The 57005-nt window shown below is 64.4% G+C and carries 52 protein-coding genes and 1 pseudogene (1 of these 53 running past the window's edge); 27 read left to right on the top strand and 26 right to left on the bottom strand.

Annotated elements, in window-relative coordinates:
- Positions 1–289: 289 nt before the first annotated feature.
- Positions 290–1318, bottom strand: coding sequence for a LacI family DNA-binding transcriptional regulator (locus FJ419_RS24605; protein ID WP_140699226.1), 1029 nt, complete (start codon positions 1316–1318; stop codon positions 290–292).
- A gap of 352 nt (positions 1319–1670) precedes the next feature.
- Between FJ419_RS24605 and FJ419_RS24610 the strand changes: the two genes are divergently transcribed.
- From FJ419_RS24610 to FJ419_RS24675, 14 genes are all read left to right on the top strand, one after another.
- The gene (locus tag FJ419_RS24610) at positions 1671–3284 is read left to right on the top strand and encodes an extracellular solute-binding protein (RefSeq protein ID WP_140699230.1); all 1614 of its coding nucleotides are present in this window, start codon (positions 1671–1673) and stop codon (positions 3282–3284) included.
- Positions 3285–3363: 79 nt separating this feature from the next.
- Positions 3364–4224: a carbohydrate ABC transporter permease gene (locus tag FJ419_RS24615; protein WP_140699234.1), complete on the top strand. Its 861-nt coding sequence runs from the start codon at positions 3364–3366 to the stop codon at positions 4222–4224.
- Entirely contained in the window at positions 4221–5177 is a 957-nt protein-coding gene (locus FJ419_RS24620) for a sugar ABC transporter permease (RefSeq protein ID WP_140699238.1), read from the top strand. The genes FJ419_RS24615 and FJ419_RS24620 overlap by 4 nt, the downstream gene beginning before the upstream one ends.
- Entirely contained in the window at positions 5174–6259 is a 1086-nt protein-coding gene (locus FJ419_RS24625) for an ABC transporter ATP-binding protein (protein ID WP_140699241.1), read from the top strand. The genes FJ419_RS24620 and FJ419_RS24625 overlap by 4 nt, the downstream gene beginning before the upstream one ends.
- A gap of 2 nt (positions 6260–6261) precedes the next feature.
- Complete coding sequence (locus tag FJ419_RS24630; protein WP_140699244.1) at positions 6262–7323, top strand: ABC transporter ATP-binding protein; 1062 nt, start codon at positions 6262–6264, stop codon at positions 7321–7323.
- 32 nt (positions 7324–7355) lie between these two features.
- On the top strand, positions 7356–8444 hold the full coding sequence (locus FJ419_RS24635; protein WP_140699247.1) for a Gfo/Idh/MocA family oxidoreductase: 1089 nt from the start codon (positions 7356–7358) through the stop codon (positions 8442–8444).
- A gap of 43 nt (positions 8445–8487) precedes the next feature.
- Positions 8488–9402, top strand: coding sequence for a sugar phosphate isomerase/epimerase (locus tag FJ419_RS24640; RefSeq protein ID WP_140699250.1), 915 nt, complete (start codon positions 8488–8490; stop codon positions 9400–9402).
- A gap of 70 nt (positions 9403–9472) precedes the next feature.
- A complete protein-coding gene (locus tag FJ419_RS24645; RefSeq protein ID WP_140699253.1) occupies positions 9473–10417 on the top strand; it encodes a substrate-binding domain-containing protein in 945 nt (314 codons plus the stop codon).
- A gap of 62 nt (positions 10418–10479) precedes the next feature.
- Entirely contained in the window at positions 10480–11499 is a 1020-nt protein-coding gene (locus FJ419_RS24650) for an ABC transporter permease (protein WP_181170802.1), read from the top strand.
- 2 nt (positions 11500–11501) lie between these two features.
- Entirely contained in the window at positions 11502–12278 is a 777-nt protein-coding gene (locus tag FJ419_RS24655) for an ATP-binding cassette domain-containing protein (RefSeq protein ID WP_140699256.1), read from the top strand.
- 4 nt (positions 12279–12282) lie between these two features.
- Positions 12283–13464, top strand: a complete 1182-nt coding sequence (locus FJ419_RS24660; RefSeq protein ID WP_140699259.1) for an aldose 1-epimerase family protein — start codon at positions 12283–12285, stop codon at positions 13462–13464.
- 82 nt (positions 13465–13546) lie between these two features.
- Entirely contained in the window at positions 13547–14632 is a 1086-nt protein-coding gene (locus FJ419_RS24665) for a fatty acid desaturase family protein (protein WP_140699437.1), read from the top strand.
- Between the two features lie 29 nt (positions 14633–14661).
- Positions 14662–14976 (top strand): MocE family 2Fe-2S type ferredoxin, encoded by a 315-nt coding sequence (locus FJ419_RS24670; protein WP_140699262.1) that lies wholly within the window; start codon positions 14662–14664, stop codon positions 14974–14976.
- Positions 14977–15004: 28 nt separating this feature from the next.
- Positions 15005–15808 carry a 3-methyl-2-oxobutanoate hydroxymethyltransferase gene (locus FJ419_RS24675; protein WP_140699266.1) on the top strand — a complete coding sequence of 268 codons (804 nt, stop codon included), beginning with the start codon at positions 15005–15007 and terminating at the stop codon, positions 15806–15808.
- Between the two features lie 18 nt (positions 15809–15826).
- On the opposite strand, the gene hutH is transcribed toward FJ419_RS24675, so the two are convergent.
- Positions 15827–17323: a histidine ammonia-lyase gene (gene hutH, locus FJ419_RS24680; RefSeq protein WP_140699270.1), complete on the bottom strand. Its 1497-nt coding sequence runs from the start codon at positions 17321–17323 to the stop codon at positions 15827–15829.
- A complete protein-coding gene (locus tag FJ419_RS24685) occupies positions 17320–18321 on the bottom strand; it encodes an ornithine cyclodeaminase family protein (RefSeq protein WP_140699273.1) in 1002 nt (333 codons plus the stop codon). The genes hutH and FJ419_RS24685 overlap by 4 nt, the downstream gene beginning before the upstream one ends.
- A 178-nt stretch (positions 18322–18499) precedes the next feature.
- Between FJ419_RS24685 and FJ419_RS31285 the strand changes: the two are divergent.
- Positions 18500–18607, top strand: a pseudogene (locus tag FJ419_RS31285) (carboxymuconolactone decarboxylase family protein); the annotation flags it as partial.
- Between the two features lie 248 nt (positions 18608–18855).
- Here FJ419_RS31285 and FJ419_RS24695 read toward each other — a convergent pair.
- From FJ419_RS24695 to FJ419_RS24750, 11 genes are all read right to left on the bottom strand, one after another.
- On the bottom strand, positions 18856–19743 hold the full coding sequence (locus FJ419_RS24695; protein WP_181170798.1) for an amidohydrolase: 888 nt from the start codon (positions 19741–19743) through the stop codon (positions 18856–18858).
- The gene (locus FJ419_RS24700; protein WP_140699279.1) at positions 19743–20879 is read right to left on the bottom strand and encodes a VWA domain-containing protein; all 1137 of its coding nucleotides are present in this window, start codon (positions 20877–20879) and stop codon (positions 19743–19745) included. The genes FJ419_RS24695 and FJ419_RS24700 overlap by 1 nt, the downstream gene beginning before the upstream one ends.
- A gap of 232 nt (positions 20880–21111) precedes the next feature.
- Positions 21112–21993, bottom strand: a complete 882-nt coding sequence (locus FJ419_RS24710; RefSeq protein ID WP_140699283.1) for a MoxR family ATPase — start codon at positions 21991–21993, stop codon at positions 21112–21114.
- Positions 21994–22000: 7 nt separating this feature from the next.
- A complete protein-coding gene (locus FJ419_RS31475) occupies positions 22001–23005 on the bottom strand; it encodes a molybdopterin cofactor-binding domain-containing protein (protein ID WP_140699286.1) in 1005 nt (334 codons plus the stop codon).
- A gap of 1 nt (position 23006) precedes the next feature.
- Positions 23007–24374 (bottom strand): xanthine dehydrogenase family protein molybdopterin-binding subunit, encoded by a 1368-nt coding sequence (locus FJ419_RS31480; protein ID WP_140699289.1) that lies wholly within the window; start codon positions 24372–24374, stop codon positions 23007–23009.
- 11 nt (positions 24375–24385) lie between these two features.
- Positions 24386–24868: a (2Fe-2S)-binding protein gene (locus FJ419_RS24725; protein ID WP_140699292.1), complete on the bottom strand. Its 483-nt coding sequence runs from the start codon at positions 24866–24868 to the stop codon at positions 24386–24388.
- A gap of 58 nt (positions 24869–24926) precedes the next feature.
- Complete coding sequence (locus tag FJ419_RS24730) at positions 24927–25721, bottom strand: FAD binding domain-containing protein (RefSeq protein WP_140699295.1); 795 nt, start codon at positions 25719–25721, stop codon at positions 24927–24929.
- An 11-nt stretch (positions 25722–25732) separates the two neighbouring features.
- Positions 25733–26176 (bottom strand): SRPBCC family protein, encoded by a 444-nt coding sequence (locus FJ419_RS24735; protein WP_140699297.1) that lies wholly within the window; start codon positions 26174–26176, stop codon positions 25733–25735.
- A 263-nt stretch (positions 26177–26439) separates the two neighbouring features.
- On the bottom strand, positions 26440–27267 hold the full coding sequence (locus FJ419_RS24740; protein WP_140630692.1) for an AraC family transcriptional regulator: 828 nt from the start codon (positions 27265–27267) through the stop codon (positions 26440–26442).
- A gap of 301 nt (positions 27268–27568) precedes the next feature.
- Positions 27569–28567 carry an ABC transporter permease gene (locus FJ419_RS24745; protein ID WP_140544420.1) on the bottom strand — a complete coding sequence of 333 codons (999 nt, stop codon included), beginning with the start codon at positions 28565–28567 and terminating at the stop codon, positions 27569–27571.
- Between the two features lie 40 nt (positions 28568–28607).
- Positions 28608–29351, bottom strand: coding sequence for an ATP-binding cassette domain-containing protein (locus FJ419_RS24750; RefSeq protein WP_140544422.1), 744 nt, complete (start codon positions 29349–29351; stop codon positions 28608–28610).
- Positions 29352–29798: 447 nt separating this feature from the next.
- Here FJ419_RS24750 and FJ419_RS24755 point away from each other — a divergent pair, with 447 nt between their 5' ends.
- On the top strand, positions 29799–30788 hold the full coding sequence (locus FJ419_RS24755; RefSeq protein WP_140699300.1) for a sugar-binding protein: 990 nt from the start codon (positions 29799–29801) through the stop codon (positions 30786–30788).
- 78 nt (positions 30789–30866) lie between these two features.
- Here FJ419_RS24755 and FJ419_RS24760 read toward each other — a convergent pair whose 3' ends face one another.
- Positions 30867–31928: an NAD(P)-dependent oxidoreductase gene (locus FJ419_RS24760; RefSeq protein ID WP_281405834.1), complete on the bottom strand. Its 1062-nt coding sequence runs from the start codon at positions 31926–31928 to the stop codon at positions 30867–30869.
- A 26-nt stretch (positions 31929–31954) separates the two neighbouring features.
- Here FJ419_RS24760 and FJ419_RS24765 point away from each other — a divergent pair, with 26 nt between their 5' ends.
- Entirely contained in the window at positions 31955–32851 is an 897-nt protein-coding gene (locus tag FJ419_RS24765; RefSeq protein ID WP_140699306.1) for an NAD(P)-dependent oxidoreductase, read from the top strand.
- Positions 32852–32952: 101 nt separating this feature from the next.
- Positions 32953–33729 (top strand): FadR/GntR family transcriptional regulator, encoded by a 777-nt coding sequence (locus FJ419_RS24770; RefSeq protein ID WP_140699309.1) that lies wholly within the window; start codon positions 32953–32955, stop codon positions 33727–33729.
- 417 nt (positions 33730–34146) lie between these two features.
- Here FJ419_RS24770 and FJ419_RS24775 read toward each other — a convergent pair whose 3' ends face one another.
- On the bottom strand, positions 34147–34434 hold the full coding sequence (locus FJ419_RS24775) for a DUF3175 domain-containing protein (protein WP_140544432.1): 288 nt from the start codon (positions 34432–34434) through the stop codon (positions 34147–34149).
- A gap of 155 nt (positions 34435–34589) precedes the next feature.
- Here FJ419_RS24775 and FJ419_RS24780 point away from each other — a divergent pair, with 155 nt between their 5' ends.
- The 7 genes from FJ419_RS24780 (at position 34590) to FJ419_RS24810 (ending at position 42575) form a co-directional block, all read left to right on the top strand.
- A complete protein-coding gene (locus FJ419_RS24780) occupies positions 34590–35819 on the top strand; it encodes an MFS transporter (RefSeq protein ID WP_181170799.1) in 1230 nt (409 codons plus the stop codon).
- A gap of 166 nt (positions 35820–35985) precedes the next feature.
- A complete protein-coding gene (locus FJ419_RS24785) occupies positions 35986–37014 on the top strand; it encodes a LacI family DNA-binding transcriptional regulator (RefSeq protein ID WP_140699311.1) in 1029 nt (342 codons plus the stop codon).
- Between the two features lie 296 nt (positions 37015–37310).
- Positions 37311–38435, top strand: coding sequence for a sugar ABC transporter substrate-binding protein (locus tag FJ419_RS24790; RefSeq protein WP_140546343.1), 1125 nt, complete (start codon positions 37311–37313; stop codon positions 38433–38435).
- Between the two features lie 75 nt (positions 38436–38510).
- A complete protein-coding gene (locus FJ419_RS24795; RefSeq protein WP_140699314.1) occupies positions 38511–40055 on the top strand; it encodes a sugar ABC transporter ATP-binding protein in 1545 nt (514 codons plus the stop codon).
- A complete protein-coding gene (locus tag FJ419_RS24800; protein ID WP_140699317.1) occupies positions 40052–41032 on the top strand; it encodes an ABC transporter permease in 981 nt (326 codons plus the stop codon). Before FJ419_RS24795 ends, FJ419_RS24800 begins: the two co-directional genes overlap by 4 nt.
- Positions 41029–42027 carry an ABC transporter permease gene (locus FJ419_RS24805; RefSeq protein WP_140630726.1) on the top strand — a complete coding sequence of 333 codons (999 nt, stop codon included), beginning with the start codon at positions 41029–41031 and terminating at the stop codon, positions 42025–42027. Before FJ419_RS24800 ends, FJ419_RS24805 begins: the two co-directional genes overlap by 4 nt.
- A gap of 44 nt (positions 42028–42071) precedes the next feature.
- The gene (locus FJ419_RS24810; RefSeq protein ID WP_246679345.1) at positions 42072–42575 is read left to right on the top strand and encodes a gluconokinase; all 504 of its coding nucleotides are present in this window, start codon (positions 42072–42074) and stop codon (positions 42573–42575) included.
- 12 nt (positions 42576–42587) lie between these two features.
- Here the strand turns inward: FJ419_RS24810 and FJ419_RS24815 are convergent, their stop codons facing one another.
- The 3 genes from FJ419_RS24815 to FJ419_RS24825 form a co-directional block, all read right to left on the bottom strand.
- Positions 42588–43733: a hypothetical protein gene (locus FJ419_RS24815; RefSeq protein ID WP_140699319.1), complete on the bottom strand. Its 1146-nt coding sequence runs from the start codon at positions 43731–43733 to the stop codon at positions 42588–42590.
- A gap of 156 nt (positions 43734–43889) precedes the next feature.
- Positions 43890–44339 carry an Rrf2 family transcriptional regulator gene (locus FJ419_RS24820; RefSeq protein ID WP_040984137.1) on the bottom strand — a complete coding sequence of 150 codons (450 nt, stop codon included), beginning with the start codon at positions 44337–44339 and terminating at the stop codon, positions 43890–43892.
- Positions 44340–44589: 250 nt separating this feature from the next.
- Complete coding sequence (locus FJ419_RS24825; protein WP_140699322.1) at positions 44590–45576, bottom strand: sulfate ABC transporter substrate-binding protein; 987 nt, start codon at positions 45574–45576, stop codon at positions 44590–44592.
- A 232-nt stretch (positions 45577–45808) separates the two neighbouring features.
- Here FJ419_RS24825 and FJ419_RS24830 point away from each other — a divergent pair, with 232 nt between their 5' ends.
- Positions 45809–46081, top strand: coding sequence for an antitoxin (locus FJ419_RS24830; RefSeq protein ID WP_140699325.1), 273 nt, complete (start codon positions 45809–45811; stop codon positions 46079–46081).
- Positions 46081–46479, top strand: a complete 399-nt coding sequence (locus FJ419_RS24835) for a type II toxin-antitoxin system VapC family toxin (protein ID WP_140699328.1) — start codon at positions 46081–46083, stop codon at positions 46477–46479. Before FJ419_RS24830 ends, FJ419_RS24835 begins: the two co-directional genes overlap by 1 nt.
- A gap of 15 nt (positions 46480–46494) precedes the next feature.
- On the opposite strand, the gene FJ419_RS24840 is transcribed toward FJ419_RS24835, so the two are convergent.
- From FJ419_RS24840 to FJ419_RS24870, 7 genes are all read right to left on the bottom strand, one after another.
- Positions 46495–47535 (bottom strand): sulfate/molybdate ABC transporter ATP-binding protein, encoded by a 1041-nt coding sequence (locus tag FJ419_RS24840; RefSeq protein ID WP_140699331.1) that lies wholly within the window; start codon positions 47533–47535, stop codon positions 46495–46497.
- A gap of 70 nt (positions 47536–47605) precedes the next feature.
- Positions 47606–48490 carry a sulfate ABC transporter permease subunit CysW gene (gene cysW, locus FJ419_RS24845; protein WP_140699334.1) on the bottom strand — a complete coding sequence of 295 codons (885 nt, stop codon included), beginning with the start codon at positions 48488–48490 and terminating at the stop codon, positions 47606–47608.
- Entirely contained in the window at positions 48483–49334 is an 852-nt protein-coding gene (cysT, locus tag FJ419_RS24850; RefSeq protein ID WP_140699337.1) for a sulfate ABC transporter permease subunit CysT, read from the bottom strand. The genes cysW and cysT overlap by 8 nt, the downstream gene beginning before the upstream one ends.
- Positions 49335–49426: 92 nt before the next feature.
- The gene (locus tag FJ419_RS24855) at positions 49427–50455 is read right to left on the bottom strand and encodes a sulfate ABC transporter substrate-binding protein (protein ID WP_140699340.1); all 1029 of its coding nucleotides are present in this window, start codon (positions 50453–50455) and stop codon (positions 49427–49429) included.
- A 199-nt stretch (positions 50456–50654) separates the two neighbouring features.
- Positions 50655–51368 carry a M15 family metallopeptidase gene (locus tag FJ419_RS24860; protein WP_348642827.1) on the bottom strand — a complete coding sequence of 238 codons (714 nt, stop codon included), beginning with the start codon at positions 51366–51368 and terminating at the stop codon, positions 50655–50657.
- Between the two features lie 70 nt (positions 51369–51438).
- Positions 51439–53529, bottom strand: coding sequence for a penicillin-binding protein 1C (pbpC, locus tag FJ419_RS24865; RefSeq protein ID WP_181170803.1), 2091 nt, complete (start codon positions 53527–53529; stop codon positions 51439–51441).
- Between the two features lie 124 nt (positions 53530–53653).
- Positions 53654–57005: the 3' portion of an alpha-2-macroglobulin family protein gene (locus FJ419_RS24870; protein ID WP_140699343.1), read on the bottom strand. Its footprint extends 2129 nt past the window's final position; the window shows 3352 of its 5481 coding nt (coding positions 2130–5481); its start codon lies off the right edge, out of view; it ends in the stop codon at positions 53654–53656.

A 57005-nucleotide genomic window follows, 5' to 3' on the forward strand; every position in this document is an offset into this window, starting at 1 on the left:
TCTATGGCGGAGCAAGGAGCGAAGCGACGCGCGCAGACCATAGAATCCATTCCGTGACGTCGAGGCGTTGCCACGGTCCAGAATTCCGCACCGCTGCACCCCACGGCAAGGTCACGGAATGGATTCCAGGGTCTTCGCGACGGAGCGTCGCTCCTGCTCCGCCCTGGAATGACGATCGCGATGGGCGTTTCGGCCAATCTCCAACGCATGCACCTGCCGACGCAAACAGAGCCGACCGGTCAAAATCCTGCGTCGAGGAATTAGCAAATCGGGGGAGTTTGAGAGAGACCTAAATCTCCGGGATGCTCTCGCGGAAGATCACTTGCAGCCGAGGCTGGTGCAGCTCGTAGGGCAATCCTCTGACCGAATGCGACAGGATGTTGAGCGCCTCCCTGGCCTCGACGCGCGGGTTCTGGTCGATCACCGCGTCGAGCGTGCCGTCGAGCAAAAGCTCCTTCGTGCCGTCGGTCACCTCATGGCCGAGGAAGATGATCTCGTTCGCCCGTCCGCGTTCCTTGAGCGCTCGGGCGATGCCGGTGTTGCCGGCGCCGACATTGTAGATCGCGGCAAGGTCGGGGTGGCGCTCGAGCAATGCGGAGGCTTCCGAATAGGCCTTTTCGCGATCGTCGAGCATTTCGCGCATCTCGACGATTTCGAGGTTTGGCGATTCTTCGGCGAGGATATGGCGGAAACCCATCTCGCGTTCCTCATGGCCGCGATAGGCGAGCGAGCCTGCGAACAGCGCGACTTTGCCAGGATGGCCGGCGCCCATGAAGCGGTTGAGCAGATAGCCGGCCAACCGGCCCGCGGCCCGGTTGTCGATGCCGATATAGGCGACCCTCGGCACATGCAGGATGTCGGAGGCGATGGTGACGACCTTGATGTCGCTCGCCGACAACGAGCGGATTGCCTCCCGCACCGTCGGATGGTCGAGCGCAATGACCCCGACGCCTTGCGTCTGGCCATGCAGGTCCTGCAGCAGGCGGGCGAGCCGGTCGGGGTTGAAGCCTTCGATGGTCGTCACGCGGACGTCGAGATCGGGCCGCGTCAATGCCTGCGCCTCGATGTGCCGGTGTAAGAGCTTGATGAAGGAGTTGGTGCCGGCCGGCAGCGCGAAATCGAGCCTGACCGTCTGGCCCGGCACGGACCGTTGCGGCGTCCCGTTCGGGGTCTCGGCGATGTAGCCCAGGCGCTGCGCCATCTCGATGACGATCTCGCGCGTGCGGGCGCGTACCCCCGGCCGGTTGTTGAGCACGCGGTCGACCGTGGCGGGAGAAACGCCGGCTTCCCGGGCTATGTCTGTCAGGGTTGACCGCACGTCGAGCACCTCATCGCAAGCATCAAAATCACGCAGCTTCCACTCAGTTCCGGAAAACGCCTCGGCAGCGCCCGCGATTCTGATGTGAAATGATGTAACCGCCCTTGGCTTGCGCGCAAGCCGGCGCGGTACATAAGGCGGCGAAGGTCCGGCCAGGCCGGGCGGATCGGGGCGAAAGCCCCTCAAATCCAAGCAATGGGTGCGCTGTGATGGGTTCGGCGGACGGCATTTTCTCCCTCATCTGCGATCTTATGACGTATTTTGAGCATTTATGATGTTGACAGGCTTCATGCACTGTCGTCAATATCCCTCACGTGGGCCATGGAGGAACAGGCCCCGAGGGAGGAATTCGATGTCTCAACTGATCCGCATGTCGCGGCGCCGCCTGTTGGCGTCCGGAGGAAAGGCGGCTGTCTTCGTCGCCGCGACTGGTATTGCACCGCAGTTCATTCGTCCCGGCCGCGCCTTCGCGGCGGACGCGCTGGCGCCCGGCATGATCGGCGGGCCGACCGGCTTCGACGGCGCGGAGCGCTATCAGTACGGACCCGACACGCCGGAAGGGCGCGCGGTCGAGGCGGCCAAGGCGCTGAAGGCGTCCGGCAAGGCACCGACGAAGATCGTTCTCGGCCTGTCCGACGGCTCGATCGGCCAGTTGACCAAGCCTTTCCCTGCCGGCGCGCCGTCCATCAAGGATCTGTGGGAGAAGGAAACCGGCATCCAGATCGAGATCGTCGGCCTGCCGAATGGCCAGGAATTCACCAAGACGATGCAGGACATCTCCACCAAGGGTGGCGCTTACGACATCTATTCGACCGAATGGAACCGCCTCGGCGATCTCGCCGAGACCGGCGGCATCGCCAAGCTCGACGACTTCGTCGCCAAGCACAAGCCGGAATGGGACGACCCCAAACAGGGCTACGTCAACGGCGCCAAGGGCGTGTCGCTGCTCAACCAGTATCGCGGCTCGACCTATGGCGTGTCGCTCGACGGCGACTTCCAGACCTGGGTCTATCGCAAGGACCTGTTCGGCGATGCCGCCGAGCAAAAGGCCTTCAAGGACAAATACGGCTACGACCTGGCCCCGCCGAAGACCTGGAAGCAGCACAGCGACGTCGCGGCCTTCTTCCGGCGGCCGGACAAGGGCCTGTTCGGCTCCACCGACCTGCGCAACCAGGGCTGGGGGTACACCAATTGGTACCAGCGCTACGTCTCGATGGCCTCGCCCAACCAATTCCTGTTTGGCGACGACGGCAAGCCGCTGATCAATTCCGAGCAAGGCATCGCCGCCACCAAGGAATATGTGGAGTCGCTGGCGCATCATTCGCCGGACGCGATCTCGTGGGGCTGGCCGGAGCAGTATGGCAACTTCGCCAAGGGCGGCGCGGCGATGACCTGCGCCTTCTCCAACTTGCCGAAATTCCTCGACAATGCCGGCAACAAGGATTCGGCTGTCACCGGCAAGATCGGCTCGATGCTGCCGCCGGGGCGCGAGATCGACGGCAAGCTGATCAGCCGTTCGGTGCTCTGGTTCTCGCTGACCGGCATGGTTTCGTCGCAGTCGAAGAATCCGGAGGCAGCCTACCTGTTGCTGCAGTGGCTCGGCTCCGCCCGCATCTATGCCTGGATGAGCGCCAATCCCGGCGGCTATCTCGATCCTTTCCGGCTCTCCGACTTCTCCGATCCGCTCGTACGCCAGACTTATCACGCCTACCACATGGACGTGGTGCGCGAGACGGTGGCGCGCACGGTGCCGACCATCAACTATCCGGGCGCCACCGCCTTCCACAACGCGCTCGACGAGAATCTTGTGGCCTCGCTGACCAAGGCCAAGACGCCGGAGCAGGCGATGGCCGACACCGAACGCGAATGGAAGAAGATCGCGCGGCGCATCGGCGAGGACAAGCTCCTCGAAGCCATCAAGACCAACAAGGAGGCCTGGCCCACGGTTCTCGATCCGATCAGCTGATCCGCCTCCCTGGATCAGAGCCGGAGGGGAGGGGCGTCAGCTCTTCCCCTCCTTCCCACGCCACCAGCAAAGCAGCCAGATGAAGCGTTCCGTTCCCTTCGAGATATTTCGTTACGCCGCGATCCTCGCGGCGATGGCGGTGACGCTGGTGCCGATCCTGTGGATGGTGTCGATGGCCTTCAAGCCGATCGGCGAGTGGTCGGCGACCGGCGCCGATCTCACCTGGTGGCCGAAGCATCCGACGCTCAGCAATTTCCGCTTCGTCTTCGGCGAATCCGACAACGACCTGATCGTCGCACTCGACCATACGGCGCTGAAGCCGATCCTGTCGTCGCTGCTCTCGGCCGTGTTCGGAACCGTGATCGCCATGTCGGCGGGTACCGCCGCGGCCTATGGCCTGTCGCGCTTCGGCTCGGGTCAGAACCTGCCGCTGGCGCTGATCCAGCTCAGGCTGTTTCCGCCGATGGCCGTGATGATCCCAGTGATGATCATGTGGGCCTTCCTCAACCTCAACGACACGTGGTTAGGGCTGGCGCTGATCTACGGCATCGTCACGCTGCCCTTCGCCTTCTGGCTGATGAAGACCTTCTTCGACGACATGCCGCGCGAGATCGAGGAGGCCGCACTGGTCGAGGGCTGCTCGCGGCTGCGCGTCTTCACCCGCATCACGCTGCCGATGATGCGCGCGCCGCTGGCGAGCGCCGCGCTCTTCGTCTTCATCCTCAACTGGTCGGATTATCTCATCGCGCTGCTGCTCACCACGCGCGAATGGGTGACGGTTCCCGTCTACATGGCGTCGCTGTCCTCCTCGATGACCGGGCAGCTCTACGGCGCCAAGGCCGCGCTCGGCCTGATCGCGGCGGTGCCGCCGGTGATCATGGGCATCGCCATCCAGCGTCACCTGGTGCGCGGGCTGACCTTCGGAGCGCTCAAGCAATGAGCGCGGTGACGGCGACGATTTCGGAGGACGAGATGGGCGCGCGGACAAAGCCCGCCACGCCTGACGAGGGCGCGCGGCTGGGCTTCCGCCTGACCTTGCCGGCGCAGATCCTGGTGCTGTTCATCTCGGCCTTTCCGCTTTTGATGCAGCTCTACATCAGCGTCACCGACTGGTCGCCGCTTTCGGGCGTCGGCTGGTGGAATGCCTGGGAGATGTGGAACAGCTTTGCCAACTACACCGACCTTGCGGCCGACACGCGCTTCTGGAGCGCGCTGCAGCGCACCGCGATCGTCATGCTGGTCTGCGTGCCGGCCGAGTTCCTGCTGGGTTTGGCGCTGGCGACGCTGTTTGCCGACGACTTTCCGGGCAAGCGCATCTTCTATTCGATCCTCTTGATGCCGATGATGGTCGTGCCCGCGGTCGCCGGCTACATGTTCTTCATGCTGTTCCAGTCGGGCGGCCCGGTGAACGATATCCTGTCGCGGATCCTCGGCACTCCGGTGACCATCGCCTGGCTGTCGGATCCGAACCTGGCGCTGATTGCGGTCATGATCGCCGACATTTGGCAGTGGACGCCGCTGATGTTCCTTATCCTGCTCGCCGGCCTGGTCGGCGTGCCGGAAGACCAGATGAAGGCGGCGACCCTGCTCGGCGCCAATGCCTGGCAGCGCTTCGTCACCATCGTGCTGCCGAAGATGAAGACGATCATCACCATCGCGCTGGCGATCCGGGTGATCGAGAACTTCAAGATCTTCGACACGCTTTACATCATGACCGGCGGTGGCCCCGGCGTCGCCACCGAGACGATCTCCGTCTACATCTACAAGGTCACCACGCAGGACCTGATCTGGGGTTATGTGGCGGCGATCGCTTTAGCCATTCTGATCGTGCTCTCGATCGTCGCGGTCTACGCCATGAAGCGCATGGCAAAGGGCCGGGAGGTGCCGGCATGAGCACCATCCATCTTCAGAACCTGGTCAAGAAATTCGGCGACTTCACCGCGCTGAAGACGATGGATCTCGAAATCGCCGATGGCGAGTTCATGGCGCTGCTCGGGCCGTCCGGCTGCGGCAAGTCGACGACGATGAACATGATTGCCGGCATGGAGGAGCCGACCAGCGGCAAGATCCTGTTCGGCGAGCGCGACATGGCCGGCGTGCCGATGGGACGGCGCGGCGTCGGCTTCGTGTTCCAGAACTACGCCATCTTCACTCATATGACGGTGCGGCAGAACCTTGCCTACGGACCGAGGATGCGCGGCGCCGCCAAGGCCGAGATCGACCGCCGCGTCGGCGCCATCGCCGAGATGCTGCAGCTTTCGCCGCTGCTCGACCGCAAGGCGGACCGGCTCTCCGTCAACATCCTGCAACGCGTGGCGATCGGCCGCTCGGCGATCATGGAGCCGGCGATCTTCCTGCTCGACGAGCCTTTGTCCAATGTCGACGCCGCCTTCCGCGCGGTGATGCGCACCGAGCTCAAGCAGCTGCAGCGCCAGTTCAGGCAGACGATGGTCTATGTCACGCATGACCAGCTTGAAGCGATGACCATGGCCGACCGCATCGCGGTGATGGATCACGGCGTGCTGCAGCAGGTCGGCACGCCGCTCGAAGTCTACAACAATCCGGCCAATGTCTTCGTCGCTCGCTTCATCGGCGCCCCGGGCATGAACCTGCTCAAAGGCAGGCCGGCCGAAAGCGATCGCGGGCTGGTGATTGATCTCGGGCCGCTCGGCGTCACACCGCCTTTGCCGGATGAACTCGCTTCGGCCGTGAGAACGGTGCGCGGCGACGTGCTCTATGGGTTCCGGCCGGAGCAGGTGACGCTTGCCGAACGCGGGCTGTCCATGCCGGTGAGCTTCGTCGAACGGATCGGCGCGCGCACCATCGTCCATCTCGGCGAAGACGAGAGCGCGGTGAAGGCCGTGTTCGAGAACGATGTCGGGCTGTCGGTCGGGCAGACGGCGGTGGTCGCGCCGCCGGCCCCGTCGGTGCGCGTCTTCGACGCCGCCACTGGCGTTGCAGTGAGGGCGGGCTGAACATGGCTGACATCGTCTTCCGCAACGTCACGAAGCGCTACGGCAACACGCTTGCCGTCGACGACGCTTCCTTCACCGTCAACGATAACGAGTTCTTCTGCTTCTTCGGTCCGCCGCTGTCGGGCAAGTCGACGATCCTGCGTCTGGTGCTTGGATTGGAGCAGCCGGACCAAGGCGAGATCCTGATCGGCGGCAAACCGGTCAACAGCGTGTCGCCGGCCGAGCGCAACGTCGCCATGGTATTCCAGAACCTGGCGCTGTTCCCGCATATGAGCGCGCGCGACAATGTCCGCTTCCCGCTGGTCGAGCGGAAGGTGGCAGAGGCCGAGATCGAGAAGCGGCTGGCCGATGTCGCGGCAAAACTTCACATCGGCCACATCCTGCACAAGCCGCCGGCGCAGCTTTCCGGCGGCGAACGGCAGCGCGTGGCGATCGCGCGCGCTTTGGTGCGCGACCCGGCCGCCTACCTGATGGACGATCCGATCTCGGCGCTCGATGCGCGGCTGCGCGAGGAGACGCGCGTCGAGCTTAAGCGCATCCAGCGCGAGCTCGGCAAGACGCTGATCTACGTCACGCACGACCAGGAGGAGGCGATGTCGGTCGCCGACCGCATGGCGATCCTGGAGAATGGCCGCATCAGGCAGATCGGCGCGCCGGCCGAAATCTACGACCGGCCGGCCAGCGCCTATGTGGCGCGTATGCTGGGTTCCCCGATGATGAACATCCTGCCGTCGGTGCGCGGCGCAAGCGGCATCGAGGCGGCCGAAGGGACAATCCGCATTGCCGATGCCAAAGCGCCTGCCGAGGCGATCGAGATCGGGCTGAGGCCCGAAGATATCAAGGTGCGGCCCTGGACGGACAACGGGACGGCGGAAGGCCGCCCGGCGCGGGTGTTCGAGGTCGAGCCGCTCGGCGGCTACACCGTGGTGACGCTCGCTGCAGGACAGGCGCGGCTCAGGGCGTTGCTGCGCGGGCAACCCGATATCAGGCCGGATGCGATGGTGGCGATATCCTGCGGGCCGGCCAAAGTGCATTATTTCGGCCAGGACGGAGGCGCGCTGTGACGGCCGCGAGGACAGAATTTCGGGAGGAAGAGATGGCAGGAAAAGGTTTCGAGCCGGACGTCAAGGTTCGCACCAGGGAATACCGGATCGGCTGCGTCGGCGCCGGCATGATCATGGCCGAGTGCCATCTGGCGGCCTACAAGGAAGCGGGCTTTCCGGTGGTGGCGATCGCCTCGCGCACCAAGGCGAATGCTCAGAAGGTCGCCACCCGCTGGGGCATTCCGACCGTACACGAGACGCCGGAACAGCTGATCGACGATACCAACGTCGACATCATCGACCTGGCATTTCCGCCGGACCAGCAGCCGGCGCTGATCCGCCATGCGCTGAAGCAAAAGCACATCAAGGCGATCCTGGCGCAGAAGGCTCTGGCGCTGTCGGTCGAGGAAGCCGTCAAGCTGCGCGACGAGGCGGCGAAGGCCGGCAAGATCCTCTCGGTCAACCAGAACATGCGCTACGATCAGTCGATGCGCGTGTTGAAGCAGATCATCGACAGCGGCGCGCTGGGCGACATCGTCTTCGCGCAGATCGACATGCATGCGATTCCGCACTGGCAGACCTTCCTTCAAGGCTACGACCGGCTGACGCTCGCCAATATGAGCGTGCACCACCTCGATGTGTTGCGCTTCCTGTTCGGCGATCCGGATGAGATCACGACGCTGACGCGCAAGGACCCGCGCACCCAGTTCGACCACTCCGACGGCATCACCGTCTCGACGCTGCGCTTTCCGTCGGGCGTGCTTGCCGTCTCGCTCGAAGACGTCTGGTCCGGCCCGCGGCAAGAAGGCTACAAGGACGACCAGCACATCAACTGGCGCGTCGACGGCACCAAGGGCGTCGCCAAGGGCACGATCGGCTGGCCGACCGGTGCGGCCTCGACGCTGACCTACGCTTCGGCCGAGACGACCGGCGGCGAATGGGTGAGCCCGAGCTGGGAAACGATGTGGTTCCCGCATGCCTTCATCGGCGTGATGGAACAGCTACAGCACGCCGTGAAGACTGGCACGCCGCCGGCGCTCTCCGTCGCCGACAACGTCAAGACCATGGCGCTGGTCGAGGCGGGCTACCGCTCGATGGCAGAGGGCCGCACGGTCAAGCTCTCCGAAATCCCAATCAACTGAAATCACTGGCAACTGAATCGCTTACAGGGAGGAATTCAAGATCATGATGCAGGCAGGTATTTTCACGGGCTATTTCCCGTACGGCCTCGAGGAGACGGCGCAGAAGATCCGCGGTCTCGGCTTCAACACGGTGCAACTCGACCTGCACTTCAAGGACATCGATCTCTCGGCCGGCCAGATCACCACGGACAAAGCGAAGAAGGTGCGCGACACGTTCCGCGACCATAACCTGCCGATCTGCTGCGTGTCGGGCTACACCAACATCATCCATCCGGACAAGGCGGAGCGCGAGAAGCGCGTTGGCTATCTCAAGGAGATCATCCGCAATGCGCGCCATTTCGGCTCGCCTTACGTGATCTCGGAAACCGGCACCTACAACACCGAGTCCGACTGGGTGCATCACCCGAAGAACAAGACCGAGGAAGGCTTCGAGGAGTGCCGCAAGGTGATCGCCGACCTTGCCCAGACAGCTTACGACCATGGCGCGGTCTTCTTGCTTGAAACCTATGTCAACAACGTCGTCGGCTCGGTCGAGGAGACGGTGAAGATGTTCGCGCAGGTCAACCATCCCGGCCTCGGCCTGCTGATGGACCCGACGAACTACTTCGAGACCCACAACATCGACCGGATGGACCAGATCCTAAACCAGGTCTTCGACACGCTGGCCGATAAAATCAGAATAGCCCACGCCAAGGACGTCAAGCGCTCGGGCGACGACAAGTCGGAGAAGCATGCCGATATCGGCGATGCCGACGCGATGGAAAGCCACACCTTCCGCGGTGTCGGCGAGATCGAGCTGCCGGCGCCCGGCCTCGGCTCGCTGAACTACGACCTCTACCTCAAGCGTCTCGCCGAGAAGCACCCGAACATCCCGGTCATCATCGAGCATCTGTCGGAAGACGACGTGCCGCGCGCGAAGAAATTCCTCGACGGGAAGCTGCGCGCCAACGGCCTCTAAGGAGTCGCGCGGGCGCCGTTGCTCGGACGGTGCCCGCGGCTTTGCAGGAACACAAGGTGGAGGAAACCAGATGTTGAAATTCGGATTGAAACTGGCGGCCGCGGCGACCGTATTCGCCGGCGTTGCGTTCGGCTCGGCCGCGCAGGCCGCAGACGGCCAGAAGACATTCTATCTCTTGTCGCATGGTGGGCCGTCGGACGCGTTCTGGATCGACTGGAACGCCGGCGCGACAAAGGCCTGCGACCAGCTCAAGGTGACCTGCAAGATCTCCTTCAGCGGCGGCGACATGGCGGCGCAGAAGGAAGCCTTCAACTCGGCGCTCGCCGCCAAGCCGGACGGCATTGCCACGACCTCGGCGCAGCCGGGGCTGTGGACCGAGGAAGTGAAGGCTGCCAAGGCCGCCGGCATACCGATCGTGTTCTTCAATACGGACGATCCGGCCACCGGCCGCCAAGCCTATGTCGGCGCCGATCTCAAGGAAGCCGGCGCCATCTGGGCGAAGTACCTCGTCGACCACAAGATGGTAAAGCAGGGCGACAAGGTGTTCCTGCCGGTCGAGGTGCCCGGCGCCAGCTACCAGCAGCTCGAGACGGAAGGCATCGCCGGCGTCTTCGATCCGCTCGGCATCAAGTATGACGTGGTCGATTGCGGCACCGATCCGGCCGGCATCATCGCCAAGATGACCGACTATATGGTCGCCAACAATCCGCCGGCGATCATCGCGCTCGGCGATTCCGTGGCGGCCAGCGTCAAGCGGGTGTTCGACGGCGCCGGCATTCCGGCCGGCAAGATCCCGGTCGTCGGCTGGGGCAATTCCAAGGAGACGGCGCAGGCGGTCAAGGACGGTTTCGTCAACGCCGCCGCCTGGCAGTATCCGTCGGCGCAAGGCTTCATGCCGGTCGCGCTGCTCGGTCTCGCGGCCTCGGGCGAGCCGATCGGCTACGACATTCATACCTTCGGCCTCTACGACGCCTCCAGCGTCGAACCGATCCTGAAGCTCTACGACAAGAAGTGAGAGAATTTTGCGCCCGCCACGCGAGCGGCGGGCGCAAGGCAGAAAGCATGGTTGATCAAGTCATGGTTCAGCAAGTCGGGGCCGTCACCTCGGAAGACGGCGCGGGGCGCGCGAAAGGCAGGTCGAGCCTGATGCGCTCGCCGCAATTCTCCTCCTTCGTCATCCTCATCGCGCTTCTGGCGGTGTTCGCGCTCGCCGACGGCAATTTCCTGTCGCCGCTCAACATCTCCAACATGATGGCGTTCCTGCCGGAGCTCGGCATTATCGCGCTCGGCATGACGCTGCTCCTGACCGCCGGTGAATTCGACCTGTCGGTCGGCGCGGTGTTCGCGCTGGCCCCAGTGGTGGTGATGCTGCTGGTGCAGAATGCCGGGGTCGATATCGGCGTGGCGCTGCTCGCCGGGCTTCTGCTGTGTATCGCGATCGGCGCGATCAACGGCGTGATCGTCACCAAGATCGGCATCTCGTCCTTCCTGGTGACGCTGTCGATGTTGCTTATCGTGCGAGGTGCCGCGCTCTACATCACTCAGGGCTTTCCGCTGAAGTCCTGGGACCAGCCGGGCTTCTTCGTCACGCTGCTCGCCGGCAGCTTCAACATCGGCGCGTTCCGTTTCTACACCTCGCTCTGGTGGTTCATCGGGCTGTCGCTGCTTTCGGTCTATGTGTTGCGCTACGCCAAGCTCGGCAACTGGATCAGCGCCATCGGCTCCAACCGCAACGCGGCGGTGGCGCGCGGCGTGCCGGCCGACGCGGTCAAGATCTGGCTGTTCATCCTGACCTCGGTGCTCGCCGGGCTCGCCGGCATGATCAGCGCTTTCCGCATCTCGGCGGCTTCGCCGGTCGCGGGCACGGGCTACGAGCTGGAGGTGATCGCCATGGTCGTGGTCGGCGGCACGGCGCTGACGGGCGGCCGCGGCACGATCCTCGGCACCATCGTCGGCGCGCTGATGCTGCGGGCGATCCGCAACGGCATCGTGCTCGTCGGCGTGCCAGGGCTGGCCTACAACATCTTCGTCGGCGTCATCATCCTCGCCATGCTCATCCTGCACGCGCTGCTGCAGAAAAACGCAGCAAGGAGCTGACGATGATACAGGAAGTGCTCCGGCTGCAGAATCTGCAAAAATCCTTCGGCAGCGTGCGCGCGCTGAAGAATGCCTCGCTGACGCTCAGGGAAGGCGAGGTAGTGGCGTTGCTGGGCGACAATGGCGCCGGCAAATCGACGCTGATCAAAGCGATCTCGGGCGTCTTCCCGATCGATCGCGGCGATATCTATGTGCGCGGCGAAAAGGTCTCGATCCGCTCGACGCGCGAGGCGATGGACCTCGGGATCGAGACCATCCACCAGGACACCTCGCTTGCGCCCGACCTCAGCATCGCGCGCAACTTGTTCCTCGGCCGCGAGCCGGTCAATCTCAAATGGCTGGGCGTCTTCGCGCCGCTCGACCTCGCCAAATTGCGCGATGCGGCGTCGGCGCTTCTCAAGCGCGTCGGCATCTCGAAGAAGCTCGACGCCGATGCATTGGTCTCAACGCTTTCCGGCGGCGAGCGGCAGTCGATCGCGATCTCGCGCGCCATGCAGTTCGCCGCCAAGGTGATCATCCTTGACGAGCCGACCAATAATCTCGGCGTCGAGGAGACGCATGGCGTGCTGCGCTTCGTGAAAGAGATGCGCGGGGCCGGGCATTCGGTGCTCTTGATCACCCACAACATCCACCACGTCTTCGAGGTCGCCGACCGCATCATCGTCATGCGCCGCGGCGAGATCGTCGCCGAGCAGACGGTTGCCGACACCGATCTCCTGACCGTGGAAAGCCTGATAACCGGCGCCGACCTGTCGGCCCTGATGAAAAGGGCGCAGTGACGGCATGGTGAAGCTCTACGGCCAGACGCTTTCGCGCCGGCAGGTCGCCGAACGCTCCGGCATGCTGTCGCAATTCGCCGGCGTGCGGCTGATGACGCTGGGCGATGGCGTCGAGCGCGGCATCCGCATGCTCGAGTTCCGTACCGGCTCGGGCCTGCGCTTCACCGCGCTGGTCGACCGCGCGCTCGACATCGCCGATTGCGAGTACAAGGGCCAGGCGATCGGCTGGCACTCGCCGAGCGGTTTTCGCCATCCTGGCCTGCATGATTATGAAGGCGAGGATGGTTTTGCCTGGGGCCGGTCCTTTTCCGGCCTGCTGGTCACCTGCGGCCTCGACCATATTCTCGGCCGCAACGAGGTGCCGGCCGAGAACTACAACTATCCCGGACGCAAGACCGTGACGCATTCGCTGCACGGGCGCATCGGCACCATCCCGGCGCGGCTGACCGGCTATGGCGAGAGCTGGGACGGCGACCGCTGCATTTTGTGGGCTGAAGGGATCGTCCAGCAGGCAAGCGTGTTCGGTGAGGACCTGCATCTCGTCCGCCGCATCGAAGCCGATGTCGGCGGCAGCGAGATCCGGCTCTCGGACCGCGTCGTCAACCACGGCTTCCGCCGCACTCCGCATATGTATTTCTACCACGTCAATGTCGGGCATCCGCTGCTCGACGAAGGCTCGCGCTACCTGGCGCCGATCCGCGACGTGGTCTGGGCCGCGCATGAAGGCGAGCGCTACGAAGCGCAGAAGGTCGGCTACCGCACCACTCCGGCACCGCTGCCTGGTTTCAGCGAGCAGGTCTGGCAGCACGAGCTTGGCGCCGACACCAGCGGCGAGGTGCCGGTCGCCGTTGTCAACGACCGTCTCGGGCTCGGCTTCGAGGTCGTCACCCGTAAGGACCAGTTGCCTTGTTGCTATGAGTGGCAGAATTTCCAGGCCGGGCAGTATGCGCTTGGCATCGAGCCCTCGACCCATCATGTGCTCGGCAATCTTGCCGCGCGCCAGCGCGGCGAGATGATTTGGCTGGAGCATGGCGAGACCCGTGCCTATGACGCCGTGTTTCGCGTTCTTGATGGCAAGGATGCGATTGCCGATGCGGAACGCAGGATAGCGGCCATCGCCCACCAGCCCGAGCAGGATTATCCTCGGCCCTCCGGCAATTTCCCAAGACTGGCGGGCAGGGGATGAGCGCGACGACTATCCATAGCAAGCCCTCCGGCCGGCGGACCGGATTGCCAGCGCTCAGTGAAGATTGGAGGCCGATGTGACGATGGCAAAGAAGCGCGACTACAGCCTTGTCGGCGAAAGCACCCGGCTTGCGATCGAGACCGGGCTCGCCTCGGCCGAGTGGTACCATACCGACGTGCCGCGCAAGACCATGAAGGAATTGATGCAGCGCTCCGATGGGCCGGCGATCCGCGACACCATCATCTGGATCGTCGCGATCCTGGGCTCGGCGGTCGGCATCGTCTGGTTCTGGGGCACGTGGTGGGTCGTGCCGTTCCTGTTCGTCTATGGCGTGCTCTACGGCTCGTCGAGCGACTCGCGCTGGCACGAATGCGGCCACGGCACCGCCTTCCGCACGCGCTGGATGAACGACGTCGTCTACCACATCGCCTCGTTCATGCTGATGCGCAACCCGGTGCAGTGGCGCTGGAGCCATGCGCGCCACCACACCGACACCATCATCGTCGGCCGCGACGCCGAGATCGCGGTGATGCGGCCGCCCGACCTCATCAAGGCGGCGCTCGCTTTCACGGGCATCCTCGACTTCCGCTATTCGTTGCCGACGCTGGTGCGCCAGGCCTTCGGCACATTGTCGGACGAGGAGAAGAGCTACATTCCTGAGATGGAGCAGCACAAGGCGGTGACCGCGGCGCGCTGGCACATGGTCGTCTATGCTGCGACGATCGCTGTCGCGATCGCGCTTGGGTCATGGATACCGCTGGTGCTGATCGGCCTGCCGCGCCTCTACGGCACCTGGCACATGGTGACGACGGGGCTGTTGCAGCACATCGGGCTCGCCGACAACGTCACCGACCACCGGCTGAACACGCGCACCGTCTACATGAACCCGATCAGCCGCTTCATCTACTGGAACATGAACTACCATGTGGAGCACCACATGTTCCCGATGGTGCCCTACCACGCGCTGCCGAAATTGCATGAATTGATCAAGCACGATTTGCCGGAGCCGAATCCGTCGATGTGGCATGCCTATCGCGAGGTCTGGCCGGTGCTGCTCAGGCAACTGAAATACGAGGACTATTATCTCAAGCGCGAATTGCCGCCGACGGCCAAGCCTTATCGCGGCGAATTCCACGATCTCGACATAACGGCCGCGGCCGCCGAATAGGCGCAGCATAGGCAAATTGGAGACGGACGATGGCGGAGTGGGTCGAAGCATGCGCGGTGGACGACGTGGACGAGGAGGATGTGATCCGCTTCGATCATGGCGGCCGCACTTTCGCCATCTACCGCTCGCCGGAGGACGCGTTCTTCGCGACCGACGGTTTTTGCACGCATGAAAAGGCCCATCTCGCCGACGGGCTGGTGATGGACGACATCATCGAATGCCCCAAGCACAATGGCCGCTTCAACTACAAGACCGGCCAGGCCAAGGGCGCGCCGGTCTGCGTCAACCTCAAGACCTATCCGGTCAAGGTCGAGGCCGGTAAGGTGATGATCGATATCGGCTGAAAGCCGCCAGACAAAACAGGATGTACCGATGAGCCGAAAGAGACCGACCGTTGCCGACTTGCGCGCCATGAAGGGCAAGCGGCAACTGACCATGCTGCGCGTGCTGACGCTGGAGGAGGCGGAAGCCGCCGAGCGGGCAGGGGTGGATATCGTCTCGGTGCCGCCGGAACTGGTGCTCAACCCGCAATATCGGGACGCCGCGCCCAGCCTCTTCACCATGCCGGGCGACAATTTCTTCGAGATCGGCACGGCCGACGATTTCGTGCGCTGGTCGTTCCGGCTCTACAAGGCCGGCGCCGACGCGGTCTATTGCAGCGCCGGCTACGCCACGATCAAACGCATGGCTGACGACGCCATCCCGGTGATAGGCCATGTCGGCCTGATCCCGTCGCGCGCGACCTGGACCGGCGGCTTCAAGGCAGTCGGCAAGACCGCGGATACCGCCATGCAGGTGTTCGAGGCCGTCAGGCAGCTCGAGGCCGCCGGCGCGATCGGCGCCGAGATCGAGGTGGTGCCGGTGGAAGTGGCGAAGGCGATCTCAGAGCGCACATCGCTGATCATGCTGTCGATGGGCGCGGGCACCGGCTGCGACGCGCAATATCTGTTCGCCGAGGATATTCTCGGCACCAATCGCGGTCACATGCCGCGCCACTCGAAAGTCTACCGCAATTTCGCCGCCGAATATGACCGGCTGCAGCAGGAGCGCATTGCGGCGTTTTCCGAATATGTCGCCGACGTCAACAGCGGCGCCTATCCGGAAGACAGGCATGTCGTGCACATGGATCCGGACGAGTTCACCCTCTTCATGAAGAAGGTGGGCGCAAAGCCCTGAACCGAGAATCGAAAAGCGTCAGCCCGTGGCCGGGGGACCTTGCCAGATTCCGCTGACGAGAGCGGCATAGAGCGCTTCGACATCGATGCCGAGCGGCCTGTCTTCCCTGAGCGTCGCAACATGCGAGCGCACGGCCGCGTGGATCGCGCCGGTGGCCGGCGCGAGCGCCATGCCCTCGCGCAAGTCGACAGCCTGCGCCGCCGCCATCAGCTCGAAGGCGATCAGCCGCCGCCATAGCACGATCATCTCGGCGCATTTGGCGATAGCGAGCGGCGTCTGCGTGGCGTGATCCTCGACACCCTCGGACACGGGCAGGAAATCGAGCATCACCGGATTGGCCTTGTGGCGGATCGCGGCCAGGATCGCCGTCACCGTCTTCTGCAGCGGCACGAAGCCGGCAGAGGCACCGCCGACCGGCGACAGATATTTCGGCAGGCCGTGGCGGGTCGAGCCGGTGAGCTGGACGAAGCGGGCGGCGGACGCTGCCGCGCATTGGGCGATCGCCAGGCCGAGCGTCTCGAAGGCAAGCGCCAGCGACGCGGTGTGAAAATTGCCGGTCGACATGACCAGCTCGTCCTCGGCAAGCACCAGCGGATTGTCGGCGGCGGCGTTGAGCTCGATCTCGACAGCCAGCCTGGCATGGTCGATCGCCTGGGTCAGCGCGCCGTGGATCGAGGGCATGCAGCGGATCGACAGCGGGTCCTGGATGGTGGTCGGCGCCGGCGCCTCATTGCGCGCCAACAGGTCGCGCAGCGCCTTCGCCGCAAGCTGCTGGCAGGCGCCCGGGCGTGCCTGATGCTGGCGCGGATCGAGGATGGTGCGGTTGGCGCCGATGCCTTCCATCGTGAGCGCGCCGGCCTGCTGCTGTTGTTCGAGCGCCGACAGCGCATCGGTCAGCGCCAGCGCCGCGGTCCCGACGGAAACCGCTGAAGCGTTGATCAGCGATAGACCGTCCTTCGGTGAGAGAATGACGGGTGCAAGGCGCGCCATCATCAGCGCCTTGGCGGCAGGCATGCGGCGGCCCTGATATTCGGCTTCGCCATCGCCGATCAGCACGCGGGCGACCGCCGTCATCAGCAGAAGGTCGCCGGCGCCGATCGAACCCAGCGACGGCATCACCGGATGCACGCCGGCATTGAGCGCTTCGACCAGCGCGGTGAACACGCGCGGCGACAGGCCCGAGCCGCCGGAAGCGAGCATCGCAACGCGGGCGAACATTGCCGCCCGCACCACCGGCACCGGTAGGGCTTCGCCGACGGCGGCGCTACGGCCCTCGATCAACTGGCGCTGGAAGGCGCCGGCGTCGCCTTCGACAGCCGTGACGAGATTGGCGCCGAGCCCGGTGTTCAGCCCGTAAATCTGCTGGCCGCCGGCCGCGGCTGCATCGAGAACCTGGCGAGCCTTGTCGAGCTTTTCGAGGACTGCCGGCGTGACCTCGACCTTGCAGGCGTTGCGCGCGGCGGCAACCACATCCTCGATGCTGACCCCGGCGCCGGTGAGAACGAGCGGGCTCATGCGAAGCGCAGCCTCTGGCCGACGCCGTTTTCGCCGGCCTTGGCGAGCATCGCCTTGCCGAGCGCGATGTCGGAGAGCGAGAGGCCGCGATGCCAGAACAGGATGGTCTCGCCATCGCTTTGCCGGCCGGGTTTGAGGCCGGCGGCGATCTGGCCGAGCTCGGCGTGCAGCGTCGCCTCGCTCAGCCGTCCCGTCTCGACATGGGCGCGCAGCGAGCCGAACTTGCCGCCCTTGCACTGGCCCCAGTCGTCGACGACGATCTTCTGCATGATGTCGGTCAATGACAGCTCAACCGCGCTCATCGTGCCATAGGGCACGACCAGCGCGCCGCGCTTGATCCATTCGGTCTTGAGCAGCGGCTGCGGTTCCGGCAACCGCGAGGCTTCGACGACGATGTCGGCGCCTTCGACGCAGCTTTTCCAGTCGGCCACGGCCATGACCGGTTTGCCGAGGTCGGCCGCCAGCCTCGCGACAAAGCTATCGCGGCTTTCCGGACGGCGCGAATGGACGCGGATCTCGTCGAAATCGAAGAGGTGGTCGAGCAGGCGCACGTTCCAATAGGCGGTGCCGCGCGCGCCGATATGGCCGAGCACCTTGGACGACTTCTTCGCCAGATGCTTGGCGCCGATGGCGGTGACCGCGCCGGTGCGCATGTCGGTGATGACGGTGGCATCGAGGATGGCGCGTGGCGCGCCGGTGCGCGGATCGAAAAGGTTGAGGATGCCGAATTCCGACGACAAGCCATGCCTGTAGTTGTCGACATAGTCTCCGACGATCTTCACGCCGGCTGTGTCGAGCGGCGCCACATAGCCGCGCAGCACGTTGAAGTGGCCGTTAAAGGAGGGATCCGGCTCGAGATGGACCCGCGGCTCGATAACGGTCTGGCCGTTGCCCTGCGCGACGAGTCCGGCTTCGACGGCGCCGATGATCTCGGCGTCGGCCATGGCAAGCGCTTCGATGTCGAGAGCATTGAGGTAGTCGATGTAAATCGGCTTCATGCGTTTTCCTCGGCCACCCGCGGGCTCATCCATAACAGGCGAGACGGCGACACGGAAGTTTGTTGGATAAGCTCTGGACTGGGCCGGCGCCACGGCGATGTTTGCATGCTCCTGCCGGCCAATGCCGGCGCCGAGGCATCGGGTCTGCGCGCGTCGCTTCGCTCCTTGCTCCGCCCTGGACGCGCAACATGGCGAGCTGGTGTCGATCATCGGGCTTGCGGGACAGACGAGCCATCTGGTGACGGCTTTGCAGATACCGCTCGACCCACAGGTCGAGGTGAGGTGAGGCGCAGGCTTCCCCTTCTCCCCTGTGGGAGAAGGTGGCCGAGCGAAGCTCGGACGGATGAGGCGTGTTCCAGGGAAAGCCAACGTCTCACTCCGCTGGAGCACCCCTCATCCGTCTCGGCGCTGCGCGCCGATCCACCCCCGGCCCTTCGCAGGCTCAGGGCGTTCGAAGCTCGAAAAGCCAAGCAATTGGCTTCTCGTCCGCTGCGCGGACCGCTTCTCACCCCACAAGGGGAGAAGGGAAGACCTCTACACTGGCCGATAAACCCTCTCCGCCGTATTCCAGAAGATGTCCGCCTCCGCCTTGGCGCCGTGCCTTGCAACCGCTGCACGGTGCGCCTTGATCAGCTCGGCATGGCTGGTCCAGAGCTTCTCGATCGGAAAGTTCGAGCCGAACATCAGCCGGTCGCTGCCGAGAATCTCGATCGCGTTGTCGACGATGTAGCCGATGAGGCCCAGATCGTTGCGGTGGACGAAGGTGCCGAGCCCCGACAGCTTGGCGTAGAAATTGGGTGCTGCCGAAAGCGTGCGAAGACCCGCCTTCCATGCTTCGGTGGTTTCCGGCTCCATGCCGGTCAGCATGCCGGCATGGGTGAGGATGAAATTCGTCTGAGGGTTTTCGCCGACCAGTGTCAGCCCGTCCTTCATCTGCGCGGGAAAGAGCTGCAGGTCGAAGGAGAGGCCGTAATCCTTCAAACGCGCCACGTTCTTCCGCACTTTCGGATCGATCACCTGGTCGGCCGAGGCGGCGAAACGGAAAGCGGGCGTCTCATGCCAGTGGAGCTGCATGCGCACGCCGCGCAGCAGCGGATACTTTTTCAATCGGTCGATCTGCGGGCGGACATCGTCGACCGTCATGTCGGCGTAGCCGACGATGGCATGCGGCCAGCCGGTTTCGTCGGCGGTCTCCTGCAGGAAGGCGACTTCCTTCTCGAAATCCTCCTTGGCCCAGTTGGTCTGGACATAGACGGCCTTCTCGACGCCCGAGCCTTTCTGGTCCTCGAGGAACTCCGTGATCGGATAGTCGCGGCGGATCGGCTCGTAGGGGCCGAAGATGCGCGGCACCAACGGCCCGACCAGCCAGGGCTGATCCTTCTGGCGCCAGATGTGGAAATGCGCGTCGATGGCTTTCTGCATCACGATATCCTTTTCCAAATGGAAGCGGCCGCAGGCGCAGGACGGGCGAGCGACAGGATGAAATCGGTCAGGCTCTTGATCGCCGAGCCGTCGACCAGATCGTCGAGCGCCGGCAGGATGGCGCGGAGCGCCGCAGTTTCCGGGCGAAAGCGCGGATCGCCGGCGAGCGGGCTCGCCAGCGACAGCCGGAAGGCGCGGGCGCTGAACCGCCGCATCGCGATCTCCAGCTCGGCATGGCTGCCGCGTTCCAGGCCATCGGACAGGATGACGACGCAGGCGCCGCGCGCGAAGGCGGAGAAGCGCGGCACCGACAGGAAGGCCAGCAAGGTCGGGCCCATGCGCGTGCCGCCGTCCCAATCGTCGACGAGCGCCGCGGCGCGGGCCAGCGCCTGTCCGCGGTCGCGGATGCGAAGCGCCGAGGTGATGCGGGTGAGCCGCGTGCCGAAGGTGAAGACTTCGGCGCGGTCGGCGCCTTGCACCGCTGCGTGAGCCAGCTTGAGATAGTCGGCGGTGTACAGCTTCATCGAGCCGGAGACATCGATGAGCAGAAGCAGTTTTCGCGATACGGCCTGCCGGCGGCGCAGCAGCGGCGAGGGGATGTCGCCATCGGCGCTGACGATTTCGCTCAGGGAGCGCCTGAGGTCGAGCGTGCCGCGCGAGCGGGTGCGCGCGGTGCGGAAGGAGCGGCGCGCTGGCAGGGCGGAGGCGAGCTTGCGGCGGAACTGGCCGAGACCATCGGGATCGCGCTGGAAATCCCGGCTGCTCAGCTGCTCGAGCGCCGAGGACAACTCGCCGCCTTTCTCCTGGCGGGCGACCTGGTTCTCTTCCTCGCGCGTGCCGCGATCGTCCTTGAACCGGGTTTGGTCGTCCTCCTCGCCTTGGATCGAAGGTTTGGCATCGCCGTAGAAATGGGCGCGGAAATGGGCCTCGAATTCATTGCGGCGATCGGGCGAGGGCGCCAGCGTTGCAAGCGCTGCTTCGCGGATGTCGTTCATCGAGCGCGGCCCGAGCAGGGTTACCGCTTGCATGAAGCTGGTGATCTGTTGCGGCGCGATGGGGAAGGCGTGACGGCGCAGCAGGCGGGCGAAGCCGAGAAAAGGCGCGGCGGCACGAGGCAAGCTTTCCCCACGCATCATTCCTTCGCGCCCCCCTCTGTCCTGCCGGACATCTCCCCCACAAGGGGGGAGATTGGCAGCGTTGGCGCGCCGCTCAATTCTGCCAGGCTGAAGATTGGCGAAAGCCGGCGCGACATCTGATCTCCCCCCTTGTGGGGGAGATGTCCGGCAGGACAGAGGGGGGCGCTGTCCCGCCAGCGCTGCGAGATAGGCGAGCGATATCTATCTGCCTTCGGCCTGGTGAAACTATGCGTCACCCTAGCGCCTCCTCGACGATGCGGCCAAGTTCGGGCGCGATCGAAGAAAGATCCTCCTCGTCCTTGATCAGCACGCCGATGGCGCGGCGGAAGGCTTGCGGCCACGGGCTGCCGCCTTTTTCGAGGATGGTCGCGGCATTCGCCCATTCGACCGCTTCGGCGATGCCCGGCGGCTTGGCCAGGGGCCGCGCGCGGATCTCTTGCACGGCATTCGCCACCGCTTTTGCCGTCGCCTCGGCGACGTTGCCCGAGCGCAGCATGATGATCTCGGCCTCGCGCTGGGCGTCGGGATAGCCGATCCAGTGATAGACGCAGCGGCGGCGCAACGCCTCGGCCAGCTCGCGCGTACGGTTCGACGTGAGGATGACGATCGGCTGCGTGGCGGCACGGATCGTGCCGCGTTCCGGGATGCTGATCTGGAAGTCGGAGAGGAATTCGAGCAGCAGCGCCTCGAACTCGTGATCCGAGCGATCGATCTCGTCGACCAGGAGCACACGTTGCTCCGGCGCGCGCAACACCTGCAGCAGCGGCCGGGCGATCAGAAAACGGTCGTCATAGATGTCGATCTCATGCTCGCCGGCATGGCGGATGGCGAGCAGCTGGCGCTGGTAGTTCCACTCGTAAAGCGCATGCCCGGCATCGATGCCTTCATAGCATTGCAGTCGCACCAGCTCACGGCCGAGCAGGTCGGCCACCGCCTTGACGGCCTCGGTCTTGCCGACGCCCGGCGCACCTTCGAGCAGCAGCGGCTTGCCGAGGCGGATCGCGAGGAAGATCGCGGTGGCAAGGCTGTCGTCAGCCAGATAGCGCAAAGCGGCAAGGCGCGTGGCTATCGCTTCCGGCGAAACCGCGACCGCAACGGCGTCGGCGCTGGTCATCTTCCCCTTAGCCCGCGGCCTGCGCCTTCAGCGCGCGCAGGATGCGCTCGGGCGTGATCGGCAAGGTGTCGATGCGCACGCCGACCGCGTCGAAGACGGCATTGGCGACGGCCGGAATCTGCGGGTTGGCGCACATCTCGCCCGGTCCCTTGGCGCCGAACGGCCCATCGGCAGAGGGACGTTCCAGCACGATGATCTCAGTCTCGGCCAGATCGCCGGGGCCCGGCATCAGATACTGGTTGAAGTCGGTGCCGCCATGGTCGCGGTTCGGGTAATAAGGTTCGGTCGTCTCGTAGAGCGCATGGCTGATGCCCATCCACGAGCCGCCGACCAATTGCTGCTCGACCATCTTCGGGTTGAGTGCGCGGCCGATCTCGAAGACGTTCTTCACGGTAAGCACCGTCACCTCGCCGGTCTCGTCGTCGACCTCGACCTCGGCCACCGTGCAGGCATGGGCGTAGCAGGTGGAGGGTTTCATCGCGCCGGTCTCCTTCTCCGGGTAGGAGCGCGGGATGAGGAACATGCCGCGCCCCGAGATCGAGCGGCCGCGCTTGAAATGAGCCGACAGCGCCACGTCGAAGATCGAGATCGATTTCTGCGGCGCGCCCTTCACCTGGATGTTGCCCTGACCGTCGGTCTCAAGGTCGGAGGCGTTCACCTCCAGCTCCTCGGCGGCCACCTCCAGCATCACCTGGCGGGCTTCCTTGGCCGCCTGGATGACGGCATTGCCGGCGCGGTGCGTGCCGCGCGAGGCGAAGGTGCCCATGCAGTGCGGGCCGGTGTCGGTGTCGGCGGTGTCGATGACGACGCGGTCGGTCGGCACGCCGATCGTCTCGGCGCAGATCTGCGCCATGATCTGCTTCATGCCTTGGCCCAGGTCGACGCTGGACAACGTCACCATGAAATTGCCGGTCGGCGTCGAGTGGACCAGCGCCTGCGTCGGATCGCCGCCGAGATTCATGCCGGTCGGATAGTTGATCGCGGCGATGCCGCGTCCACGCCGGATCGCCATCTCAGGCTTCCTTCCTGTAGGAGGACATCGCCATATACTTTTCCGCCACCGGCCAGTTGGCGACGCGCGAGGCTTCCTGCATGCATTCGATCAGCGCCGCACCCTCCGTCGGCTGGCGATGCGCCTTCATGTCGCCGTCGCGATAGGCGTTGACGAAGCGAAATTCGAGCGGGTCCATGCCGATCAGCCGCGCCAGCTTGTCCATCTGCACCTCGAGCGCGAAGTCGCCGATGGTGACGCCGAAGCCGCGCATGGCCGACGAAGGGGTACGGTTGGTGTAGACGCAATAGGTGTCGATCCAGACGTTCGGGATCGTGTAGGGACCGGGATAGTGAGCGGCGCCCTTCTGCGCGCCATAGGGCGAGTGGCGCGAATAGGCGCCGGCGTCGGTGTAGCCGGTCACCTTGCGCGCGACGATGCGGCCGTCCTCCATCACGCCGTCCTTGATGATCACCTTCTCGGCCGCGCGCGGCGAGGAGATCTGCATCTCCTCCTCCCGGCTGTAGATAAAACAGACCGGGCGTCCGGTTAGCTTGGCCGCGAGGATAGCGATCGGCTCGACGATGACGTCGACCTTGCCACCAAAACCGCCGCCGACTGTGCCGCCGACGAAATGCAGTTTCGAGCCCGGCATCTGCAGGATGATCGAGGTGTTGTCGAGCGTGAAGAACATCGCCTGCGTGTTGGTGTAGCAGGTGAAGCGGTCATTGCCTTCCGGCGCCACCACGCAGCCCGTGGTTTCGGTCGGCGCGTGCTCGATCGGCGAGGACTGGTAGGACTGTTCGAGGATGTGGTCGGCCTGGGCAAGGCCTGCCTCGACATCGCCGAAGCGCACCTTGCGGCACTCGCCGCTGTCATAGAGATAGTAATTCTGGCCGTGATATTCGTTGACCAAAGGCGCGCCGGGCTTCAGCGCCTCCTCCATGTCGAAGACCGCCGGCAGCACCTCGTAGTCGACCTTGACCTTGGCGGCGGCTTCCTGCGCGGCGCGCTCGGTCTCGGCCAATACCGCCACCACGGCCTCGCCCTTCCAGCGCACCTTGCCGTCGGCGAGCACGGTTTCGTCCTCGGGGCCGATCTGGATCAGGATCAGGATGGTGTAGACATTGTGCGGCACATCCTTGGCGGTCAGCACGCGCACCACGCCCGGATGATTCTCCGCTTCGGACGTGTCGATCGAGCGGATGCGGGCATGGTGGTGCGGGCTGCGCACCATCTTCAGATGCAGCATGCCCGGGAAGTTTCGGTCGGCGAAATAAGCGGTCTTGCCGGTGACGTGTCCCGGCGAGTCGAGCCGCGGGCGACCCTGGCCGATCTCATGCAGGCCGTCCTTGCGGACATCGGCGAAATAATCCTTGCGCAACTCCATGGCTCGTTCCCTCAAGCGGCGTTCTGCGAGTTGGCGCGCGCCGCAAGCAGCACCGCCTGGATGATCGGCTCGTAGCCGGTGCAGCGACAGATGTTGCCGGACAGCGCCTCGACCACGTCTTCCCGGGTCGGATTCGGCGTGCGGTCGAGCAGCACTTTCGCGGCCATGATCATGCCCGGCGTGCAGAAGCCGCATTGCGTGGCGAAGGCATCGAGGAAGGCGCGCTGCAGCGGATGCAGGACGCCGCCTTCGGCGAGGCCGGCCGTCGTTTTAATGTCGGCGCCGCCGCAGGTCTCGGCCAGCGTCAGGCAGGAGAGCCTGAGTTCGCCGTCGATGATGACCGAGCAGGCGCCGCAGGTGCCTTGGTGGCAACCGCCCTTGGGCGAGGTGTCGCCGATCTTTTCGCGCAGCGCGTGGAGCAGCGTCGTGCCGCTTTCGACGAACTCGGCTTTTTCGGAACCGTTGAGTGTGAATTGGACAGGTACTTTTGCCATTTTTCCTCCCTGCGCGCCTGCCCGGATCGGCCGGGCAGACGCGCGTCCCCCACGGATATTAGTCAAGCAGCAGCCGGCCGAGATGGACCGGCAGGACCTCGGCGCGATACCAGGCGCTGGCGATCGGGTCGGTGATCGGCGCGATGCCTTCGCTCGCGGCCACCAGCGCCGGCGCGATTTCCTGCGGCGTGAGCTTGCAGCCGAGCAGCGCCTTTTCGGCCGCTAAAGCGCGCATTGGACGATCGGCCATGCAGCCCAGCGCGATGCGCGCCGAGGTCACCGTGCCGTCCGTCGCGAGCTCCAGACGTGCGGCGATGCTCAGCACCGACACACCTTTCGGCTTGACGCGCGATACTTTCAGGAAGCGGAAGCTCTCGGCTTTGGGCAATGAAAAGCCGACAGCCGAGACGATGGCGCGGCTGGTGCCGCGATCGGCCAAAAAAGTCTCGACCGGCAGTTCGCCGTCTTCGGTGACGACGGTCGCGTCCAGCGCCAGCAGCGCCACGGCGAAATCGCCGTAAGGGGCAGGGGCGAACAGATTGCCGCCGACCGTCGCCATGTTGCGGATCGCCGGCCCGCCGACGGCGCGCGCGGCCGGCGCGAGCGCGGCAAGCTCGGGATGGCGGGCAATCGCGGCCATGGTGACCGAAGCGCCGAGCCGGACCTTGCCGCCGGAAACCGCGATCTGCGAGAGGCCGGGATCATTGACGCGGATCAGGCTGGAGACGGAAACGTCGCCTTCATTGGCCGTGCGCACCACCAGCGTGCCCCCGCCAAGATAACGCGTGCCGGCTGCCTGCAAGGCGGCATTGGCGTCTTTCACGCTCGAAAAAGCCTGCAGCGTAAGCGACATGGCACGCTCCGTCAGTTCTTGCCGGCGAAATGGGCCTTCAGGGCATTGAAGCCGCCCTGGAAGACATTGGCGCCCATGCCCTCGGCCAGCTTGTCGGCCTCTTCGGGCGCGGCGTCGAAGCTCGCTGTCCATTCGGCATAGGTGCGGTTGCCGTCGGTGACGCGCCGCAACTGCAGCATCGCCTTATGGTTGGTGAGCGGCTGCGGCGTCTCGAGGATCGAATAGCTGACCAGGAAGTTCTCATCCGAGAAGTCGAGCAGCTTCTCGCGCAGCCGCGCGCCGCTGACCAGTTGGAAGTTGCGCACGCAGCCGATCGTCGTGGCGTCCTTGCCGTCCTCGATATGGCTTTCCACCATGCGCGGATGCCAACTGGGCAAACCGTTGAAGTCGCGGATGCGTGCCCAGACCTGCTCGACCGGCGCGTCGATGACGCTGGAGATGGTGACTTTCGCCATAGACTGTCCTCTTGGAGATCGGGAGCAGACTAGGGCGGCCGGTGGGCCGGCGCTTATCAATGCGTCTTGAACGCCTATCAACCAGTCGGAAAAACCGGCGCGTCGAGATTCAGGTGATGCCGGCCTGCAAATGGCGGCTTCCTGCGCTTCCGGTGCTCACGTACCTGAAGGCGTATCAACCAGTCGGAAAAACAGGCGCGTCGAGTCGTTGTTTAATGCCTGTCGTTGTCCCAGAACCGCTGCACACTTCTGGGCGACAGGCCTTAGGCCGTCGCCCGCGCGGCTTCACGGTAGAGCGTCGGCGGCACGCCGACATGGTCTCGGAAGAAGCGCGAGAAATTGCCCTGGGTGGTGAAGCCGAGGTTGCAGGCGACGGAGATCAGCGGTTCCTGCGACCACTGCAGCTGGCGCACGGCTTCCTCCATGCGCAGCGTGTTCCAGTAGACGTTCGGCGTCAGGTTGGTCTGTTCCTTGAAGAGCGCGAAAAAGTGCGGCCTAGACAGGCCAACCGAACGGGCGACGTCGTCGAAGGAGATGCGCTCGCAGACATTGGCCTTCATCAGCTGGATCGCCTTGCGGACGCGGAAATCGAGCATCGTGTTGATGCGCGCGCGGGCTATCTGTGGGGCGGATGTATCGGCCGCGTCGAGAACGCTGTCGATGAAACGCTCGATCTCGTAATTGGCGACGTCGTCGATGCTTTCATTGTCGGTGAGGTGATCGAGCAGGTTCGCCGCCGCTTGGTGCAGCCAGGGCTCCAGCGTGATCGCGGCTTGCGTGAACAGCGGCGCGGAGGAGGGCAGGTCGCGGCGCCGGCGCGCCCAATCCGGGTCGATATAGAAGGCGAGGAACAGGCCGGGCTTGCCGTCGTGGGAAAGGGCGTGGCTGTGCGGCTGGAACGAATTGATGCCGGCCGCGGTGCCAGGCCCAAGCCGCACTGTTTCGCGGCCGATGGTCATTTCGCCTGCCGTGCCTTCCAGCCAGATGATGAGATGCGCCTCGCCATGGGCATGGGTGACAAAGTCATTGGCGACATTGAGCACGGAAACATGTCCGAACCGGCCCCAGTAGAGCCTGATCGCGTCCGTCATGGGTATCGTTCCTCCCGCAGGCGACTGGCCTCCCTTCGCCTGCCGGGGGATTGTGCGGCTGGGGTGAGGCTGCGTCAAGGCAGACAGGAATGGTGGCCATCTCGCATCGCCCGGCCGGGGCGGATTTTCAGACTGGGCGATAGGCGCGTTCCCTTCTCCTCTTGTGGGAGAAGGTATCGCCGAAGGCGACGGATGAGGGGTGCTCCAGGGAAAACCAGCGTCTCACTCCGCTGGAACACCCCTCATCCGTCTCGGCGCTATCGCGCCGATCCACCTTCTCCCACAGGGGGAGAAGGGGAAGCTAGTCACTACGCCTGAAATTTCGGATGCGGTCGAACAGCACCGCCAGGATGATCGCGCCGCCGATGAAAGTGCCTTGCCAGAAGGCGTTGATGCCGAGCAGGCCGAGGCTGTTGCGGATCACCTCGATCAGCGCCGCGCCGACGATGGCGCCGAGCGCGGTGCCGACGCCGCCGGCCAGATTGGCGCCGCCGATGACGGTGGCGGCAATCACCTGGAGCTCCATGCCGTTGCCGAGATTGGTGGTGACGGCGCCCAGCCATCCGGTCTGGATGATGCCGGCAAGCCCTGCCGACAGCGCCGAGATCATATAGACGACGACCTTGATCTGCTTGACGGGAACACCGGTCAGCGTCGCCGCATGCTCATTGCCGCCGATGGCGAAGATGTGCCGGCCGAACTTGGTCCAGCGCAGGATGAAGCCGGTGATCGCCGCCAGGAGGATCATGTAGAGCACCGGATTGGCGATGCCGAAAAGCCAGGCACCGCCGCCCAGGGCCAGAAGCTTCTGGTGGTCCGGCCCGAACTGGAAGACCACGGTGTTGTTCGAGGCGACCATGGCAAGGCTGCGCGCCACCGACAGCATGCCGAGCGTGACCACGAAAGGCGGGAAGCCGAGATAGGCGATGAGCAGGCCGTTGAAGGCGCCGATCGCAAGCGCGGTGGCGATCGAGGCCAGGATGCCCACCTCGATCGAATAGCCGGCATGCATGGTGACGGCGAGCACCATCGAGGAAAGGCAAAGCACCGAGCCGACCGAAAGGTCGATGCCGCCGGTGATGATGACGAAGGTCATGCCGAGCGCGACGATGGCGACGAAGGTGATATTGCGCGTGATGTTGAAGATGTTCTTCGACGTGGCGAAGGAATCGGTGGCGACGGACAGGAACAGGCAGGCGAGGATGACCGCGATCACCACCCAGAAAGTCTGGTTGGCAAAGAGCCGCGACAGGAAGGTGTGCTGCTTCTGCGCGATCGTCTGGTCAAGTGTGACTGCCATTATCGACCTTTCCTGAGGCGTGGACGCCCGATCCACGCGACTACGCAACCTGTTCGATGGCGCCGGTGATCAGCCCGGTGACTTCCTCGGGCGAGCTCGAGGCGATTTTCTTGTCGGCCACCTTGCGGCCGCGCCGCATGACGATAACACGGTCGGCGACGTCGAACACGTCGGGCATGCGGTGGCTGATCAGCACCACGGCGATGCCCTGGTCGCGCAGGTGGCGGATGAGATTGAGCACTTCGGCGACCTGCCTGACCGAAATCGCCGCCGTCGGCTCATCCATCAGCACGATCTTGGCCTGCGACAGCATGGTGCGGGCAATCGCCACCGCCTGGCGCTGGCCGCCCGACATCTGCTTGACGAGGTCGCGCGGCCGCGTCTCGGATTTCAACTCGGCAAAGAGCTGGCCGGCGCGCTTGTACATCGCGCCATAGTCGAGAATGCGCAGCGGACCGAAGCCGCGGCGCAGCTCGCGGCCGAGATAGACGTTGGCCGCGGCGGTCAGGTTGTTGCAGAGCGCGAGGTCCTGGTGGACAATCTCGATGCCGTGCTGGCGCGCATCCGCGGGCTTGTGCAGGACAAGGTCCTTGCCGTCCAGCCGCATGGTGCCGTGGCTCGGGTGGAAATTGCCAGCGATCATCTTCACCAGCGTCGACTTGCCAGCGCCGTTATCGCCCATCAGGCCGACGACTTCGCCGGCTTCCAGCGAAAACGACACATCGTTGACCGCCTGGATGGCGCCGAAATGCTTCGAGATGTTGGCGAGTTCCAGAACCGACACCAGCCTTAAGCCTCCCCTTATTGGCGCAACTGGCCACCGAACCCGGCGCCGCTTGCGTCCTTGTCCCGTCCATCTCCTCCGGAACGGTGCATCCACGCATTTAGGCAAAAGCGGACGGGGCGTCAATCAATTGTCTGACGATTAATTTCGAGACTCGACGAAAAATCGGTTTTGTAGGACAAATAGCAATTGACGCTGGCGAAAAGCCGATATTAGCTAAGCCTCGGAACAAGACTTCGCCAATCGTCCGTCTATACGGCGGAGGCAGGCAGATGGTTTGAGGGTAAAGGATTCGGCTGCATCGATATTCGGGCGGACGGATCGGCAAATGCTTATCAGCCCGGCGCGGGGCGCGAACATCATGAGATGCTCGTCGTGGTTCTTGTGTATCCGGGTTGATCAGTGTGGCGGGCACGCGGTGTCCGTCTGTTTCAAGGGAGGACTGACATGAGGAAAACACTTTTGCTTGCCGCCGTCGCCGCCATGGCGTTGGGCGCCGGGCCGGCTTTGGCCAAGAAACAGCTCGTCATCGTTGTGAAGGGTCTCGACAATCCGTTCTTCGAAGCCATCCATCAGGGCTGCGAGAAGTGGAACAAGGAAAACGCCAGCTCGGAATATGAATGCTTCTACACCGGCCCGGCATCGACTTCCGACGAGGCCGGCGAGGCGCAGATCGTGCAGGATATGCTGAGCAAGCCAGACACGGTGGCGATGGCGATCTCGCCGTCGAACGCGCCGCTGATCGCGCAGACGATCAAGAGCGCCAATCCGTCGATCCCGATCATGACGGTCGACGCCGACCTTGCCAAGGAAGACGCCGCCCTTCGCAAGACCTATCTCGGCACCGACAACTACCTGATGGGCAAGAAGATCGGCGAGTACATCAAGAAGGCCAAGCCGAATGGCGGCACGATCTGCACGATCGAGGGCAATCCGGCGGCCGACAACATCCTGCGCCGCGCGCAAGGCATGCGCGATGCGCTGACCGGGAAGGAAGGTCTTGCGGCACTTGCCGGCGAAGGCGGCTGGACCGAAGCTCCCGGCTGCCCGGTGTTCACCAACGACGACGGCGCCAAGGGCGTGCAGGCGATGACCGACATCCTCGCCGCCAACCCGAAGCTCGACGCCTTCGGCATTATGGGCGGCTGGCCGCTGTTCGGCGCCCCGCAGCCCTATCGCGACCTGTTCAAGCCGATGGCCGACAAGATCGCCAAGAACGAGTTCGTCATCGGCGCCGCCGACACGATCGGCGACGAGGTGGCGATCGCCAAGGAAGGACTTGTCACCGCGCTGGTCGGTCAGCGGCCGTTCGAAATGGGCTACAAGGCGCCTTCGGTGATGATCGACCTCGTCGGCGGCAAGAAGGTCGACGATCCGGTCTTCACGGGCCTCGACGAATGCACCAAGGAAACGGCCGACACCTGCATCCAGAAGTAGGCGCTGGTCGCATCCATAACCAATGCAACAGGGGCGCCGCGAGGCGCCCCTGATTTCTTGATGAAGGGCGCTTTCGTCTCAGATCTTCTGCTTCACGCCGTCCTTCGAAGGCATCAGGTCGACGCCGTTAAGCTTGCCGACATGCGTGGCGAGCATCGGCACATACTGTTCCGTGGGGCCGGTGGCGAAGGCTGTCGCAAAGGAATTCTTGGTCGCGTTGCCCAGAGGGTTGGCGATGCCCGCCGCGCCCGCCATCGATTCCAGATAGGTCAGGTCCTTGAAGGCGTTGGCGATGGTGAACTTGTGCGCGTCGCGGTCGCCCTCCAGCGTCCAGCGCATGAAGGTCTGGTAGAAGCCGCAATCCATGCGGCCGTTGCGAATGACGCTGTCGAAGCGCGGCGGCGAGATGCCGACCTTCTCGGCCAGCGCCAGCGCCTCGGAATAGATCGCGGCGTAGCCCAACGAGATGAAGTTGTTGAGCAGCTTCATGCGGTGGCCGTCGCCGGTATCGCCGATATGGACGATGCGGCCGGCCCAGGTCTCGAGCACCGGCTTCAACCTGGCGAACACGGCGTCCGGCGCGCCGACCATGGCGTCGAGCGTGCCTTCCCAAGCCTCCTTCGGCGTGCGGCTGAGCGGCGCATCGACATAGTCGACGCCGAGCGCCTTGAGTTCGGCGGCCAGGGCCACGGTCGAGACCGGATCGGAGGTCGAGCAATCGACGACGACCGAGCCTTGCTTCAGGCCCTCCTTCAACCCGCCGGGGCCGCGGATGATCGCCTCCACCTCGCGCGAGCCGGTGACGCAGATGAAGACGATGTCGGAGGCCGCGGCCACGTCCTTGGACGTGGCAACCTCCGTGGCGCCGCGTCCGGCCAAGTCTTCCGCCGGCTTGCGGTTCTTGCGACCGAGGAAAGTCAGCGGATAGCCCTTGTCGACGATGTTCTTGGCGATGCCGTGCCCCATCAGGCCAAGGCCGATGAAACCGATGTTCTCGCGGGCAGCGGTGGTGCTCATGTCGTCTCTTCCCTGTCTTTCATGGTGATGGGCGGCCCGCGCGGCGGGCGATTGTCGAGAAGGTTTCCGCGGATCGCGGGTGGCGGGCGATCGCAGAATGCCATATTGTCTGACAATACACATAATTACCTAGCATTGTGGAGAGCAAAATGACGAAGCGGATCATGTTCACCGGCGGCAGCGGCAAGGCTGGCCGGCATGTCGTGGAATATCTGGTCGAACATGGCTGCCAGGTGCTCAACATCGACACCAAGCCGCTCGACAATCCGAAGGTGCGCACTTTGATCGCCGACATCACCGACAGCGGCCAGGTTTTCAACGCGCTGTCGAGCTATATGGGCCTGCACGAGTTCGACCCGTCGCTGAGGGCGCAGCCGGTCGACGCCGTAGTGCATTTCGCGGCGATCCCGCGCATCATGATCACGCCGGACAACGAGGTGTTCCGCATCAACGCGATGGGCACCTACAATGTTATCGAGGCGGCGGTGAAGCTCGGCATCCGCAAGGTTATTATCGCTTCCAGCGAGACGACCTACGGTCTTGTCTTCGCCAACGAGCCACGCAATCCGACGCATTTCCCGCTCGACGAGGATTATGACGTCGACCCGATGGACTCCTATGCGCTGTCGAAGATCGTCAACGAGAAGACCGCGCGGGCCTTCGCTTTGCGCAGCGGCTTCGACATCTATGCGCTGCGCATCGGCAATGTCATCGAGCCGCATGAATATTCGCTATTCCCGAAATGGTTCGCCGATCCCGGTTTCCGCAAGCGAATCGCCTGGAGCTATATCGATGCGCGCGATCTCGGCCAGATTACCGTGCGCGCCATCGAGAAGGACGGCCTGGGCTATCAGGTGTTCAACGCGGCCAACGACGACACCTCGTCGGACCTGCCGACGGCGGAGCTGTTGAAGCGCTTTTATCCGGGCGTGCCGGTCAAGGCCGAACTTGGCGAATATGAGACGCTGCTTTCGAACCGCAAGGCGCGCGATGTGCTTGGCTTCCGGCCGCAGCACAGCTGGCGCAAATACGTCAAGACGGCGTGAGCCGGCGGCAAATGCCGGTTGATCTGTGCACATCCTCGCGCATTGCGGCAAAGCGGGCTTGCCGTGCTTGACAGCTTCTGAAAACGGGATTTTGTGGAACCATGCGGGACGCTAAGCCGAACAACGAAAAGAGGCCGACGAAAATGGCAGCGGACGAGCGTCCGTCCGGCGTTCGCAGGGCCAACGCGTCACGCATCCCGGGCGCCAGCGTGCATGCGTCGCTTGCGAGCGAAATCGGCCTTCGGATCGTGCGCGGCGACTATCCGCCGGGCACTATCCTGCCCAATGAGGCCAAATGGTCGGAGACCTTCGACGTCAGCCGCTCGGCGGTGCGCGAGGCGATCAAGATGCTGATGGCAAAGAGCCTTCTGGCCTCGCGACCGAAGATCGGCAGCTGGGTCGAACCGAAGGAACGCTGGAACCTTCTCGACCGCGACGTGCTCGCCTGGTATGCGACCTCGCCGGACCGCGAGGTGTTCCTCAAGACCGTGCAGGAGTTCCGCCACATCATCGAGCCGGAGGCGACGGCCTTCGCGGCGATCCGGCGCACCCGCGAGCAGATGGCCGAGATCAGCCAGGCCTGTCGCGAGATGGGCGAGGCGACCAACCTGCAGGAGCGCACGCGGGCCGACACGCGCTTCCACCTTGCCATCCTCAGGGCTTCGGGCAACGACCTCCTGGTGCCGCTGGGCGTCTTGATCGAATCCGCCTTCGACCATCTCTTCACCTACACGACGCGGGAGCTCGACAATCTGCAGCACGCCCAGAAGCTGCATGAGGCGATCGAACGCAGTATCCGCCTGCAAAGGCCGGACGCGGCGCGCAATGCGGTGCGCAAGCTGCTGGCCAATACCGACGAAGTGATCCAGTCGCGCTGAGGCCTTGTACTGGGCCAGTTCTCCAGCGCAGAAACTTTGACCGCTGCCCATGCGTCCATAGGCAGATCCCATGCGTTGGCGATTGGCCAAGACGCCTATCGCGGTCGTCATCCACGGGCGGAGCAAGGAGCGAAGCGACGCGCGCAGACCCGACGATCCATGCCGTGACTTGGAAGCGCTGCAGCGGTCCAGAATTCTGCACCGTTGCACACTTCGGTCGATGTAACGGCATGGATTCTAGGGCCTACGCTCCGCTTCGCGTAGCTCCGCCCTGGAATGACGAGGTTGGGGTCTTCAGCTCATCGCCAGCGTTTGCGCTGACTACCCCAAACGGACGTTGATAGCCTTGCCCGACAAGCTTGCAATATTTCCAGATCCCTACGTTGAGGAACTGGTGCTAGCCGCTCTCAGCAATCCTCAATCCTGCTTTTCGCGACCGAAGGCGACACGCAGCTCGTCCTTCGCTTTTTCCAGCACCTTCTTACGCTCGTCAGGCAGATTCTTGCCGGCACGGTTGATGTAGAAATTCAACATCGACATGGCGGATTGGAACGGCTCAGCCTTGCGGCGGTGGCTGTGCTCGGCCGAGCGCTTGAGCGATGCGGCGATCTTCTTCGCGTCGTCGGATTCGAAGACGTGCTCCTCGAGATCGAGGGCGTCGCTGTGCTCCGTCACGTCGGCCGACCATTTCTTCTTGGCGGTCATGACAAACTCCTTCCTTCAAAGAAACCCCATGAGGTGAGGCGGGTTCCCGGTTCTGGAGCCACGGATTTGCCGGTCGTGGCGCTGCTCGGCCCGGAAAATGGGCCGATAGTGCGCTCAAACACCCGATCTCGAAGAAATCGTGGACAGGAAACGCCGTGACGACAATTCCAGGAAACGCGGCAAACAACGCGGGCATAGACAGCTTCTACGCGTGGACGCGGCTCGGCATTTCCTTGCTGCTGGCGACAATCGGCGGCGTCGGCATGTGGGCCGTAGTCGTGGTCCTGCCCGCCGTGCAGGCCGAGTTCGGCGTCGATCGTGCCGCCGCCTCGATGCCTTACACCGCTACCATGGTCGGCTTCGCCGCCGGCAATGTGCTGGTCGGCCGCGCCATCGACCGCGTCGGTTACTGGATCCCGGCGCTGGTTTCCTCGATGGCCCTGGTTGCCGGCTTCGCGCTGGCGTCGCTCTCCACTTCGATCGTGCAATTCACGCTCGCCCAAGGCTTGCTCATCGGGGTGGGGACATCGGCGATTTTCGGACCGCTGATCGCCGACATCTCGCACTGGTTCAACCGCCGGCGCGGCGTTGCCGTGGCTACGGCCGCGGCCGGCAGCTATCTCGCCGGAACGGTCTGGCCAGCAATCATACCGCCGCTGATGAAGGCGGAGGGTTGGCGCTTCACCTATGTGGCTATCGGCATCGCTTGCCTGGTGACTATGGCGCCGCTGGTCATAATGCTGCGACGTCGCGCCCCGGTGGTCGTCGCAGGCTCGCCAGGCGCACGCCCGGTCCAGCCGATTTCATTGTCGCCGGCCGCCCTTCAGGCGCTGCTCGTCATAGCCGGTCTTGGCTGTTGCGTGGCGATGTCGATGCCGCAGGTGCATATCGTCGCCTATTGCATGGACCTCGGCTATGGCGTCGCCCACGGCGCCGACATGCTGTCGATCATGATGGCCGCCGGCGTCGTCAGCCGCCTTGTTTCCGGCTTCGTCGCCGACCGCATCGGCGGGGTGAAGACCTTGCTGATCGGCTCGGTGCTGCAGTGCCTGTCGCTGTTCTTCTACATTCCCTTCGACGGTCTTGCCTCGCTCTATGTCGTCTCGCTGGTGTTCGGCCTGTCGCAAGGCGGCATCGTGCCCTGCTATGCGATCATCGTGCGGGAATACATGCCTGCCAAGGAGGCCGGCCAGCGCGTTGGCATCGTCATCATGGCGACCATTTTCGGCATGGCCATCGGCGGCTGGATGTCGGGCTGGATCTACGATCTCACCGGGTCTTACGCGGCAGCGTTCCTCAACGGAATTGGCTGGAACCTGCTCAACATCCTGATGATGGTCGTGGTGTTCTGGAGGGCAAGGCGCAGCGGCGTCGTCATGGCCTGACGGCTCGCGCCGGCGCTTCTCCTGGAAATGCCCTCAGCTTGACAACAAATCGCGGCTGCGCGACGCCAAGGGCAGGGAACGTGGCACAAGCCTGCGAGATGGCGACACCAGGGTCAATGGCATTGCAAGCGCGCAGCAGACGGGATTTGACGCACGAGGCCCGTCCTTGACCAAGCCGCGCTCCCGCCGTGGCGGCGGCCGTCCGACCATTGCCGACGTGGCGCGCAAGGCCGGTGTCGGCGCGATCACCGTGTCGCGTGCGTTGCGTGAGCCCGGGCGCGTGTCGGAAGACCTTCGACGGCAGATACAGGCCGCGGTCGACGAACTCGGCTATGTGCCTGACCCGAATGCCCGCGCGCTTGCCTCGGCGCGCGCGGAGGTGTTCGGCGTGCTGGTGCCCTCGCTGACCAACAACGTCTTCGCCGAGGTGGTGCGCGGCATCTATGACAGCCTTTCAGACAGTCCGTTCCGCATCCAGATCGGCAACACCCATTATTCAGGCTTGGAGGAAGAGCGGCTGCTGCAGGTCTTCGGATCGCAACGCCCGGCGGCGCTGATCGTGGCCGGCATCGACCAGACGCCCAGCGCGCGACGACTGCTGGAGAATGCCGGCTGCCCGGTGGTGCAGGTGATGGAGACCGGACCGGACCCGGTCGACATGATGGTCGGCTTCTCGCATCTCGACGGCGGCAGGACCGCCGCCGAACACCTGCTGCAAGCCGGATACCGCAAGATCGGCTTCATCGGCGCGCGGATGGATCCGCGTTCGCAGCGGCGCCTTGCCGGCTACCGCGCCGCGATGGAGGCCGCCGGCCTGTTCGACGCGCGGCTGATCACCACAACGCCGGTGCCGTCAAGCGTGACGCTCGGGCGCGAGTTGTTCCGCGACGCGCTGGCCAAGATGCCGACGCTGGACGGCGTGTTCTGCAACAATGACGATATCGCGCTTGGCGTTCTGTTCGAATGCCATCGCGCGTCGATCGACGTGCCGAAGCAGATCGGCATTGTCGGCTTCAACGATCTCGACATGATGCAGGTGTCGTTTCCGTCGATCACCAGCGTGCGCACGCATCGCTATGAAATCGGCACCCGTGCCGTCGCCATGGCGCTGTCGGCGATCGCCGGAAACCGGCCGGAACAGCGGATCGTCGATCTCGGTTTCGAGCTGATGCGGCGCGAGAGCACCGGGCGCTGACGCGGTACTGTTGGTTCTTAAGATGATGCTTTACAGCCTGATATGGTAGCGCTACCATTTGCATACCGGCAAAGGTTCGGCGAGGCGGGAAGGCTGTTTATTATACATAAGCAACAGATCCGTGCTTGTTTATTATGTATAATATGATAGTTTTCTAAATTGCCAAGAAAAGATGAGGGGGCAAGGAAGACCAGGGCGGCCAGGCCGTCCTGTGCGGGTTTTTTGGTTGGCCGGAGGATGCCGACTGGTATCGCCAAGATTCATAACAAGCAGAACTGCAACTGGGAGGAATATCGATGATCAAGTCACTCGTTGGCGGCGTCATTGCCGCCGCAGCATTCGCCATGCTGAGTTCGTCGGCGATCGCCGGACCCGAAGTCGTCAAAGGGCCTGCGGCCGAGCCGGACTGCTTCGCGCCGTGGTCGGCCGACACGCAGTTTTTCAAGTTTCCGAAGAAGGACGGTCCCTACCGCATCGCGCTTGCCAACGGCTACATCGCCAACACCTGGCGCATCCAGATGATCCAGACGGCCAAGGCCTATGCGGCGCAGCCCGATGTCGCCAAGAAGCTCAAGGAATTCAAGGTCGTGTCGACCGGCGAGGATGTGCCGGCACAGATCTCGGCGATCAACAACTTCATCGATTCCGGCTTTGACGCCATCGTCGTCAACGCGCAGAACCCGACCGCATTCGGGCCGGTCATCAAGCGCGCCAAGGAAGCCGGTGTCGTGCTTGTCGCCTTCGACAACATCCTCGACACCAAGGACGCCATCAACGTCAATGTGGATCAGAAGGGTCTCGGCGAGCTCTGGGGCAAGTGGCTGGTCGCGCATGTGCCGAACGGCGGCAAGGTGCTCGAGGTGCGCGGCGTCGCCGGCACTTCGGTCGACACCGACCGCCACAATGGCATCCATGAAGTGCTCGACGGTTCCGGCAAGAAGTGGGCTGTCACCGAGGTCGTCGGCAAGTGGGATGACGGCGTGGCGCAGAAGGCCACGGCCGACGCGATCGCCACCAGCGGCCCGTTCGACGGCATCACCGGGCAAGGCGGCGACACCGGCATCGTGCAGGCGATGATCGACGCCAAGCATCCGTTCGTGCCGTTCGGCGGCGAGACGGAAAACGGCTTCCGCAAATTCTGCGCCGCGCATGCGGCCGACGGGCTGAAATGCTCGTCCGCCGGTACCGGCCCGGCCCAGGTGGCGGTCGCCATCAAGACGGCGATTGCCGCGCTCGAAGGCAATGTCGTGCCGCAATCGGTCAAGCTGCCTTTGGCTATCGTCGAGGATCCGAACTTCAAGGCGGGTCAGGATTTCTTCCCCGACCAGTCCGACAATTTCTTCGTCGGCAATTCCTTCCCGACCTGCGGCATCAATTTCACCGCGCAGGAAATCATGGGCCAGACCAAGGAAAATAAATAGTCTGACCGGACAGTGCCGCGGCGAGCCCGCGGCACTGTCTCCCTATTGCCAAATCGAAACCGGCCGGGAGGGCTGATGGACGGCACGGCTCCGCTCTTCCGCATGGAAGGCATATCCAAGCGCTATGGCGGCGTGCGGGCCTTGGAAAAGGCCGAGCTGACGGTCACCGCCGGCAGCATTCACGCCATCCTCGGCGAGAACGGCGCCGGCAAATCGACGCTGATCAAGGTCATGGCGGGCGTCGTGGCGCCGGATGAAGGGCGCATGACGCTGGACGGAAGCGAGGTCACCTTCGCTTCGCCTGCCGCCGCCAACCAGGCCGGCATCGTCTGCATTTTCCAGGAGCTGTCGCTGATTCCGGAGCTCAGCGTCGCCGACAACATCGTCATTTCCAATCCACCCAAGCGTTTCGGCATGATCGACCGCAAGGCGCAGCGGAAGATCGCTGAGGAAGCGCTGGCACGCGCCGGCGCTTCCGACATTCATCCCCGCGCGCTGGTCAAGGACCTGCCGCTGTCGCGCCGGCAGATGGTGGAAATCGCCAAGGCGCTGGCCCGGAAGCCGCGCATCCTGATCCTCGACGAGGCGACCTCGGCGCTGACGGCGGCGGACGTCGCCAGGGTCTTCGAGGTGTTGAAACGGCTGCGCTCGGAAGGGCTGGCGCTGCTCTACATCTCGCATCGCATGAACGAGATCGCGGAACTCGCCGACCATTGCACGGTGTTCCGCAACGGCCGCAACGTCGCCAGCTACCCGGCCGGCGCGAAGAGCGACAATGAGGTGGTCGAGCTGATGATCGGCCGCGAATACAGCCATATCTTCCCGCCGAAACCCACTTCCGCCCCGGCCGCTGCGACGGTGCTCGAAGCGCGCAATCTCTCCTGGGCCGACCGGCTGGACAATATTTCGCTGAGCGTCAGGGCAGGGGAGGTTGTGGGCCTGGGCGGTCTCGACGGGCAGGGTCAGCGTGAATTGCTGCTTGCCTTCTTCGGCGTGCTGCGCGGCCTGCGCGGCGAGGTGCTGATCGACGGCAAGCCGGTTTCGATCGCCAGCCCGACCGCGGCCAGCCACGGCCGCATCGGCATGGCGCTGATCCCCGAGGATCGCAAGACCGAAGGACTGATGCTGCCGATGACGGTGCGCGAGAACCTGTCGTTTGCCGCGCTCGACCGGTTATCCAAGGCCGGCATCATCGACCGCGCCGCGGAACAGCGCCTGATCGACGACATGGTCGGGCTGCTGGCGATCAAGACGGCGGGCCTGGACATTCCGGTCGGCGCGCTTTCCGGCGGCAACCAGCAGAAAGTGGTGATCGCCAAATGGCTGATGCGGCAGCCGCGCATCATCCTGCTCAACGATCCGACGCGCGGCATCGATGTCGGCACCAAGCAGGAGCTCTACCAACTGATGCGCAAGCTCGCGGATGCGGGTGCCGCGATCCTGTTCTATTCGACGGACTATGACGAGCTGATCGGCTGCTGCGACCGCGTACTCGTGCTCTATGACGGCGCGGTCAAGCGCGAGCTGGTCGGCGCCGGGCTCACCGAGCACGCGCTTATCGCCAGCGCGCTCAACATCCACGGCGATGACGTCCGCATCGGGCAGGGAGAGCACGCGTGAAGGATTGGCGCTACCGGCTGGCCGAACAACGCGGAACGCTTTTGGCCTTCGGCATCTTCATCGTCATGTTCGCCATCTACAGCGGAAATCATCCGGCCGGCTTCACCGCCAACGTCGTGCAGACGGCCGCCAACAAGGGCGTGCTGCTCGCCTTCGTCGCGATGGCGCAGACATTGGTGGTGATCACCGCTGGCATCGATCTGTCGGTCGGCATGATCTTCACGCTGACCAACTGCATGGCTTCATGGCTGGTGGTCGGCACCGGCCTGGAGACGGCGTTCGGCGTGCTGGCGGTGCTGGGCACCGGGCTCATCTGCGGGGCGGTCAACGGCGCCATCGTCATTTACGGGCGGCTGCAGCCGATCGTCGCCACCATCGCCACGGGCGCCGTCTATTTCGGCCTGGCTTTGCTTTTGCGCCCCGTTCCCGGTGGTTCGGTCAACGAGGATCTTGCCGATTTCCTGACCGGGCGTTTCTTCGGCATCGTGCCGGCGAGCCTGGTGGCGCTGCTCGTCATCGTGTTTGTCGTCTGGGTGCCGTTCAGTCGCTCCGAACTTGGGCGCGCCGCTTATGCCGCGGGTTCGTCGGAGACGGCGGCCTACATGTCCGGGGTGCCGATCCGCAGAGGCAAGTTGCTGGCTTATACGCTTGCCGGCCTGCTTGCGGCCATCGGCGGACTGTTCCTGACCTTCTTCACCTATACAGGCGAGGCGGCCTATGCCAGCGGCAACGCCTACACGCTGTTCTCGATCGCCGCCGTCGTGCTCGGCGGCGTGTCGCTGTTCGGCGGCAAGGGCAGCGCCATCGGCGCGATCTTCGGCGCGCTTGCCTTCCGCACCATCGGCGACCTCTTGTTCGTCTTCGATTTCGATCCGCTCTGGCAGCCGTTGTTCCAGGGCGTTATCCTGTTGATCGCGGTCAGCCTTGGCGCCTTCGCGCTGTTTCGGGTACGCAACCGGCTGGAGTGGTTCCTGTGAGCGAGACGACGCATGGCGGCATTATGGGCGGCATTGCCGGCCGCATGCCCAAATTCATCCGGCGCGCCGACCCGGCCGTGCTGACGGCCTTTGCCTGCATCGTGGTCCTGCTCCTGCTCGGCAGCCTCTATTCGCGCAACTTCCTGTCGCCCGAATATCTCCTGCAACAATTGAAGGTCGCGTCTTTCCTCGGCGTCATCGCCACCGGGATGATGCTGGTCATCCTGCTTGGCCAGATCGACCTTTCCGTGCCATGGGCCGTGGCCGCCGGCGCCATGATGGCCTGCGCGGCCGCTGCTTACGGGTCGGTCGGCGTTGCTCTCGCCATCCCCTTCGGCGTCCTGTGCGGCGTGGCGATCGGCATCGTCAACGGCATCGGTGTCGCCTATCTGCGCATCCCCTCGATGATCATTACCTTAGCCACCAATGCCGTGGCGCAAGGGCTGATGGTGGTCTACACAGGCGGCTTCTCGCCACAGGATTCGGCGACCGCCGCGATGCGCTACCTGGCAACCGGTTTCACCATTCCAGGTGTTCCCAATGCCGTCATCATCTGGGCGCTGATCGGCGCCGCGATGGTCTTCGCGCTGACCCGCACCAGCTTCGGCCGCGCCGTTTACGGCATCGGCAACCGTGAGCGCGCCGCTTATCTTTCGGGCATCGACACGCGTCGCGTCGTCATGATCGCCTTCGCCGTCTCCGGCGGGCTGTCTGCCTTTGGCGGCGTGCTTCTGGCGGGCTATGCATCCAAGGCGGCGCAGTCCATGGGCGATGCCTATCTCCTGCCGTCGATCGCGGCGGTTGTCCTGGGCGGCACATCGATCCTGGGCGGGCGCGGCTCCTATCTGGGCACGGTGGCCGGCGTGATCCTGATCACGCTCCTGCAATCCATCCTTTCGGTCATGCAGATGCCCGAGGCCGGACGGCAGATCATCTATGGTGTCGTCATCGTCGCCATGCTCCTGCTCTACGGGCGCGCGCCGGCAAGCCGCTGACCGTGGACGAGGCGAACGCAAGACCGCAGATCCCGGAGCCTGGCATGAACGATCTTCGGACGGCACCCGCCATCGTCGTGATGGGCGTTGCCGGCTGCGGCAAGACCGCCGTCGGCGAGGCGCTCGCCAAGGCGCTGGGCGCCGACTTCATCGAAGGAGACCTGCTGCATCCGCCGGAGAATGTGGCGCGCATGGCGCGCGGCGAGCCGCTGACCGATGCGTTGCGCGCGGGCTGGCTCGACGCCATAGGCGAGCGTGTCGCGGCCTCGGTTGCCGGCGGGCGGAAGGCGGTGGCGGCGTGCTCGGCGCTGAAGCGTGGCTATCGCGACCGGCTGAGCCGCTTCTGTCCCGACACAGTCTTCCTCTATCTCAGGATCGATCGGGAGACCGCCTGGCGACGGGTCGCCGATCGCAAGGGCCATTTCATGCCCGCAAGCCTGGTCGACAGCCAGTTCGCCACGCTGGAGGAGCCTGCGGCGGACGAACGAGCCGTGACGGTCGACGGAACGCGAAGTGTTGCAGGAATCCTGCAAGAGATCGTCCGCTAGATCAGGTGGTAATCAGGCTTGGTCGTTGCCGATCGCGGCTTCGGCTGGCTGCTCGGTCAGCCGCACGGCGCTCGACCAGGCCATCATCTGTTCAGGACAGAGCTTGAGCGTCTCCAGCATCCGGTCGCGCTTCGACAGGATAAATCCCGCCTGAACGACGAGGTTCTTCCCTGCCGTGTCCTTGGCAGGCGATGCGGGCGCCCCTGGACTCGCGCTCAGTTCTTTGATGATCGCCCTATATTCGCGAAAGGGCGCCGTCTCGATGGTCGCCATATGAAACAGCGCAGCACCGGCGCGCGCGGCGAAATTTGCCGGCGCCGAGGCGAGGTGGGTCCAGCCGCGCTCGCCCATGGCGGCCTCGGTGAAGGCGGAGCCGGCATAGACGGTGTTGGTCATCAGCACCACGCCGTTTGCTTTCAGCACCTTCTGGATGCGCGTGGTGACCTGATAGGCGTCGGTGCGCTCAAAGACGATCCGGCTTTTCAGGAAGCGGTTTTCGAGCCTGACCAGCGGCGGGTTGATCACGCGCAGGCCGAACTTGCTCGGCGAGAAGCCGTGATAACGCGCGCTCACCTGATGGGCATCGACGCCGGCCTCATGTAGGGCGCGCTTGCCCATGATCGTCTGCGCCGTGAACTGGTCGCACCACACGATGGCGCCGCGCCCGTTGCGCAGGGCTTGTTGCAGAGCCTCGAGGCCTTCGAGCCGGATCGCCGGCGACCAGCGCCAGCCGGCGACGAGATGTGCCGCAAGCGTCAGCCGCCGGCGGTGAACGGCGGCGAGTTGCGCCTCGAACATGCCTTTCGTGTCGACGGCATCGCCGAGCACGGCCTTCACCGCGACGTCGTAACGGGCAAACTCCTTGCGGAAGTGGCGCTTGCGCCTGAGCCTGGACACCCAGCTGCAGATCGGGCTCCACCAGGAGACCGGCAGCATCGCCGCGACGCCGAGATAGAAACAGGACAACAGGCTCTCGCGCGGATCCCGATTGGTGAAGCGACGCAATTTGCCGGGGCGCACAGCCTTGCGGCTGAAGAAGCGAACGGACTCGTCGCGCTCCGGCACCGGCACGTCGGCCGTGATCTCGGTGTGATAGATGTCGTTCGACGATGGCTGCCGGCTGGCCTTACGGGAATTGCCAAGCCAAGGCAGCCTCATGCGTCTGAGCCCCGTTTCATCCTCCAGCCGCTTTACTGCGTCCGCGGTAGACTGGCAACCGAGGGCAGGCCGCGGCTTGTCACTGGGCGCAATTGCGAAACGGAAGGTTACGGCGAAGCGGCCGATCCTGGCTACTCTACGCTTCCTCGGGCTGCTTCAAATCTGAGACGTGAGCTCAGCCGGAAAATCGTCGTTGTCGGCGTCGCGCATGGCGGCGAGGCTGCGGTTGTCGAGCACCTCGGCGATCGCCTGGCGCACTTCCAGCATCATGTGGCGGACCTGGCAGGTGGCCTCGTCGCAATCCTCGCAGCGCTGGTATTGCGTGCGGCTGGCGCAAGGGATCGGCGCCAGCGGCCCGTCGAGCACGCGCACGACATGGCCGATCTTGATCTCGGAAGCGGGACGGGCGAGGCGGTAACCGCCTTCCTTGCCCTTGCGGCTCTGGACGAAACCGGCATTGCGCAACTCGCCCAGAATCGCATCCAGGAATTTCTTCGGGATGTTGTTGGCGACGGCGATGTCGTTGACGAATGCAAGCTGGCCAGCCGGCAGGCCGGAAAGATGCACGAGGGCCTTGAGGCCGTATTTGCCTTTTTTGGTCAGCATGCCCGATTCAGTTCATCAAACCCCAATGCGCCTGCATCTGGCGGTTGTTTGTGTGCAAATCATGACAGTTTGACCGCCTGACGCCGCCTGGCCCAACAATTCGCACCGGAGCTTAGGCACAAACGCGTTGCTTCTTCGTAACGTTTTTCACATTTGGGGTTGGGATTTCCCCCGCGAACTCATGCAGCCCCGCTTACATGAAGAAAGCCGGCAAAGCCGGCTTTCTTGCTCTTCATGATTGCGGAGCTTTTCAGCGGCTGCCGTAGGCCTGATCGAGCAGCCCGCCGGCGGCGAAATGCTCTTTCTGAACCTTGTCCCAGCCGCCAAAGACGTCCTCCTCGGTCAGCAACCGGACATCCGGGAAGTCCGCCTTGTGCCTGGCGGCGACCGTCGCGTCACGAACCCGCAAGCCGTTTCCGGCGGCGATCTCCTGGCCCTCGGGCGTGTAGAGGAAGTCGAGATAGGTCTTGGCGAGATCGCGGCTGCCATGCTCGTCGGCGACCTTGTCGACGACCGCTACGGGGAACTCGGCCAGCAGGCTGACCGAAGGCGTGACCTGCTCGAACTTGTCGTCGCCATACTCCTTGCGAATGCCGCGCGTCTCCGACTCGAAGGTGATCAGCACGTCGCCGATCTCGCGCTGGACGAAAGTGGTGGTGGCGGCGCGGCCGCCGGTGTCGAAGATCGGCACGTTGTTGAAGAGCTTAGTGATGAACTCCTTCACCTTGGCGTCGTCGCCCTTGAACGCTTCCTTGGCGTAGGCGGTGGCGGCGAGATAGGTGTAGCGCGCATTGCCGGATGTCTTCGGGTTCGGGAAGATCACCTGCACGTCGTCGCGCACCAGATCGTTCCAGTCCTTGATATGCTTGGGATTGCCGGCGCGCACCAGGAAGGACGGCAGCGAATAGAAGGGCGAGGCGTTGTCCGGGAAATTCTTCTGCCAATCGGCCGAGACGAGGCCCTTCTTGACCAGGAAGTCGACATCGGTGACCTGGTTGAAGGTGACGACATCGGCGCCAAGACCTTCGGCGATCGCGCGCGCCTGCGCCGAGGTGCCGGCGTGCGACTGGTCGACCGTCACGCCGGGGTGCTTGGCGATGAAGGCCTTGTTGATGTCGACGAACAGCTCGCGGCCGACATCATAGGAGGCATTCAAAAGCTTGTCGGCCGACCAGGCCTGGGAGGACGCGAGGACGAGACCGGCAACAGCCGCGATGCCGAGCAACAGACGCTTCATGAAAACAGGCTCCGAGGAAAATATGGCAATTGTGAATGATAGCCGTGGCGCTGTTGCGCGGCGAGACACGCGCGCCGGTTAGATGGCATCACGTGAGAAAAGTCACCGCCGGAACAGTCGCTTATTAGGATTTCTTTCCAGCAAGAGTCATCGTGGAGCGATATCCATAGGCAAAAAGATTGCGCTTCGGCGCCTTGGCATATACATATGGCATATACAAGGGAATGCCGTGATGAGCCAACAACGCCATGCAGCGATGCCGCCGAAGGAGGCGAAGCTGTTTCGCAACAACCGCAGCCAGGCGGTGCGGATTCCAGTCGAGTTCGAACTCCCCGGCGACAAGGTCCTGATCAGCCGCGAGGGCGACCGTCTTGTCATAGAGCCCATTCGTAAATCAGGTCTCACGGCGCTGCTCGCCCAGTGGGCGAAGGAAGCCCCGCTCGGTCCTGAGGATGACTTCCCAGAGATCAAGGATAGTCCTGTCGGACCCGAGGACATTTTTTGATGCGGTTTATGCTCGACACAAACATCATAAGCGACATGATCCGAAACCCAGGCGGCAAAGCCGCCGGCGTCATGGCGCGCGTGGGAGACGCCGCCGTGTGCACCAGCATCGTCGTCGCTTCGGAACTTCGGTACGGCTGCGCCAGGAAGGGATCGGCCAAGTTGCTCAAGAAGGTCGAGGAACTGCTGGACGAGATTCCGGTGCTGCCGCTCGATGTGCCGGCGGATGCCGAGTACGGCGCGCTGCGCGCCGAACTGGAAGGCAGGGGCGAGACCATCGGCCACAACGACCTCTTTATCGCTGCTCACGCCTGCGCGTCAGGTTCCACGCTGGTGACAGCCAATATGGCCGCGTTCAGCCGGATCGGCAAGCTGAAGCTCGAGAACTGGTTGGAGTAGCGCTCGACGCGACGATCACGCCGCCGGAAAAAGCTTCCAGCGTCGCGGCCTGAAAGCCACCCGGCTCTTCTGCGCCGCGGGATGGTCTACGGGCAGCTCGATCTCGACGCGCTGGCGCTCACCGCCGATCTCGAGCTCGACGCGCCTGGTGCCGGCGACGCGGCGGCTGGCGGCAACCGTGCCGGCGATGCAGCCGCTGCAGCCGTCGACCAGGTCGACGTCATGCGGACGGAAGTGGAGGACTGCCTCGCCGGACGGCGCGTGCGGCGCCGAGAGCCCGATCGGCCGGTCGGCGATCCACACCTCGCCGTTCTCCACCTTGACCGGCAGCGAGCTCGACTCGCCGATGAAGGAGTAGACGAAGGGCGAGTTCGGTGTGTCGTAGATATCGTCGGCGGTGCCGACCTGCTCGATGCGGCCCTGGCTCATGACCACGACGCGGTCGGCGAGCTCCAGCGCTTCTTCCTGGTCATGCGTGACGAAGACGGTCGTGTGGCCGGTGCGGTCGTGGATCTCGCGCAGCCAGCGGCGCAGCTCGCGGCGAACCTGCGCGTCGAGCGCGCCGAACGGTTCGTCGAGCAAAAGCACCTTGGGCTCGATCGCCATGGCGCGGGCGAGCGCGACGCGCTGGCGTTGGCCGCCCGAAAGTTGCGCCGGATAGCGCTTTTCCAGTCCCGACAGCTGAACGAGATCGAGCAGTTCCAGCGCCCGGCGGCGGATTTCCTGCCCCGACGGCCTTGCGGCGCCGTGCCGGACCTTCAGGCCGAAGCCGATGTTGTCGGCGACTGTCATGTGGCGGAACAACGCGTAATGCTGGAAGACGAAGCCGACATTGCGCTCCTGGATCGACTTCTGCGAGGCGTCCTCGTCGCCGAAGAAGATCGCGCCCTTGGTCGGCCGTTCCAGGCCGGCGATCAACCGAAGCAGCGTCGTCTTGCCGGAGCCGGACGGCCCGAGCAGCGCGATGAGCTCGCCGGACCTGATGTCGAGCGACACGTCATGGAGCGCCGGAAACCGCTCGAACTCCTTGCGCACGTTGACGACGCGAACTTCCATGCAAATCCCTCGGTTCGTTGATGCTGTCGGTGTTCCCAAACTGCCAGGCACTCTCGGCGACAGGTAGTGTTCAGTGTCCGCGTGTCGCGGCAAGCTCGGCGCCGTAGCGCATCTCCAGAAGCGTTTTCAAGACCAGCGTCACCAGCGCCAGGCCGGCCAGCAGCGAAGCGACGGCAAAGGCGCCGACGGCGTTGTATTCGTTATAAAGGATCTCGACATGCAGCGGCATGGTGTTGGTGAGGCCGCGTATGTGGCCCGAAACCACCGAGACTGCGCCGAACTCGCCCATGGCGCGCGCATTGCACAGAAGCACACCGTAGAGCAGCCCCCATTTGACGTTGGGCAGCGTCACATACCAGAAGGCCTGCCAGCCGCTGGCGCCCAGCGAAAGCGCCGCCTCTTCGTCGCCATTGCCCTGTTCCTGCATCAGCGGAATGAGCTCGCGGGCGACGAAGGGGAAGGTGACGAAGATGGTGGCCAGCACGATGCCGGGCACGGCGAAGAGGATGACGATGCCATGCGCCTTCAACCAGGCGCCGAGCAGCCCCTGCGCGCCGAAGAGAAGCACATAGACCAGGCCGGAGATGACCGGCGAGACCGAGAAAGGCAGGTCGATCAGCGTGGTCAGGAACGCCTTGCCCTTGAATTCGAACTTGGCGATGGCCCAGGCGGCAGAGATGCCGAAGACGACGTTGAGCGGCACCGAGATCGCCGCCACAAGCAATGTCAGGCGGATGGCGGAGCGCGTGTCGGGGCTGGAAAGGGCTTCTGTGTAGGCGCCGGTGCCTTTGGCAAGCGCCTCACGAAAGACGACGATCAGCGGCAAAAGCAGGAAGATTGCGAGGAAGGCGAAGGCGATTGCCATCAGCACGGCCTTGACGGGCCGGCTTTCGGTCACCGCGGCCGACTGGCTCTCGTGATGCGGTTCGTAGGATTTGATCTCGGGATCAGCCATAGCGTTTGCGGCTCCATGTCTGGACGAGATTGACCACCAAAAGCATCACGAAGGACAGCGCCAGCATGATCGCGGCGATCGCGGTCGCCGCCTCGTAATTGTATTCCTCGAGCCTGATCACGATGAGAAGTGGTGCGATCTCGGACTTGAAGGGCAGGTTGCCGGCGATGAAGATGACCGAGCCGTATTCGCCTACGCCGCGCGCGAAGGCGAGCGAGAAGCCGGTGATGATCGCCGGCGCCAGTCCTGGGAAAAGCACCCGGGCGATGATCTGGAAACGGCTGGCGCCGAGCGTGGCGGCTGCTTCCTCGACCTCCTTGTCGATCTCTTCCATGATCGGCTGGACCGTGCGCACGACGAAGGGCAGGCCGATGAACACCAGCGCGACGACGATGCCGAGCGGTGTGTAGGCGACCTTGATGCTGAGCGGCATCAGAAGCTGGCCGATCCAGCCGTTTGGCGCATAGAGCGTGGTGAGCGCGATGCCGGCGACGGCCGTTGGCAGGGCGAAGGGCAGGTCGACCATCGCGTCGGCGATGCGGCGCCCTGGAAAGCGGTAGCGGACCAGAACCCAGGCGACGATGGTGCCGAACACGACGTTGACGACAGCCGCCAGGAAGGCAGTGCCGAAGCTTATCTTCAGCGCGTTGAGGGTGCGCCGGTCGACGGCGATCGCCCAGAAATCGGCCCAGCCGAGCGCGGCCGAACGCCAGACCAGTCCCGAAAGGGGGATGAGGATGATGAGCGTGAGGTAGGCAAGTGAGAAGCCGAGCGTCAATCCGAACCCCGGAATGACACTCGGCTGTCTGAATCGCCACCCCGCCTTGGCAGGTGCTGTGGTCATGCTGTCCTGGATCGTCCTTCTTTTCAAACCGGAATGGCTCTGCGCAGTCGCATTCGGCCGGGACGCCCGTGAGGCTCACCGGCCGTCAGGCCTCACTGCGCCGGTTTGTAGATCTGGTCGAATATACCGCCGTCGCCGAAATGGTAAGGCTGCGCTTTCTTCCAACCGCCGAACTGCGGGTCGTCGATGGTGACCAGTTTGATTGCCGGCAGCTTTGCAAGGTCCTCGGCCGGCACCAGGTCGGGCTTGGCCGGGCGATAGTGATTCTTGGCGATGATGGCCTGCGCTTCCTTGGAATAGAGCCAGGCCAGATAGGCCTCCGCGACCTTGCGCGTGCCCTTGACATCGACATTGGCGTCGACGACCGCGACCGGCGGCTCCGCCAGGATCGAGGTCGGCGGGTAGACGATGTCGAAATTGTCGGCGCCGAATTCGTCGAGCGCGAGATAGGCTTCATTCTCCCAGGCGATCAGCACGTCGCCCAGGCCCTTCTGCGCAAAGGTCACCGTCGAGCCGCGGGCGCCGGTATCGAGCACCGGGACATTCGCATAAAGCTTGCCGACGAACTCCTTGGTCTTGGCTTCATCGTTGCCGTCATTGGCGTTCGCATAGGCCCAGGCGGCAAGATAGTTCCAGCGCGCGCCGCCGGACGTCTTCGGGTTCGGCGTGATCACCTGGACGCCGTCCTTCACCAGATCGCTCCAGTCCTGGATGCCCTTGGGATTGCCCTTGCGCACCAGGAAGATGATAGTCGAGGTGTAGGGTGCGGAGTTGTTCTCGAACTTCGTGCGCCAATCCGGGTTGATCTTCTTCGTCTTCGAGACGATGGCGTTGATGTCGCCTTCGAGGGCCAGCGTCACGACGTCGGCGTCGAGGCCGTCGATCACCGCCCGGGCCTGCGCGCCGGAACCGCCATGCGACTGCTGGATGGTGACTGTTTCTCCGGTCTCAGCCTTCCAGTGCGCGGCGAACGCCTCATCATAGGCTTTGTAGAGCTCACGTGTCGGGTCATAGGACACATTCAGAATGGTCGTGTCGGCAAACGCGAAGCCGAGCGTGCCGAACTGGACAGACGTGACGACCAGCGCGCCGAGCAGTTTCCTGAAATGAGGTTTGGTCATTCCGGCCTCCGTTGAACTGCTGCGAACTCTACCGAGTTTATAGAATTTGGATGCATTGAATGTTGCCTTTTTCATCTCCTCGAAACAAATTTTCGCCGAGCGTGGGTCGGTTAAGGAAATAACTTCCTCAGCGGCCGCATGGCTCTTCATCCGCCGGCCCTAATTAGAAGCGGTCAGGGTGATGACAACCCGGGGCGCCTCAATTGGCGTTAACCGGAAAATCGAAGCGCTGTTTTGGGAACGGCTCTTTTGCCAGGGTGAAGTGCCACCATTCGCGCGCATAGTTGCGAAAGCCGGCGGCGCGCATTGCGCTCAGCAGCGTCTTGCGGTTTGCGGTGGCTTCGGCGCCGATCAAGGCACTGGCGGTTTCGCTCTTTGGGTCAAAGCAGTCGAAACCGGTGCCGAAATCGAGCGTGCCGCCGTCCGGCGCGCCGCAGGCCGGATGAACCGCGCTTTTATTGCCGGACTTGGCGATGGCAAGGTCCACCGTCGAGCCTCGAGAATGGCTGGAGAACTCGCCGATATAGCCTTTGGCGATGAGATCGCCTCGCTCGGCGGTCGGATACCATTGCGGGTCTGGCTGGCCGCCTCCTCTTGTCCACCTGCCCATATCGGCAACCGCTCGCGCCGGGCGGTAGCAGTCGAAAACGACCAGCGTCAGGCCTTTGGCGGTCATGGCTTTCTGGACGCTGGACAGCGCCTTCGCCGCCTGCGCGGTCAGGATGCAGACCGGCGCGTCATAGCCGTCGGCTTTGCGGTGCAGGAAATTTTCCAGGCCGGCGTAGCGGATATCCTGGCGAATGGTCGGGTCGACATCGGCCAGCCTGACGAAGCCGGCGGGGAGGGGATCGGCGCGGACTGGGAGAGGGCTCGCGATTGCTAGCGCAAGCGCTGCGAAGAATGCTCTCGACAAAAGTCGGCGCGAGGCCCTCGCGCCGGACATCACGCCGAGAAACGCAATCCCCTGAATCGCTTGCCGCGTTCTACTCAACGAAAACCTTCACGCTTGCCGCTCGCCCCACAGCGTCGATCACCGTCAGCGTCGAATAGCCGGTGCCGTCGGGTTGCCAGGTTGCCGTGCGGCGGCGGTCGATGCCGGCGAGCGGCTTGCCGTTGGCGAGCCAGCGGAACGGGGCGCGGCCGCCCTGCAGTTTCAGCACCAGCGGCGTAGCATCGGCCGAATTGGTGCCGAGGTCGACGCGCGCTCCGTTGGGCGGGAAGATGATGGTCGGCGCCGGCTCGGTGGCGGTGGCCTGCACCAGCCCGTCGGCGCCGGCGCCGAAGCGGGCGAGCGTCACCGGCAATTCCTCGCGTTTGGGATTGAAGATGCCCGGCGGCCGGCCGGGCAGCGGCACGCCGGCAACGCCGGAACGGACGAAGCCTTCGAACAGGATGGGTGCTGCCGAGACATAGCCCGACAGGCCGGGGACAGGGCTGGCATCGGCGCGGCCGACCCACACACCCAGCACGTAGCGGCCGTCGAAGCCGACGGACCAGGCATCGCGATAACCGTAAGAGGTGCCGGTCTTGTAGGCGATGCCACGCTGCATGGCGCCTTGCGGCGGCTTCACGCCAGACAGGATGTCGTTGATCTGCCAGGCTGCCTGGTCGTCGAGAATGGTGGCGGTGGCGCGCTCGGCGGCGGCCGGCTCGGTGCCGTCATGCAGCGTATGCATCTTGCCGCCATTGGCGAGCCCCGTATAGAGCTGCACCAGGTCGCGCAAGGTCACGCCGACGCCGCCAAGTCCGATCGCCAGGCCCGGCGCTTCGTTTACCGGCAGGATCGGGTTGACGCCGGCCTGGCGGAAGCGCGCGGTGAGCCGCGCGGGGCCGACGGCGTCGAGCACGCGGATCGCCGGCACGTTGAGTGACAATTGCAGCGCCTGGCGGATCGAGACGTCGCCCTGGTAACCCATGTCGAAATTCTTCGGACGGTAGCCGCCGAAATCGGCGGGGCTGTCCTCGATGATCATCTCCTGCGCCACCAGCCCCTGCTCGAAGGCCAGCCCATAGATGAAGGGCTTCAGCGTCGAGCCGGGTGAACGCACCACCTTGGTCATGTCGATCCAGCCGGAGCGGCTGGCATCGAAGAAATCGGCCGAGCCGACTTCGCCCAGGATGTCGCCTGTGCGCGCATCGGCCATGACCATGGCGACGGAAAGTTTCGGGCCGAGCTTCCTGGCGGCATCCCTTGCCACCTGTTCCAGCCCCTGCTGCACGCTTTTGCGGATGGTGAGCTGCAGCGGCTTGCCTGGCACGGCCCTGGGCAGCATGGCGTAGGAAGCATGCGCGGCCAGCGCCGGCAGTTTTCTGCGCAGGCCCGAGACGTCGTCCAGCGCGGCGCGCGCGGCTTCGCGTTCGCCGAGCAGGCCGGCCGAGACCATACGGGTGAGCACGCGGTCGCGTGCGGCGTGGGCGATGTCGAGGTTGCGGTCGGGCCGGCGCTTCTCCGGCAATTGCGGCAGCGCGACGAGCAGGGCGGCTTCCGAAACCGTGAGCCGCTTCGGCTCCTTGCCGAAATAAGCGAGCGATGCGGCGCGCACGCCTTCGAGATTGCCGCCATAGGGCGCCAGCGTCAGGTAGCGTTCGAGGATTTCCTGCTTGGTGAGCCGCCGTTCGATCTGGATGGCGCGCAGCATCTGCCTGAGCTTGGAGGCAAGGCTGCGGCTGTCGCGCGGTTCGATCAGCCGGGCCAGCTGCATCGACAAGGTCGAGCCGCCGGACACGATATGGCCGCTGGTGACGAGCTGGCCGGCAGCGCGGCAAAGCGCCAGGAGATCGACGCCCCGGTGATCCCAGAAGCGCTTGTCTTCGTACGTCACCAGCATGTCGACGAATTGCCTGTCGACCTGGTCGAGGCGGGTTTCGAGCCGCCAGTAGCCGTCGGGCGTGGCGAAGGCGCGCAGCAGCTGACCGTCGCGGTCCTGCACCTCCGTCGAGACCGTCAGCTTTGCCGGCAGCGGCGGCGGGAAAGCGCGGTCGAGCTCCCAGAGCGCGGCGATCGAAAGCGCCGCGAAGCCGGCGAGGCAAAGGCCTGCGATCGCGGTGCGTCTGAGAAATTTTCTGGAGAACATGGCGCTGGCCTTCATCCGCCTGCCCCTCCTTCGCAGCAGCTACGCTGCAGCTTCGGAGGGTGAACCGGCCCCTTCTCCCGGTATAGAGACGGGGAGAAGGGAGATATCGGCGACCTTGTCATCGCTACTCGGCCTTCACCCCCATTATGCCGGTGGCGGTGCGGGCCGAATATTGCGGCCGGTACATGTCCTCCACCGTCGCCGCCGGATGGGCGTAGGTGCCCGGCGTCACGGCGCGCACGACATAGGCCAGCGTGATGTTGCGGCCGTGGTCGCCTTCATCGGGGTTGAAAGCGGCGACGAAGCGGTCGTCGCGGAACTCCAGATGCGCGGCGTCGGTTTGCGCCAGCCAGGAGAAGTTCGACAATTGCGCGCTGGAAACCAGGCTCGGATTGTCGATCTCGAAGCCGGCCGGCAACAGGTCGGTGATCAGGAGCCGCGACGGCCATTTGTTCTGCTCATAGATCTTGAGCACGACCACGTAGCGCTCGTTCTGCTTGGCCTCGGTGACGTTGGCCTCGGTGCCGTCGAGCTTGTAGTAGGTGCGCGCGATGGTGAAGCCGTCGCCGCCGGCCGGCAGCGGCTCGACCGGCGCGGCGACCGCGGTCACCACCGCCTGCAGCGGCGTCGCGCCGGTGTTGGCGATGGCGAGCGGGCTGTCGACAAGCTCGCTGCCGGCGACCTGGTCTGAATAGCCGCCCGAATGCGGTGCGCCGTTGACGGAAAGCGTGATGGAATCATTGCCTTCCTTCAGCGCCCGCGCGGCGAGCAGCATCCAGGATTCGTCCTGCGTGCTCGTCCAGCGGGCGTCGGCGCGCGCCACTCCCACCAGCTTGATCAGCTGCGGCATGATGCTCGGCACCGGCTTCGATTCCGCCGCCAACGCGAGCATCGCCGCGCCGTCACGCAGCCGCGAGCCGTAGTCCGAGCGGTAGTAGTCGTAGTCGGTTTCCGACTTCGCCAGCCTGAGCGCCGTCTGGAAGGTGGCTTCCGAACGCTGCGCGTCGCCGTAGAGCGCCAGGCTTGCCGCCAACTGGGCGACGGCCATCGGGCTGGAGAAGGCTTCGAGCTGCGTGTCGGCATAATAGCGCAGGTCGCCGATCGAGGCCTTCTTGTTGCGGGCGAGCACATAGAGCGCATAGGCGATCTCACTGCCCCTGTCCTGGACGTCCTGGTCGTAGCCAAGCGAGTTCTGCAGGTTGTTGAGCGCCTGGTTCATGGCCAGCGCCGGCACGTCGTACTTCTGCTCGCGCGCCCGGGTCAGGAACTCGGTGACATAGGCGTCGAGCCACAGATCGCCAGAGCCCGGCCCCCAGAGGCCGAAGCTGCCGCTTGCCGCCTGGTAGGACAGCACCTTGTAGATGGCGTCCTGAATGCGGCCATGCAGGTCAGGGTCGCTCTCCATGCCGATGCCCTTGGCCATGTCGTTGACATAGAGCAGCGGCATGGCGCGGCTGGTGGTCTGCTCGGCGCAGCCATAGGGGTAGCGGTCGAGCGACATCAGAAGCGACGGCACGTCGAGCGCGGACGATTGCGAGACGCCGACGCTGACCGAAGCGCCATCGAGCACGCTTGCGGCAAGCAGTTCCTTGTCGACGCGCAACGAGCCGCCATTGGGCTTGAGGTCGACAACCATGCGGTTGGTGACCGGAAGCTGCGCCGGGCGCACCGGCAGATAGAGCGTCTGCTCGACCTCGGTCCCGTCGGCATGCGCGAGCTTGACGGTGACCGAGGCGTCGCCCGGCGTCTTGGCGACCAGCGGGAAGGTGAGCGACTGACGCTTGCCCTGGGCGAGCGTCAGCTTCTCGGGCAGTGGCTTGTCGCCGGTCGACAGGTCCCCGGTCGTGGTGACCGAGAGCACATAGTCGCCGGCCGGGCCGTCGGTGTCGGCAATGTCGAGGCGCATGGTCGCCGCATCGCCCGGCGCCAAGAAGCGCGGCAGGCCGGCGGTGATCACCACCGGATCGCGAACGATGACGTCGGTCTGGGCATGGCCGACCGCATCCTTGGTCCAGGCGACGGCCATGACGCGCACGGTGCCGTTGAACTGCGGGATATCGAAATCGATCCGTGCCTTGCCGTTGGCATCGAGCTCGACCGGGCCGGAGAAGAAGGCGACCAGCTTTTCCGTCGGCGGGCTGCCTTGCGCCTGCATGTTCGCCCCATCACCGCCGGTGCGTATCTTGCCCATGGCGCCGAGCGAGCCGTCGATCAGACGTCCGTAGAGGTCGCGGATCTCCAGCCCCAGCATGCGCTGGCCGAAGAACCAGTCTTCCGGATCGGGCGCCTTGTAGTTGGTGAGGTTGAGGATGCCGACATCGACGGCAGCCACCATTACATAGGCATTGCTGCCGGCCTGAGCGCCGCCGACGGCGACCGGGATCGACAGCTGCTGGCGAGGCACGGTTCTTTCCGGCGGCATCAGGCTGACCGCCAGCTTCTTCGAGCCCGGATCGACCGACAGCCATTGGATGCCGATGGCGCGGGCCGGCATGCGCGATTCCTGCGCGTCGCCGGGCCGGAACAAGGTCGCCGTGACATAGGCGCCGGCGCCCCAGTCGTCGCCGACGGGGATGTCGACCGTGCTGCCGCCGGCCGGCACCGAAGCGGTGACGGTCTTCAGCAGCTTTTCGGCACCGATGGTGACCAGAAGCTCGCCGGCAAAATGCGGCGAGACCTTCAGCTTGGCGACTTCGCCGGTGGCGTAAGCATCCTTGTCCAGCGCGATCTCCAGGCCGTCGGGCGTCTCGGTGGTGGTCGAGGCGACGTACCAGCCGGCGTCGAACTCATAGCTGGTGGCCGGACCGTCGGGATCGGCCGTCTCGACCTCGAGCCGGTAGCGGCCCCAGTCGACGGGCAGCGACACGGTCGCCTCGCCATCGGCCTTCAGGTCGACCGCGCCGTTGGCGACGGCTTTGGTGAGGCTGACCGCCTCGTAGTTCCACGAATTGTTGGAACGGTACCATTGATAGTTCCGCTCGACCTTGACCAGCGACCACTGGGCGCCCTTCAGGTCTTCGCGCTTGCCGTTGGGGTCGACGGCGATCATGCTGAACTTGGCCGTACCGCCCTGCGGCACCTCATCGCCCTCGAAATCCGGGCGAATGCCGATGACGTCGCGCTGCGGGCGAACGCCGATGTCGAGCGAGCGCTCGACGGCGCGGCCGCCGGCCTCGCGCATGCGGACGGTGATCTTGGCGTTGACCAGCTTGGTGGTCGACGGCAACTGGTCGATCGTCACCGGGAAGGTCGCCTTGCCGTCGTCGCCGACCACGGGAAGGTTGGCGAGAGGCGTCACGGTCGGCTCGCCCGACTGCTCGTCGGCGAGGCCGAAGGTGAAATCCTTGAAGCTGTCCCAGGTGCTTGTGGTCGACAGCGTCAGCTCGCCTTCAAGCGCAAGGCCCGCGGCCGGCGCGCCGTAGAGGAAGCGGCCGTCGACCGTAGCGTTGGCGGTCTCGCCCTGGGCGATCTCCTTC

This window comes from Mesorhizobium sp. B2-6-2 (assembly GCF_006440615.1).
In the GTDB taxonomy this organism is placed as follows: domain Bacteria; phylum Pseudomonadota; class Alphaproteobacteria; order Rhizobiales; family Rhizobiaceae; genus Mesorhizobium.

Excerpts from the sequence above, each read along its gene's own strand:
- FJ419_RS31475 (WP_140699286.1), bottom strand. The coding sequence starts at position 23,005 with ATGGCGATCCGGCGTGGACGCGGCATCGCCGCGATCAACTATCCGACC.
- FJ419_RS24615 (WP_140699234.1), top strand. The coding sequence starts at position 3,364 with ATGAAGCGTTCCGTTCCCTTCGAGATATTTCGTTACGCCGCGATCCTC.
- FJ419_RS24810 (WP_246679345.1), top strand. The coding sequence starts at position 42,072 with ATGAACGATCTTCGGACGGCACCCGCCATCGTCGTGATGGGCGTTGCC.
- FJ419_RS24675 (WP_140699266.1), top strand. The coding sequence starts at position 15,005 with ATGAGCCGAAAGAGACCGACCGTTGCCGACTTGCGCGCCATGAAGGGC.
- FJ419_RS24820 (WP_040984137.1), bottom strand. The coding sequence starts at position 44,339 with ATGCTGACCAAAAAAGGCAAATACGGCCTCAAGGCCCTCGTGCATCTT.
- FJ419_RS24610 (WP_140699230.1), top strand. The coding sequence starts at position 1,671 with ATGTCTCAACTGATCCGCATGTCGCGGCGCCGCCTGTTGGCGTCCGGA.
- FJ419_RS24855 (WP_140699340.1), bottom strand. The coding sequence starts at position 50,455 with ATGACCAAACCTCATTTCAGGAAACTGCTCGGCGCGCTGGTCGTCACG.
- FJ419_RS24620 (WP_140699238.1), top strand. The coding sequence starts at position 4,221 with ATGAGCGCGGTGACGGCGACGATTTCGGAGGACGAGATGGGCGCGCGG.
- FJ419_RS24630 (WP_140699244.1), top strand. The coding sequence starts at position 6,262 with ATGGCTGACATCGTCTTCCGCAACGTCACGAAGCGCTACGGCAACACG.
- FJ419_RS24770 (WP_140699309.1), top strand. The coding sequence starts at position 32,953 with ATGCGGGACGCTAAGCCGAACAACGAAAAGAGGCCGACGAAAATGGCA.
- FJ419_RS24730 (WP_140699295.1), bottom strand. The coding sequence starts at position 25,721 with ATGTCGCTTACGCTGCAGGCTTTTTCGAGCGTGAAAGACGCCAATGCC.
- FJ419_RS24830 (WP_140699325.1), top strand. The coding sequence starts at position 45,809 with ATGAGCCAACAACGCCATGCAGCGATGCCGCCGAAGGAGGCGAAGCTG.
- FJ419_RS24635 (WP_140699247.1), top strand. The coding sequence starts at position 7,356 with ATGGCAGGAAAAGGTTTCGAGCCGGACGTCAAGGTTCGCACCAGGGAA.
- FJ419_RS24710 (WP_140699283.1), bottom strand. The coding sequence starts at position 21,993 with ATGACCAGCGCCGACGCCGTTGCGGTCGCGGTTTCGCCGGAAGCGATA.
- FJ419_RS24760 (WP_281405834.1), bottom strand. The coding sequence starts at position 31,928 with ATGTGTATTGTCAGACAATATGGCATTCTGCGATCGCCCGCCACCCGC.
- FJ419_RS24815 (WP_140699319.1), bottom strand. The coding sequence starts at position 43,733 with ATGAGGCTGCCTTGGCTTGGCAATTCCCGTAAGGCCAGCCGGCAGCCA.
- FJ419_RS24700 (WP_140699279.1), bottom strand. The coding sequence starts at position 20,879 with ATGATGCGTGGGGAAAGCTTGCCTCGTGCCGCCGCGCCTTTTCTCGGC.
- hutH (WP_140699270.1), bottom strand. The coding sequence starts at position 17,323 with ATGAGCCCGCTCGTTCTCACCGGCGCCGGGGTCAGCATCGAGGATGTG.
- FJ419_RS24765 (WP_140699306.1), top strand. The coding sequence starts at position 31,955 with ATGACGAAGCGGATCATGTTCACCGGCGGCAGCGGCAAGGCTGGCCGG.
- FJ419_RS24650 (WP_181170802.1), top strand. The coding sequence starts at position 10,480 with ATGGTTCAGCAAGTCGGGGCCGTCACCTCGGAAGACGGCGCGGGGCGC.
- FJ419_RS24740 (WP_140630692.1), bottom strand. The coding sequence starts at position 27,267 with ATGACGGACGCGATCAGGCTCTACTGGGGCCGGTTCGGACATGTTTCC.
- cysW (WP_140699334.1), bottom strand. The coding sequence starts at position 48,490 with ATGGCTGATCCCGAGATCAAATCCTACGAACCGCATCACGAGAGCCAG.
- FJ419_RS24835 (WP_140699328.1), top strand. The coding sequence starts at position 46,081 with ATGCGGTTTATGCTCGACACAAACATCATAAGCGACATGATCCGAAAC.
- FJ419_RS24625 (WP_140699241.1), top strand. The coding sequence starts at position 5,174 with ATGAGCACCATCCATCTTCAGAACCTGGTCAAGAAATTCGGCGACTTC.
- FJ419_RS24645 (WP_140699253.1), top strand. The coding sequence starts at position 9,473 with ATGTTGAAATTCGGATTGAAACTGGCGGCCGCGGCGACCGTATTCGCC.
- FJ419_RS24790 (WP_140546343.1), top strand. The coding sequence starts at position 37,311 with ATGATCAAGTCACTCGTTGGCGGCGTCATTGCCGCCGCAGCATTCGCC.
- pbpC (WP_181170803.1), bottom strand. The coding sequence starts at position 53,529 with ATGTTCTCCAGAAAATTTCTCAGACGCACCGCGATCGCAGGCCTTTGC.
- FJ419_RS24685 (WP_140699273.1), bottom strand. The coding sequence starts at position 18,321 with ATGAAGCCGATTTACATCGACTACCTCAATGCTCTCGACATCGAAGCG.
- FJ419_RS24695 (WP_181170798.1), bottom strand. The coding sequence starts at position 19,743 with ATGCAGAAAGCCATCGACGCGCATTTCCACATCTGGCGCCAGAAGGAT.
- FJ419_RS24735 (WP_140699297.1), bottom strand. The coding sequence starts at position 26,176 with ATGGCGAAAGTCACCATCTCCAGCGTCATCGACGCGCCGGTCGAGCAG.
- FJ419_RS24725 (WP_140699292.1), bottom strand. The coding sequence starts at position 24,868 with ATGGCAAAAGTACCTGTCCAATTCACACTCAACGGTTCCGAAAAAGCC.
- FJ419_RS24655 (WP_140699256.1), top strand. The coding sequence starts at position 11,502 with ATGATACAGGAAGTGCTCCGGCTGCAGAATCTGCAAAAATCCTTCGGC.
- FJ419_RS24840 (WP_140699331.1), bottom strand. The coding sequence starts at position 47,535 with ATGGAAGTTCGCGTCGTCAACGTGCGCAAGGAGTTCGAGCGGTTTCCG.
- FJ419_RS24665 (WP_140699437.1), top strand. The coding sequence starts at position 13,547 with ATGGCAAAGAAGCGCGACTACAGCCTTGTCGGCGAAAGCACCCGGCTT.
- FJ419_RS24640 (WP_140699250.1), top strand. The coding sequence starts at position 8,488 with ATGATGCAGGCAGGTATTTTCACGGGCTATTTCCCGTACGGCCTCGAG.
- FJ419_RS24660 (WP_140699259.1), top strand. The coding sequence starts at position 12,283 with ATGGTGAAGCTCTACGGCCAGACGCTTTCGCGCCGGCAGGTCGCCGAA.
- FJ419_RS24745 (WP_140544420.1), bottom strand. The coding sequence starts at position 28,567 with ATGGCAGTCACACTTGACCAGACGATCGCGCAGAAGCAGCACACCTTC.
- FJ419_RS31480 (WP_140699289.1), bottom strand. The coding sequence starts at position 24,374 with ATGGAGTTGCGCAAGGATTATTTCGCCGATGTCCGCAAGGACGGCCTG.
- FJ419_RS24755 (WP_140699300.1), top strand. The coding sequence starts at position 29,799 with ATGAGGAAAACACTTTTGCTTGCCGCCGTCGCCGCCATGGCGTTGGGC.
- FJ419_RS24795 (WP_140699314.1), top strand. The coding sequence starts at position 38,511 with ATGGACGGCACGGCTCCGCTCTTCCGCATGGAAGGCATATCCAAGCGC.
- cysT (WP_140699337.1), bottom strand. The coding sequence starts at position 49,334 with ATGACCACAGCACCTGCCAAGGCGGGGTGGCGATTCAGACAGCCGAGT.
- FJ419_RS24775 (WP_140544432.1), bottom strand. The coding sequence starts at position 34,434 with ATGACCGCCAAGAAGAAATGGTCGGCCGACGTGACGGAGCACAGCGAC.
- FJ419_RS24825 (WP_140699322.1), bottom strand. The coding sequence starts at position 45,576 with ATGAAGCGTCTGTTGCTCGGCATCGCGGCTGTTGCCGGTCTCGTCCTC.
- FJ419_RS24670 (WP_140699262.1), top strand. The coding sequence starts at position 14,662 with ATGGCGGAGTGGGTCGAAGCATGCGCGGTGGACGACGTGGACGAGGAG.